The following is a 55257-nucleotide window of genomic DNA, read 5'->3' as shown; positions in this document are numbered from 1 at the left end:
TCACCGGCTTCCCGGAGTGCTTGGAAGGCCGCGTCAAGACGCTGCACCCGCGCGTGCACGCCGGCATCCTGGCCGATACCCGCAAGGACGACCACCTCAACCAGCTCTCCGAGCTCGAGGTAGAGCCTTTCCAGCTCGTCGTGGTCAACCTGTACCCCTTCCGCGAGACTGTAGCTTCTGGCGCGGACTTTGATGGCTGCGTGGAACAGATCGATATCGGCGGCCCATCCATGGTGCGCGCGGCCGCCAAGAACCACCCGTCTGTTGCCGTCGTCGTGGATCCTTCCCGCTACGACGAGGCCGTGGAGGCCGTGAACAACGGTGGCTTCACCCTAGAGCAGCGCCGTGGCCTGGCCCGCGATGCCTTCCTGCACACCGCGGATTATGATGCGGCCGTCTCCGCCTGGTTCGTGGATCAGCTCAGCGAGGAGGGCCAAACCACCCCGCTGCGCTACGGCGAGAACTCTCACCAGGCGGCTACCGTCACCCGCATCGGCTCCAAGGGCCTTGCCAATGCCACCCAGTTCAATGGCAAGGAGATGAGCTACAACAACTACCAGGATGCGGATGCCGCGTGGCGCGCCGCGTGGGACCACGAGCGCCCCTGCGTTGCGATTATCAAGCACACCAACCCATGCGGCATTGCCGTGTCCGAGGAGTCCATCGCCGCCGCCCACCGCGCCGCCCACGCGTGCGACCCAATGTCCGCTTTTGGCGGCGTGATTGCCGTCAACCGCGAGGTCACCGTAGAGATGGCCGAGCAGGTAAAGGAGATCTTTACCGAGGTCATCGTCGCGCCTTCCTATGAGGATGGTGCCATCGAGGTCCTTAAGGCCAAGAAGAACCTGCGCGTGCTGCAGGCAGAGCATGAAGACCAGCACGAGGAGCGCAAGTACATCTCCGGCGGCGTTCTCACCCAAGAGCCAGATACCTACCAGGCCGAGGGCGATAACCCGGCCAACTGGACCCTGGCTGCGGGCGAGGCCCTCAACGAGTCCGACTTGGCTGAGCTCGAGTTCGCATGGCGCGCTGTGCGCGCGGTGAAGTCCAACGCCATCTTGCTGGCCAAGGACAATGCCACCGTGGGCGTGGGCATGGGCCAGGTCAACCGCGTTGACTCCGCCAAGCTGGCCGTCGAGCGCGCCAACACCTTGGCCGATGGTGCCAACCGCACCGAGGGCTCCTTCGCCGCTTCTGACGCCTTCTTCCCGTTCGCCGATGGTTTGCAGGTGCTTCTCGACGCCGGCGTTAAGGCCGTGGTCCAGCCCGGCGGATCCATCCGCGACGAAGAAGTCATCGCGGCAGCGAAGGAAGCCGGCGTTACTTTGTACCTGACCGGTACCCGCCACTTCGCGCACTAGCCTAAGCTAAATGCCATGACACTCCCTATCCGCCGGGCCTGGGACCCGGCAGCCGCCCTTATCGCCTGCGCGCTCACCCTAAGCGCCTGCGGCGACGAGGACGCGGCGAATAATTCCCCTACCTTTGTCAATACCGAGGCCCGCGGCACGGCCGATCCCCTCTACGGAAAAGAGAGCACGTCCGCAGCGCCCGCGGCCTCATCCGCAGCGCCGGCCGCCTCGTCTGCGCCCGCCTCTTCCTCGGAGCCATCGGCCGCGGCCCCTTCCAGTGACGTCCAAGCCGTGCTTGACCGCATCGTGGCCGAACACGGCGATGTGGGCATCGCCGTATCCGATGGCACGACCACCATTGAAGCGGGGCGCACCGCTCCCGAGGCCGCGTGGTCAACCTCCAAGGTGCCCGTGCTCATTGCAGCGAATCGCACGGGTGCGGCCGATAGCCAGCTAGTGTCGTCTGCAATCACCTACTCCGATAACGAGGCCGCCAAGGCCGCGTGGGCGGGGCTAGGGGAGGGGACCGCTGGCGCGCAGGCCGCGCAAAGCGTCATCGCGGAGGCGGGCGATACCGCCACCCAGGTTCAATCCCAGGTCACCCGGCCGGAATTTACGGCCTTTGGCCAAACCATGTGGAGCGTGGGCAACCAAGCAAAGTTCATGGCCGGGGTGCGTTGCGTTGAGGGAGCCCAGCCGATTATCGACGCCATGGGGGTCGCCGATCCCGCCCAAGCCTACGGCCTGCGCACCTTGCCGGGCGCCTTGATGAAGGGCGGCTGGGGCCCGAGCCCCGCCGGCGCCTACGACGTGCGGCAGATGGGCATTGTGCAGCTGGGCGGGCACGACGTCGCCGTGGCACTAATCGCCTCGTCTCCTGATGGCCAGTACGCCTCCACCCAAACGGTGCTTACCTCAATGGCCGAAGCCCTAGCGCAGGCCGAAACCCAGTGGCCCAGCCCTGCCTGCTAAGGCTGTCAGTAGAAAGGAAAACTCATGACTTCTCGCTTAAGCCTCCGCCCGCTTATCGCCGCAGGCTTCTTCCCGCTCGTGGCCGCCAGCCTCGCGCTGAGCGGTTGCAGCGACTCCTCGGACGAATCCGCCCCGAGCTTCAAAGGTAAGGGCAGCGGAATGACCACGGTCAATAACTCCGACAAAGAAGAGGAGAACGCCGAGGAATCCACGCCCGCGCAAGAGACCGTAACCAAGGAAGAGGAAGCCCCGGAGGAACCGCCGGTAGTCACGGTCACGCAGACGGAAAAGCAGGAGGCCCCGTCTTCCACCGGTGGGGGTCAGAAGTCTGGTGAAGGAAACTATATTTCTGATTTCAATGGGCACGGATGGCTCGATGGTGGCTACGCAAGTTGCAACCGGTTTGAACGCGCCCTGTTTGCCGGTTCTGGTCCCGACGGCAGGGTTATCATTTGCGAGACCGGAGGTGGCTACAAGTTCTATCGCTCGTCGATGTTTGATGGCCAGTTTGAATCGGGTGACGTTACCCAAGACGGCAATAACTACTACGTCAATGCGGATCCGTCGATCATTGTGGTGACGCCGAGTGGCGTAAGCGTGCGCGAGGGCGGCGGATTGGCCGCCACGGGCGAATTCACGGAGTCGTGGCAGCGCTAACGCGGAAAACGAGGGGCTAGCGCGACTTCTTCTTGCGGTCGGCCGCTGCGGCGGCGGCCGCAGAGATGGAGTCGTTGCGATTCTTCAGCAACTCCAAAGTAGTTTCCTCGGCATTGTCGGGGACGGAGGCGCCGAGGACGGCCAAGGCGGCGTCGGCAAGCATGGCAGCAGTCTCCGGAACCGACTGGGAAGCGTCGAACGGCGGGGTGCCGTTATTGGGGCGCATTTCAATAACAGACAGCGCGATGTGGAAGGGCAGCTCCACGCGGGGGTCATCCTCGCCCACAATGGCTGCGGCGGTGGAGCGGAAATGATTCTGCAGGCGGTCGCGCGACTCGTGGTACTCGGAGAACTCTGAAGAAGTAGCCACCGGCAGCTGATACAAGCGACCCACGTTCCAGCCACTGGTGAGCAGCAGACGCGACTCTGCGGCGACCAAAGACCACAGGCGCTGTGCCGGGGCCGCGTCGGTGCCCGCCAACTCATCGGCCAACTCCAAGGAAGGCTCGATGGTGGAATTGAGCAGCGTCAGGAAGATTTCCGTCTTGGACGGAAAGTGATAGTACAGCGACGCCTGACGGATGCCTACCGCGTCTGCAATCTGGTGCGTGGACGTGGTAGCAAAACCCTGAGTAGTGAAAAGCTCGGAGGAGGCGTCCAAAATCTCCTCACGGGCGCTATTGCCCCTGCGCCGCGGACTGTGTTTGCGCGGCCTACCGACATTGCCTGCCATGCGGTGGGACGACTCCTTTCACAAAAGAGAATTCACTTTTAATAACCAACTGTACAATCTTATGCCCGACTAGGTACTGCTTCCGAATCCGCACCGTAGAGACTATTTATATTCTTCTGCCCGCCGGGAAATAGACTCAAACGCCGCCGAGACAATGCGGCACGCAGAACCATAAGCGGTGCGGTCCAGCGGCGGAAGATCGCGCAGCGTGGCCGGGCGATCGCTAACGCCCTCGTACCAACGGCGCAACTCTAACGCATAACCGGTGCGCCACGCTAGGTCCAACGACTCTGCGTCTGCGGCGCTGAGGAGATCGCGTTCCACGCCAATCGCCAGCCGATCCACCGTCGGGCGCGGCCCCGGTGCCGCCCAGCGCGCGATAGCTGCAATGGGGGAGAGCAGTGTGGCCTTGATATCCACCGCGGCATCGCGGTCCGGCAGGCCATCGACCATCTTGAGGGCAGGAGGGCGCTGGCCCAAGGCTTCTTCCAGTAGCGCTTGTTCCCCGTCGTTTCCAAGGGGCAGGCCGGCGTCGACGCGCGCGGCGATGGAATCGGCGGCTCCGTGAGCTTGGAGACCGACATCGGCGAAGACCTCTTGGAGGTCGTCATCCTGGCCCATCCACTCCACAGGCATGGACGGCAGCTGGTCGCCGCGGGAGGCAGCGCCGGTAAGGCGGACCGGGGAGTTGACCCCAGGAGAGCGAACAATATCCGTAATCAGCCGGGAATACCAGTGGGCCAATTCAATCTCATTGTCCTGGTGGGCGACCGCATTGCGCAAAATATCTTGGGCCTCTTCGAGCAGTCCGCGGGCCGTAGCGCGGGACTGGCAGTGCGGGGCGAGCTCGGAAAGATCGAGTAGGGATTGGTGCAGGGCCATTGCTCACTGCCTTTCACTAGTGCGGGGCCGATGCCTCCCCGCCGGCTGCGGGGTGCACGAATGCTTTCAATCTAACACTTCGGTTCTGTGATCCGGGCATGTGGGTCGAGTGGAAGGGATGGGAGGGCTAAAACGACTTTCGCCGCCTGCCCTCGAGGAGGGAGGCGGCGAAAGCTTATGGTTCTTTTACCGTGTCACACTTGCCAGCGGCAAAAGTGCGCTGTTGATACCCAGCTACTGTTTAGCGGGTGGTGAACGGCAGGAGAGCCATTTCGCGTGCGTTCTTGACTGCGGTAGCAACCTGACGCTGCTGCTGCGGGGTCAGACCGGTGACGCGACGGGAACGGATCTTGTGACGATCCGAGATGAACAGACGCAGAGTCTTGGTGTCCTTGTAGTCCACCTTCTCGATGCCCTCAGCCTTCAAAGGGTTCTTCTTTGGGCGACGGCTCTGCTCCATACGGAACTTCTTTTGGTTATTGCGCTTATTAGCCATTGTGCAATTACCCCTTTACCAGCTGGACTTACGAACGCCCGGCAGCTCACCACGGTGAGCCATGCCGCGCATACGGACACGGGACAGGCCGAACTTGCGGAGGTAACCGCGTGGGCGGCCATCGGCAGCGTCACGGTTACGTACGCGGGCTGGGGAAGCGTCACGAGGCTGGCGGTTCAGCTCGAACTGAGCCTCTAGACGCTCCTCATCCGGGGTGTTCGGGTTCTTGATGATCTTCTTGAGCTCAGCGCGACGCTCCGCGTAGCGGGCGACGATTTCCTTGCGCTGCTCGTTCTTAGCGATCTTGGACTTCTTAGCCATTGATTATCGCTCCTCGCGGAATTCGACGTGCTTGCGGGCAATCGGATCGAACTTCTTCAAGGTGATGCGATCCGGGTTGTTGCGCTTGTTCTTACGGGTCACGTAGGTGTAACCGGTGCCCGCAGTGGACTTAAGCTTGATGATTGGGCGGATATCGTTACGTGCCATACTTAAATCTTCTCCCCACGTGCGCGAATCTTAGCCACAACGGACTCGATGCCATCGCGGTCGATGATCTTCATGCCCTTGGTGGAAACATTCAGGGTGATGGTACGGCCCTCAGAGGGCAGGTAGTAGCGACGACGCTGCACGTTGGGGTTCCAACGGCGCGAAGTGCGGCGGTGCGAGTGCGAGACCTGCTTGCCGAATTCCGGCTTGCGGCCCGTTACCTGGCAAATAGCCGACATGGGTCTTCTTTCTCCTAGCCGCCCACATCATGGCTATAGACAATGAAGCGCCGACTGCCGTGTGAGGGTGGCAGTGCTCAAAAGTGAGGTGTGAGCGGGTGCGGCGCCATCGTCAAACACCAGTAGACGGGGCGTAAAACGTATATTTTGACAACAGCAAGGGGAAATCTTACAGCCTCGGACGCGAATTACCTAATCGCTGCCTTGCTGCGGCAAGTGGGCCATTTGCCGTGCTGGGGTGGTGTTTGCCTGTGGGGCGTCGCTTAGTGTGGCGCAAGAAACGTGAGTGAAATGAGTGGTCGCTGTTGGTCGGGGATTTCGTATATGGGTCAGTTGACTGTAGGATAATTCAGGTTGTTGACCCGTGCCACGCGGCGCGCGGTTAACAGAGTGAAATTTGTACGTCCCAACTCGGGCACGATCCACGCTAGGGGCGTGGAACCGACCCGTAGTCCAACCCTGAGGGAATATATATGAAGAAAGATATTCACCCGGATTACCACCCGGTAGTCTTCCGTGATGCTGGTACCGGTCACTCCTTTTTGACCAAGTCCACCGCTTCCTCCGACCGCACCGTTGAGTGGGAAGACGGCAACGAGTACCCACTGATCGTCGTTGACGTTACCGCTGAGTCCCACCCGTTCTGGACTGGTGCACAGCGCGTTATGGATACCGCCGGCCGCGTCGAGCGCTTCAACCAGCGCTTCGGTGGCATGGCTCGCCGCAAGAAGAAGAACGCGTAAGGAGGAGAGTAGAAAATGGCAACTCCTAAGTTTAAGAAGTCCCGTGCGAATACCCACGCACGCCGTTCCCAGTGGAAGGCTGACAACGTAGCCCTCCAGGAAGTCACCATCGACGGCCAGACCGTCCGCATCCCGCGCCGCCTGGTTAAGGCTGCCAAGCTGGGTCTGGTTGACGTAGAGCAGTTCTAAGCTCGCTCTTTAATCTCCCCGTCCGCTCTCGATTAGAGGGCTGGGCGGGGATTTTTAGCTTTAGAAGCGTCCTATAAGCATGTTTTAACCGTATTTGGGGGACTGTGGGGGTAAATATTTCCCTTAACTTCATGAAGTTGACTGCCATAAGTAATAATTAGGACTATGAAAATCCTTGTGGTGGATGATGAACAAGCCGTCCGCGAATCGCTACGCCGTTCCTTACGCTTTAACGGCTACGAAGTGCTGACCGCTAACGACGGCTTGGAGGCCGTGGAGACGGTGCGCACTGAGAATCCCGAATTGCTTATTTTGGACGTCATGATGCCCAACATGGATGGCCTTGAGGTGTGCCGCACCCTGCGCAGTGAGGGTTGGGACCGTCCGATCCTCGTTCTGACTGCGCGCGATGGCGTCTCGGATCGCGTGGCCGGCCTCGATGCCGGCGCGGATGATTACCTGCCAAAGCCGTTCGCATTGGAAGAGCTCTTGGCCCGCGTGCGCTCCTTGGTGCGGCGTGCCTCTGCAGATTCCATCGCAGCTGAAGCCCCAGTGGAAAGCAAGCTGAGCTTCGAGGACCTTGAACTTGATGCCGATACCCGCGAAGTCCGCCGCGGTGGCCGGGCCATTTCCTTGACGCGTACCGAGTTCGCGCTGCTGCAACTGCTGATGGAAAATCCCCGCAAGGTTCTCTCTCGCAGCAAGATCCTGGAAGAAGTCTGGGGCTACGATTTCCCTACCTCCGGCAATGCTCTCGAGGTCTATATCGGCTACCTGCGTAAGAAGACGGAGGGCGAGGGCGATGCTCGCCTCATCCACACCGTCCGTGGCGTGGGGTATGTCTTGAGGGAGTCTAATCCGTGATTTTAAGGAAGCCCGCTTCCCCTGCGGTGGCTTCCGGGAAAGTACAGTCCACCCCTCTTACCGAGTTCTCTGAGCCTCAGGGGAGTTGGGCTTCACGGGCGCCACTGCGGTGGCGCCTTGCTACTGTTACCGGCCTTGTGGTGGCCGTAGCCGTTGCCTTGATGACGTTGGCAACGTATTGGGTAGTTTCTCTGTCCCTTACTGCCTCCGTCGACGACCGCCTGGAGGCCAAGGCCGATGTCTTGTTGCGGCAAAGCCAGGATCCACGGTTCATGGATAACGTGGACCAGGAGATCGAGGACTTTAAGTCCTATAACCCTGGCACCCGCGTAGCCCTATCACCGCCCTCCATGAGCTTTTCCTACGGCGACACCATTCCTGTGGGCGGGGACTTCCATCGGACGGAGGATTACACGGAAACTTCCGTGCGTACCGTGGGCGGCGAGCGAGTGCTGGCCAAGCGTCATGATCTTGGTTCTACCGTGGTCGTCGCTCAGTCTCTCGCTCCTACGCAAGAGCACATCGCCATCTTGGGCACGGTGCTACTGATTATCGTTGCCCTTGGCATCGTGCTCGCCATTTTTGCAGGCCTCATCGTGTCCAAAACCGGTATGCAACCCATCGCCCGGCTGAAGCGAGCGGTGGATTACGTGACGCAGACCAACGACCTGCGCCCTATTGAGGTCTCTAATAACGACGAGATGGCGCAGTTGACCACCTCCTTTAACCAGATGCTGGAGGCGCTGCAGGAATCCCGTTCGCAGCAGTCTCAGTTCGTAGCCGATGCCGGGCACGAGCTGAAAACCCCGCTGACCTCTATGCGTACCAATATTGAGCTTTTGATGATGCTCAATCGGGCCGGTGGTGGCTTTGGTATGAGCGATGAAGACCGCAGGGACCTCGAAGATGACGTCATGTCCCAGATGAATGAGCTCTCCACCTTGATTGGAGACCTCGTTGATTTGGCGCGTGAGGACGGCAATGAGCGCGAACCGGAGCCGGTGGACCTGTGTGAAGTCATGATGGCTTCGCTGGAGCGTGCGCGCCGCCGCCGTCCCGATGTGGAGTTCTTGGTGCGCTTTATCCCGTGGGAGCTGGACGGCGACCCCTTCGCATTGGGCCGTGCCACGCTTAATCTTATGGATAATGCGGCTAAGTGGTCGCCGGCTACTGGCACGGTGCGCGTGTCTATGGAGCAGCTATCCACCCACGAGGTGCGCCTGCGCTTTGATGACTCCGGGCCTGGCATTGCACCGGAGGAAAGGGAGAAGGTCTTTGAGCGCTTCTATCGTTCGGCAGAAGCGCGCTCCATGCCGGGCTCGGGCTTGGGCTTGGCCATTGTGAAATCGGTGATTGAACGTCACGATGGCACCATCAAGATCCGCGAGTCTAATGATGGTGGTACCCGCATGGAAATCATCTTGCCGGGCAAGCCTGTGACGGGGGAGATTTTCGTGGACGGTTTGGCAGAGCCGCAAGAGGGGCTGCCGGGTGGTAAGGAAGACTCGATCGACCGCGGTGAAATCTTTGCGCAGCGCTGGTTTAATCAGAGCTAGCGTACAAGCGTTTATACTGGTGAGGTAATACAGCAACCTTTCAGGAATTCCTAGTAGGTTGGCAGATCAGTATCAGTCTTGACCAAGCGAAGTGAGGCATAGTTTTCTCATGAACATGAGGAATGACGATTACCGAGGCTTTGATGGGAACTCCCCGGAGGGAGCGTCCCAGGAAGGCCCGGGTAGGGCCGATCCGGTTCAGGGTGGTCCGAACTTTGGAGAAACCAACCAGCAAGATGCCGTGGCTGGCAACGCTGGCCCCTACAGTGACGGATTTGGTCTTCACAGCGACGCTGGCGCGCAGGCACAAGAGACCGGCTCCTATTCGCAAGGCTGGAATCAACCGCGCGGCGGTGCTGAAGGCAATGACCAGCGAACGCTAGGTTCGCTGGGGCCCTATCCGAATGCCCCACAGGCCCAAAACTTTAGCGGTCAGGGACAGGAAGGCCCGATGGTCACCCCGCTGCCTCCGCAGCCGGAGCAAAAGAAGAAAATTGGCTTGGGCGCCGCCACCGCTCTGGCGGCCGTCGCTGCCATCGCCGCAGGCTCGATCGCCGGCGCTGTGGTCGGCATGAGTTCCGGGGGAGGCAATAACGATACCTCCGTGGTCAATGAAGCCCTTAAGGCTGAGCCGGCGAACAATAGCACCGGTAAGGAACCGGAGCAGGGTTCCGTTGAAGAAGTTGCCTCCAAGGTTTTGCCCTCGGTGGTTTCTATCCAGACGATGACTCGTACTGGTGGCGCTGAAGGCTCTGGTTCTGTCATCTCCCCAGACGGCTATGTTTTGACCAACCACCACGTGGTTGCCGGTGCTGAGCACGGTGGCATGATGCAGGTGACCATGAATGACGGCAGTAAGCATGATGCTGAGGTGGTGGCCTCGGATGCGAATACGGACGTGGCCATCGTGAAAATCAAGGACGTCAAAGACCTGCCCTTCTTGCAATTCGGTGACTCCGATTCCGTGGCTGTGGGCCAAGAGGTAGTGGCCGTGGGCTCTCCTTTGGGGCTAAACGCGACCGTGACCTCCGGTATCGTATCGGCAAAGAACCGTCCCGTTCGCGCTTCCCAGGAAGGCGGCGAATCTTCATTGATTGACGCCATTCAGACCGATGCCGCAGTAAACCCTGGCAACTCGGGCGGTCCGTTGGTGGATCGAGACGGCAATATCGTGGGCATGAACTCCATGATTGCTTCGCTGTCTAATAGTTCCTCCGGCGAGGGCGGCTCCATTGGCTTGGGCTTTGCCATTCCATCCAACTTTGCCAAGCGAATGGCAGATGAGCTCATCAATGACGGCAAAGTTTCTCACCCGACCCTTGGCGTGAAGGTGCTAGCGCGCGACGACGGCAATGGTGCCCGCATCGCCGAGGTAGAGTCGGGCGGCCCGGCAGATAAGGCGGGCTTAAAGGATGGCGACATTGTCACCCGCGTCAACGATCGCCTGATTGAAAACGCCGATGCGCTTATTGCGGCGGCGCGATCGCAAGACTTTGGTGCGACGGTGACCTTGGAGGTTACCCGCGAAGACTCGGAAGAAACCCGTCAGGTAGAGGTAACCCTCTCAGGCGAGTAAATTACTGTGCAAGACCTCATTAGGTGCTGAATGCGCCGTACCTCACCCCGCCACAAGGCCGTATTGCCTTAACTTAAGGAGAAAAATGCCAGATTCGCAGCACGATGTGACCGACTCCGCGCAGCCCGACGGCGCGAATAAGCGCGATTCCTTGATGGATCTAGCCGAACCCGATGATGCCTTCTTGTTAGCAAGCGAGCAGGAGGATAGCCTTGCTGCCCCGCGCCGCGGGCTCATCGTTATTGTCACCGATCATCCCGGTGAGCAATCCGATAGCACTTCGCAGCTGGTAAGCGAGCTGCTCGCGGAGGCTAATTTCCGCGTTGATGGCGCCATCGTGGTGCGTTCCAAGAAATCCAAGATCCGCCAGGCCATTGAGACCGCTGTGGTCGGTGGCGTGGATTTGGTCCTCACCGTCGGCGGCACCGGCGTGGGCCCGCGCGATAAGACTCCGGAGGCTACCCGCTCCGTGATCGATAAGATGGTTCCGGGTGTGGCCCAGGCGCTGCGTTCTTCTGGCCAAGCTTGTGGCGCGGTGGATGCCTGCACGTCCCGCGGCCTATCGGGCGTTTCGGGCTCTACCGTCGTGGTCAACCTTGCCTCGTCGCGCGCTGCCGTCCGCGATGGCATGGCTACCTTGGCGCCTCTGGTGCACCACCTCATTGACCAGCTGCAGCAGTCTAGCGTCCAGTAAACGCAGGGTATTTTCTATGACGTCGCGGAGAAATCGCCGGCGAGTATTCCGCCAATCTGCTGCTGTCGATTATGACCGTAGTGCTGATAAGCCCGGCGCACACGCTGCCGATGGTGCCGATGAGGAGAGAATCGTTACCGTTGATGACGCGGATTCGGCGGCGACAGAGGGGGAGTCCGGCCAGCGCGATGAACAGTTCTACCGAGAGAATCAGCCCCCACACTACGGCGGCTAGCGCCTAAAGCAGGATGCAGGTCTGCAGCCACAGAGGTACCTAAAAGCCTGCGGTTTCGCTTCCGAGGAAGTGAAACCGCAGGCTCTGTGCTGTATATGCAGGGTAGGAACCTAGGCCTGGTGGCGACCGCCGCCGGTAGAACCGTGATCGGCGTCGGCAGCGCCGCGGGCGGAACCGTCAATGCCGGTACCCGGGATGTCCTTATCGGAGACATTCTGGGCCTCGAGCAGGTCGCGGATTTCCGCGAGCAATTCCTCGGAGGTTGGGGCAGGGGCCTCAGGGTCTACACCGTGGCGGCGCTTAGCGGCCTCGGTGAGCTTATTGAGTGGCATGACGATGAGGAAGTAAACCACCGCGGCGATGATGAGGAAGTTAATCGCTGCAGTGATTACTGCGCCGAAGTCAACAAACGTGTTCTTGTTGTCGGTGATCTGGAAGCCTAGGCCGTCCACCTCAGCAGAGCCAAGGGAATTGATGATCGGCTGGATGATGGAGTCAGTAACGGCGGTGACGATCGCGGTGAAGGCGGAGCCGATGATGACTGCGGTGGCAAGTTCGATGACGTTGCCGCGCATAATGAAGTCTTTAAAACCCTTGAGCATGGTGATATGCACGAACCTTTCTGGGAATAACTAAGGGTTGGTATAAACCATGGACACCGCGAAACTTTAGTGCAGCTGTTAACCAACCACAACTGTTGTGGCTGAAAGGGTCTAGCGTTGCTGTGGGTGAGCGCGGTCACCCACGATAACTACAGTGAGTGGCTGGCTTAGCGACGCAGCGGCTACATCATTGGCGTGGTCATGGGGCAGCGCGAGCAAAACAGTAGAGGAAGAGGCCTCGCCTTCGGCGCTGGAGGTCGACACCACGCGCCCGCCGGTGGCGATAACGCGCGCGGTGGGCGTTGCGGGAGCCGACCCCTCTGCGGCTGGGGCGGATGCGGCGTCGACGGCGGTTACCACGTCCACGGTATCGCCATGGTGCAGGTGGGGGATGATGTCTGGCTCGGCGAGCTTCACCGGGATCATCCGCGCAGCCGCGGCGTCGGAGCCACCGACCAAGCTGGAGACGAGGTCTTCTCCTAGAAGGCGCGCATCGGTGACCACCTCACCCTTGCCGGCTGCGGCGGTAATAACGCGGCCGGTGAGTTCTTCTGGCTTTGCCGCTACTGCGGAATCGGGGATGGAGGAGGCAGGAAGGCGGGCCAAGTCGACGTCGGCAAGCGCCAGCTCCGCGCCCGCAGGCAGATCGCGGCTAAAGACGGGAACGCGCGGCAGCTCCTTGGCCGCAGATAAGGCCGAAGCCAGCGCGGCAATAAGAAGGGCCACCGCAATGGCGCGGCGCACTACAACGCCGCGGCGGTGGCCAGGAGTGCGAAGGGTGGAAATGAGGCGGGGCATACGCGAAGTGGACATACTTTTTTAGACTGCCCGAAACCGCGCATGGTTCCCGCACCCTAAAACTAGAAGCGTGTGATGCCCTCTGCGGTGACGACGGCATCAACCTTGCGGTCATGGTCCTCGGTAGGCAGCTCGTCTAGGAATTCGGAAGGGTAGACCATGGCGAAAACCGGCGGCTTGCCGTGGGGAAGCGGCTCTAGCGCGCGGTCATAGTAGCCACCGCCCTTGCCCATGCGGTTGCCCTTGGCATCTACCGCCATGGCGGGGGCGAGCACCAGATCGCACTCGGCCAGCACGCTGCTATCAAAGCTTGGGCCCTGAGGCTCATTCAAACCCAATGGGCTAGTGTGCATGGCTTCCTTGCCGCGGTATTCGGCAAAGGTCAACGTGCCATTCTCACCGGAAATCGGCAGGAGGACGCGGGAGACATGCTCCTTGAGCCACGGCACAAAGTCCGCACCACCGGGCTCAGAGCCCAAAGGCCAGTAGGCGGCCACCGTCATGGACTCGGTTAGCTCGGATTCGAGATGCTTGCGCACGGCGGCGGTAAAAGCATCGTGGTCCTCGGAGGAAAGTTCGCGGCGGGCTTGGACCAAGCGGGCGCGCAGCTCGTTTTTGGCGGTGATGGAAGAGGTCATGAATAAATCATAACCCCGCGGCGTAGCGGTGCACGGGAAAATAATGTGGCGTTGTACGCTATTGTGCATGGCTATAGAACGCGAAGATTCCGCCCGCGGAATCACCACGGTTGTAGTTCCAGCGGCAGGTATGGGCACCCGATTTTTGCCCGCCACCAAGACGGTTCCAAAGGAACTGCTGCCCGTTGTTGATACTCCCGGCATCGAACTCATCGCAGAGGAGGCGGCCTCTGTCGGCGCGCGCCGCCTTGCGGTGATTACCGCGCCCGATAAACAAGAAGTCATGCGCCATTTCGAGGCTTTCCCCGAGCTGGTAGAGACCCTTGAATCCCGCGGCAAGGACGAGCAGGTGGCCAAGGTCAAGCGCGCCAACCAGATCATTCACCCCGTCGCGGTGGAGCAGGAAAAGCCGCTGGGCTTGGGCCATGCGGTGGGCCTTGCTGAAGAGGTGCTTGGGGAAGACGAGGACTCCTTCGCCGTCATGCTCCCTGATGACATTGTCTTGCCCGCCACCGTCATGGCGGATATGGCGCGCGTGCGCGCGGCATTGGGCGGCAGCGTGCTGTGCGCCTTCGAGGTCCCGCGCGAGCAGACCTACAACTACGGCGTCTTCGACGTGGAAGATACCGATGCCCCTGGCGTGAAGAAGGTCGTGGGCATGGTGGAAAAGCCGGCAGTAGAGGAAGCCCCTTCTAACCTCGTGGCCACCGGCCGCTACCTTTTGGATCGCAAGATCTTTGATGCCCTGCGCCGCATTAAGCCGGGCAAGGGCGGCGAGCTGCAGCTTACTGACGCCATCGAGCTCCTCATTGAGGAAGGCGAGCCCGTCCACGTGGTAGTTCACCAAGGAAAGCGCCATGATTTGGGCAATCCCGGCGGCTATATCCCCGCCAACGTGGACTTTGGCCTGCGCGATGAAAAGTATGGTCCCACGCTGTATAAAGCGATTAAGAAAATCATGGCCGAGTATGAGGACGAGCACGGCCTAGCCTAGGGATTTTCCCAGTGGCCAAGGACGTGGAAGCGAAGAAAGGGCGGGCATAGACCTTATGCGTTCAGTTGATGACCAGTTGGCGCTGGTAACGGATGCGGCGACGACGCCGGAGCCGGTGCGCATCGGTATTTCCAACGCGCTGGGTTTGATGTGCGCCGAGCAGGTACAGGCTAATCAACCCCTGCCGGGTTTCCCGCAGGCGGCTATCGACGGCTACGCGGTGCGCGCCGTGGATATCGGTGGCGAGCGGGGCCTGCGGGTGCGTCGCCACAAGGACCAGGAAGAACAGTCCGCAGAGGGCGAAGAGGATGCGGATTCCCCGCAGCCGGAGGTAGAGCGTTCCTTGCCCGTGGTGGGGGAGGTTCCGGCCGGCTCCAAGCAGCCGCTGCGCCTGCAACCTAAGCAAGCGGTGCGCGTATATACGGGTGCGCCTTTGCCCACGCTTGCCGACGCCGTCCTGCCCCTCGAGTGGACCGACCGCGGCCGCAAGCGCGTTACCGCCCACCGCCCGGTGCGCTCTGGTGACTTTGTGCGCCGGGTAGGCGACGACATCCAGCCTGGCGATGTCGCCGTATCTTCCGGCACCGTTTTGGGCCCCGCTCAGATTGGCCTTCTAGCCGCGGTAGGCCGCTCAAAGGTGCTGGTGTATCCGCGGCCGCGTATTACCATCATCTCCTTTGGCCGCGAGTTGGTTGACTTGGATCAAGAACCGGCACTGGGCCAGGTTTTTGACGTGAACTCTTATTCCTTGGCTGCCGCGGCCCGTGAAGCCGGGGCGGAGGTGCACCGCGTGGGCATTGCGGAGGGCGAGCCGCGCCGCATCCGCGAAGCATTGGAAAAGCACATTGCCCGCAGCGAGGTGCTGGTCATCTCCGGCGCAGTAGGCGGCGCTGGAGCCGAGGCCATCCGCGAGATCCTCGACGATCTTGGTGATGTCGATACCTCCCGCGTGGCCATGCATCCCGGCTCCGTCCAAGGCTTTGGACTGGTGGGAGAGGAGCGCATTCCTACCTTCTTACTGCCGTCCAATCCGGTGTCCGCGCTAGTGGTCTTTGAGGTATATATCCGCCCGCTCATCCGCTTGGCGCTGGGCAAGCGCAATGCGCACCGCCGCGTGGTGCGTGCGCGCGCGTTGAACCACATCGATTCCCGCCCCGGCCGGCGCGGCTTCATCCGTGCTCGCCTGATGCGCGATGCCGAAACCGCGGATTACTTGGTGGAAGGCCTCGGCGGTGCCGCGGGTGCCCCGGCACACCTCTTGGCCGGCCTCTCCGAGGCCAACGCCATGATTCGCGTGCCGGAAGAGGTCACGGAAATCCGCCCAGGCGATGTGGTTGATGTGTTGTTTTTGACCCAGCGCAGCTAATGCTCGATCCTTTCGGCAACGCGGCGGATAGGTTCCGCCATCCTGCTACCGGCCCCACCGATGACATGCACCCGGGGTGGCCGGAATCTACTCCTATTGTCCAGCTTCCCTCCTCTTCTGTCTTTCCCTCGGGGGCGCTGATGCGTTTGCGCCCCCTGCTGCGTTCCGACGGCCACGAGTGGCGGCGTCAGCGCATCGACGATGAAGGCTTCCTCCGCCCGGTTGAGCCGACCCAAGCCGCACCGTGGGCGGCAGCGCATAGCCAGCAGGCGTGGTGGAATCACCTGATGTACCTGCGCACGGCCGCCCGCGAGGCGCTGGTGGTCCCGCTTGTCATTGAGGTGGAGGGGAAATTCGCAGGGCAGGTAACCCTGGGAAACATTCAGCATGGCAGCATTCGCGATTGCTGGATTGGCTACTGGGTCTATTCTGCGGTTCACGGCGCCGGGGTGGCTACGGCCGCGACCGCCTTGGGCGTGGACCATGCCTTTGGGCGGGTGGGTTTGCACCGCGTGACCGCCACCTATCTGGAGCACAACCCGGCCTCGGGGCGCGTCTTGGCCGCCAACGGATTCCGACATGAGGGGTATTTGCGGCGCAATCTGCATATCGACGGCGCGTGGCAGGACCACCACTACGTGGCGTTGGTGAAAGAAGACTTTGCCTCTACGGCGGTGGAGCGCCTCCGCCAAGCTGGACGGTTGGCGTGAAATAGCGTCCCAATCGCTGGAAACCCGACCTCAATTTTCACATAAGTCACAACATTGTAATTTGTGTGATTTTGGGGTGCTACGGTGCGGTTTCACCGTTTAAGGTGGAGTAATCATCTGTATTCAAGGGGAAGGTCCTTTTCGTGTCGACAGCTGTGCCGATTATCGCGATCATCGTGGTGTGGCTCTTCGTACTCGCACCGTGGCTATTGGGTAGGAATAATCGCCCAATGAGCCATACCGGTGAGGCCTTTGAAGATACCCGTGTCCTCTTTGAAGGAGATTCCGGCAAGGTCGCCGGCCGACGTCGTCCGCGCCTGCGCGCCGACGACGTCCACCGCCGTGACGATGAGGACGAGGCGGACTACGAAGTCGTCGAGGCTGCAGACGCTACCGACAGTGAAACCGATACCGAGGCCACCAAGCCCTCGTCGCGCTCCGTAACTATTGCCGGTGCCGCACGCCGTGCCAAGTCCCAGCCCTTCGGTAGCGGTAGCCGTGCGTTTACTGCCGCGTCCACCTCCACCACTGGCGAAGAATCCACGCAACAGGCAGAAACCATCGACGGCGAATTGGTGGAAGAAGTGATTGCAGATGAAAACGAGTCTGCAGTCGAGCCACAGGCAGCTGCGGTTCCTGCCTCCCAGCAGGCTGATGCGGACAAGGAAGCCAACACCGCAGAGGCGGACGACGTCGACGACGTGCTGCTGGAGGACGAGGACGACGCCGCGGACGAGTCCACTGAGGACAAAGCCTCCGATGTTGCTGCGTCCGAGGCTGAGGTATTTAGCGCCCCAGCTGTCTCTAGCGTGGCGAACGATGCCTATGCCTACGACGAAACCTTTACCTCGCCGGTAGACCTCATGTATCCGGGAGCCGTTGACAAGGCCGAGGTCAATGAGGATGACTCCGTAGATCCTGCCAGCGCGGACGAGGTAGACGAGGCCGAGGGATCCGAGGAGCTCGCGGCGACCGCCGAAGCAGACGAAACCGGCATGGATACCGACCTGTCCGAGGACGAGGTTGAATTCGCCCAGCGTCGTTTGGGCCGCGGTGGCTGGGACCCGGTTGCGGAAAAGGAAAAGTCTGCAACGCGATACCAGCGACGTCAGCGCACCCTGCTGGGGCTTGCCGTGACCGTGGTGCTCACGGTAGCCCTCGGAATCGTGGTCGGTGGTTGGACGTGGTGGTTGGCTGCCGTCGCCGGCGTGCTCACCGTGGCTTACTTGATCGCCCTTCGCTCTCAGGTACGCCAGGAACAGGCACTGATGCGCCGCCGTGTGCGCCACCTGCGCCGCGCCCGTTTGGGCGTGCGCAACGCCGAGGACGAAGAGCTAAAGATTCCGCGCAATCTGCGCCGCCCAGGCGCCGTGGTTGTGGAAATCGACGATGAGAGCCCGGACTTCGTGCACCTTCCGCTGAGCTTTAGCGATGGTGAGGACGGCGACTTTGACGGCCCGCACGCCGGGCCCGATGGTTATGGCCGTCGCGATGACCTAGCGGCCCGCCGCGCTGGATAAGCGCGCGTGGCGGACTAGCTAGCAGCGCCGTGGAGCTCGTCGGTGCCCGCTGTCTGCGAGTTCGCGAGCGCGTTGTACTCCTGCGCTAGGCCATAATTCGGCACGCCGCTCTCCAACCACACCCCGGAGGTACCGCGGCGATGGGAGCCGATAAGGTGGGTGTCAATCATGCCGATGGCCTCCATGAGGGCGAAACAGGTAACCGGTCCAACGAAGCGAAAGCCCTTCTTCTTGAGTTCGCGGGACATGAGCTTGGACTCGTAGCTCTTTTTCGGAATATCTTCCATCACGGTGGGGTAGAGGTTCTCCGGAGGCTGGTAGGCCCAAATGAACTCCGCCAGCCCACCTTCTTCGCGCAGAGCGATGGTCGCCTTGGCGTTATTAATCGCGGCGCGGATTTTGGTTTCGTTGCGGATAATAGAGGCGTCGCCAAGCAAACGCTCCACGTCCGTCTCATCGAATTGGGCGACCTTGTCCGGATCGAAGTTGCAAAAGGCCGCACGGAAGGCCTCGCGCTTCTTGAGCACCACTGCCCAGGACAGGCCGGACTGGAAAGACTCGAGGCTCAAGCGCTCGTAGAGTCCAGCTTCATCGAAAATGGGCAGGCCCCATTCGGTGTCGTAATACTCCTTCAGCATCGGCGAGGACATCGCCCAAGGCGGGCGGCCTAGGCCATCATCGTCATAGACCAAGGTGGTGCGCTCTTCGGACTGCGTGGTTGGTTCGCTCATGGTGTGTTCTCCTTTTATCTTTTGTGCGTGGTTCCCATTGAAACAGCCCGCGCCGCTGTGTTCTTTTCCTTCCCCCGCCAAAGGGCGAATTTCCCAGGAGTATGGGTGTAGTCCATTGCCTTCGCATCGGGTGAGGGGTTCAGGGTAATCTGTTCAGCATGAATAGACCTGCCGTACGCGATGCCGCACTGCTTATTTTTCGAGCGGTCCTCGGATTAATCTTTATCGCACACGGCGTGGACAAGATGTTTATGACCGGCATGGATGAAACCGTGGGGCAATTTTCCGCCCTGGGGGTGCCGCAGCCACAGCTTTCCGGCTATATCGCCGCCATAGGAGAGATGGCCGGCGGTGCATTCCTCGTCGTTGGTCTGCTCACCACTTTTGTCGCTGGGGCGCTGGCTTTGCTTATGGGGTGTGCCCTGTATTTCGTGCATCTGGGCCACGGGCTTTTTGCTGCCGATGGGGGAATCGAATACCCACTGGTATTGCTGTTGTCCCTGCTGATGATCGTAATTTTTGGCTCCGGCAGAGCCAGCATGGACGGGGTGCTCAGCAATGTTGACGCATAGTCAGGTCCAAGCGGCTATCTCCGCGCACATGGATGGAGAGCACTCCGATCTGTCCCAGGACGTCATTGATACTCATCTGGAAAGCTGCGCCGAATGCCGCGCTTTTCGCGACAAGGCGGCCGCGCTATCGCGTTCACTGAGCTTTGTGGAGCCTGCGGATTCCGGAATGGCGCCGCCTACGGATCTTTCTGATGTCATCTTGGCCGGCGTGGAGCCGGAATGGCGGCGTACCGCGAGCGCGCGCCAAGCCAACCTCACGGTCGCGCGTGCCGCCATGGTTCTTATGGGTGCAATCTTTGCAATCTGGGCAGTGGTGCTCATCGTGCACGCCTCCGGGCTCGTACCGTTGGGCGAGGAAGGAAAGATTTTGGATCCCACTGCGGATCCGGAGCGAGCCAACCTGCTGATGGAGGGCGCGGCAGTGCGCTTTGGCATGGCCTGTGGCCTATTCTTCAGCGCCTGGCGCCCCGCGGCAGTCACCGGATTGCTTCCGGTATCGGCCACGATGTTTGCCTTCCTCTTCGGCTTTGGCATGCGCGATATAGCGCTGGGTACCGTAACCATTGAGCAGGTGTATTTCCTTATCGCCACCGCACTGGCAACTCTTAGCCTGGCGTGGGCCTGGGCGGCGGAAAAGGGCTACCTGGTGCGCGCGTGGTGGAAGTCCCTCAACGCGCAGCCACAATAAGCTTCGTTCAGTCGCGGTTAGGTCCAGCTCGGCAGCCACATCATGGAGTGGTACCAGGAATCTGGAATCTTGTAGCCGTACAAAATGGGGGAGAAGTAGAAGAACATCGCCACTACCATGGCTAGGTAGAACACGGCGGCGATGGTGCCCCAACGTACGGGGCCGCCGGCCAAGCTCTTCAGCCATCCCCACCGCACAGGCCTGCCATGCCCGATGAGCTGGCCTAAAGCTAACGCAATAAGCACGATGACAAAAGGAATGAAGGCCGTGGCGTAGAAGAAGTACATTTGGCGGTCAAAGGCCGCGAGCCAGGGTAAGAAGCCTGCCGCAAAGCCGACCAGGGGGATAAGGAAGGCGCGGTTGCGGCGAATAATGAGCGACCACAGGCCCCACAGCACGGCCGGGATGACTAGCCACCAGATGGCCGGGGTGCCAAAGAGGTAGAGCATCTTGCGGCATTCGCTACTGCCATCGCCGCACTGCAGGTCGGTGGAGGAGTAGTACAGGATCGGGCGGGCGGCAACGAGCCAGGCCCAGGGCTTGGAATCCCACGGGTGATGATGGCCGCCGGAAGAGGTCAGGCTGGCATGGAATTCCAAGACAGAGGAGTGGTAGTAAAACCAGCCGGCCAAAGAATCGGGCAAGTTCATTAGCCACGATCCATCCTCGATGGTGCCATCCACCTTGGCATGGCGGTACACGGCGGTTTCGGAGGCAAACCAAGCCCGCCAGGTCCAGGCGTAGAGCAGTACCGGCACGAGCACAAGGGAGGCCAGGGCAGCAGGGGTATCGCGCACCAGGGTGCCGAGGATATAGCGGCGTACCCCATAGCGCTTGCGCAAGGCAAGGTCGCTAAAGACGGACATCAGGCCAAAGAACATGATGAAGTACAGGCCGGACCACTTGACGCCCAGGGAAAGTCCCAGGCAGACACCTGCAAGGAGGCGCCACCAGCGGAATCCAAAGCGCGGTCCGAAGGCGGAAGAGCCCATCCGGTCCTTCACAAACGCGTTGTGGAGGCGCTCGCGCATCTGATTATGATCGCGGGCGAGCGCCCAGGCGGCAGCTACCACGAAAAAGACTTGGAAGATATCCAGCATGCCGAACTTGGAGGAGACCAAAAGTACGCCATCAAATACGGCGATGAGGCCAGCTAGGGTTGCTACCTGCCAGGATGAAGAGACCCGGCGGGCCAGGGACATCGTCAAGAGCACGGTGGCTGCACCGAAAAGCGCCGTCATAAAACGCCAGCCCAGAGGGGAATAACCAAAGATCCATTCGGCAAGTGCCACAATCTGCTTGCCCAGCGGTGGGTGAACCACCAGCCCATAGCCGGGGTTGGTTTCAATACCGCCGATAAAAAGGTTATCCCAGCTTCGCACCATGTCCCAGGCTTGGGGAACGTAGTGCTTTTCATCAAAGACGGGCGTGCCCTTGGAAACGGGCGCGGTAAGGCCGACAAAGCGGGTAATGAGTGCAAGGACGCCGACGACGCTAGTGCTTATCCAGTCAGCCTTGCCCCACTGATAGGCGCGGGGTGCTGGCGGAGCCACGGTGTCGTGCGTGGTGCGCGATGGGGCAGCGGTAGCAATAGTCACTTGGTTGAGTCTAGGCGACAACGTAGCGCAACCGCGCATTAGAGAGTATGGAATGCTAGAGGCATGTCTGTTTTAAGTCTGGATCCACTACCGCGCGGGGTAATCCTCGCCGCCACTCCGCTGGGAAACGTAGGAGATGCCTCCGCGCGTTTAATGCATGCCTTGCAGCATGCGGACGTCATTGCGGCCGAAGATACGCGGCGCGTGCGCAATCTGGCCCAGGCCTTAGGGATCGAGATTTCCGGGCGGGTGGTGTCCAATTTTGATCACAATGAAAAGGACCGAGCCCAGCAGCTTATCGACGCCGCCGCGGCTGGCACCGTCCTCGTCGTCACCGATGCCGGCATGCCTATTATCTCGGATCCGGGCCTGTCCCTTGTGTCCGCTGCAGCCGAGCGCGATATTCCCGTGACCTGTTTTCCCGGCCCCTCCGCAGTGCCGACGGCCCTGGCGCTTTCGGGCCTGGGCGTGGGGCACTTCCTTTTCGACGCCTTTCCTCCTCGCAAGCCCGGTCCCCGCAAGGCGTGGCTGGAGTCACTGCGCAACGAAAAGCGAGCCATCGTCTTCTTCGAATCTCCTCACCGCGTGGCCGAAACCCTGGCCGAGGCAGCGGAAATTCTCGGCGCCGACCGCCCGGCCGCGGTGTGCCGGGAGCTGACCAAGACCTATGAGGAAATCCGCCGCGGCAATTTGGGTGAGCTTGCCGAGTGGGCAGTAGACGGTGCTCGGGGAGAGATCACCGTGGTGATCGAGGGCGGTACAGCCGCTGCCGCTACCGCCGCAGACTTGGTGCCCAAGGCGCTCGAGCTAGCGGAGGCGGGGATGCGGCTGAAGGACGCGTGCAAGCAGGTAGCCAAAGGTACTGAGGTTTCCAACCGCGAGCTTTACGACGCCGCCTTGGATGCACGCAAGGCCTAGCCTCACCGATGGTTTCGATTACGTCACACCCCGCATCGTTCCTAGACGGTTTCACTAACGGGGTCTTTGTAATTGAATTGTTATAGTGTTCGGGCGTGTGGGCGGCTTAAAGCGGTATTTACATGGGGAAATGAAGCGTAAAAACCTTTCAAATTATCGTGGAAAATCCCTGGGAAACGGCGTTGAGCAGCGAGGTTTCTCTGTGCTTCGTTTGATAATTGAGTAGTTCCGCACCACTGTATAGCTCATGACAAACTCGGAAAATATGGGCACAGGCGTGCCAGAAGAAGGAAAGGAACCGGTCGGCGCACAGGCGCAGCCGGCTTCTGCTTCTTCGAGCGGGCAGCCTATTGAGAATTATCAGACTGTAGACGAACAGCTGGACGCACAATCTGCCACCGGCCAGCTTCAGGATATGATTCACTCCGATGGTTTCCACCCGGAGCGCTATGACGATCCTGAGGTGGAAATCGCGGCCGATCGTGACAATATGCCAATCGATTGGTCCATCGTCGGCATTGCCGGCGTGCTGATTGCCGCGATCGTTGTGTGGGGCCTGGCCGCCCCGGATAACTTTGCCAACTTCTCCTCTTCGGCCCTGACCTGGGTCGTGGACAACTTCGGTTGGGCCTATATCCTCTTCGGCACCGTCTTCGTGGTGTTCGTTGTCTTTATTGCCGCCTCCAAGTTCGGCTCCATCAAGTTGGGCCACATTAATGAGGAGCCGGAATTTTCCACGCCATCGTGGATTGCCATGATGTTCGCCGCCGGTATGGGCATTGGCCTGATGTTCTACGGCGCTTCCGAGCCGCTGGCTAACTACCGTGACGGCACCCCAGGCCAGGGCACTGGCAACGTGGGTTCGTCCATGGCCTATGCCATGTTCCACTGGACGCTGCATCCCTGGGCGGTCTACGCCATCGTTGGCTTGGCCATCGCGTACTCCACCTTCCGCATTGGCCGCAAGCAGCTATTAAGCCAGGCCTTCGTGCCGCTTATCGGCGAGCGTAACGCCAACGGTGCGGTGGGCAAGTTCATCGATGTCCTGTCCATCTTCGCCACCGTCTTCGGTACCGCCTGCTCCCTGGGCCTGGGTGCCCTGCAGATTCAGGCCGGCTTGAAGGCATCCGGAATCATCGATAACCCCACCAATTCCGTGGTTATTGGCATCGTTCTGGTCCTTACCCTCGCATTCCTCCTGTCTGCGATGTCCGGCGTGGGCAAGGGCATTCAGTACATTTCCAACGCAAACATGGTCCTCGCCGCAGTGCTGGCCATCTTCGTGTTCATCTTGGGCCCGACCGTTACCATCCTCAACCAGATTCCTGGCTCCATCGGTAACTACCTCAACTACTTCACCGAGATGATTGGCCGCACGGCCGAGTCCGAAAACGGCGCCGCCGGTGAGTGGCTGTCCGGCTACACCATCTTCTACTGGGCATGGTGGGTTTCCTGGTCCCCATTCGTGGGCATGTTCCTGGCACGCATCTCCCGCGGTCGTTCCGTCCGCGAGTTCTGCCTCGGCGTCCTGCTTATTCCAGCCGGCGTATCCACCCTGTGGTTCGCTATCTTCGGCGGCACCGCTATCCACATGGAGCAAAACGGCGAATCCATTACCGGCGAGTCTGCTGAGGAAGAGCTGTTTAATCTCCTGCAGTCCATGCCCGGCGGCTTCATTGCCGGTATTGTTGCGGCAATCCTTCTGGCTACCTTCTTCGTCACCTCTGCTGACTCCGCGTCCACGGTGATGGGCTCCATGTCCCAAAATGGTGCTTCTACCGCTAAGCCGTGGCTATCCGCGGCATGGGGCGCACTGACTGCCTTGGTAGGCCTGACCCTGCTTCTGGCTAATGAGGACGCACTGTCTAACCTGCAGAACGTCACCATCGTTGCTGCACTACCGTTCCTGTTCATTGTCGTTGGCCTGATGTTCGCCATCTACAAGGCACTGAGCGAGGATGTTATTTACCTCGAGTACCGCGAGGCACAGCAGTTCCAGCGCAAGATGGCCCGCGAGCGCCGCTTGCACCGTGAGTACCAGCGCACGCAGGTACTTAAGAAGCGCCGCAACGAGCGCCTCAAGCACCCAATGAAGCGCAAGTAATTCGCACCCTTTGCGGTTGCTTTCATAGCGCCCATCGTTTCCTCAGCAATGGGGAAGCGGTGGGCGCTTTGTTCTGAAAAAGCGGTTCACCTGCGAAGTAAATGTCTGCCCTGATCGTGTGGACAAGAGCCGGCTTCGATACAGTAGAACCCATGACTGAGTCTGTAGTAGTAAATGTTGCCTGGCCCTATGCCAACGGCCCGCGCCACATCGGCCATGTGGCCGGCTTTGGTGTTCCTTCTGACGTCTTTGCACGTTTCCAGCGAATGCGTGGCCGCAACGTACTCATGGTCTCCGGTACGGACGAGCACGGCACTCCGCTATTGGTTCAAGCGGACAAAGAAGGCGTATCCGTTCGCGAGCTCGCAGACCGCTACAACCGCCAGATCGTCACTGACCTAGCCAACCTCGGCCTGTCCTACGATCTCTTTACTCGTACCACCACCCGTAACCACTACTCCGTGGTACAGGAACTCTTCAAGGGTCTGTATGCCAATGGCTACATGCTCAAAGAGACCACCCAGGGCGCTATTTCGCCGTCTACCGGACGCACCCTGCCGGACCGCTATATTGAGGGCACCTGCCCCATCTGCGGTGCGGATGGGGCCCGCGGTGACCAGTGTGATGAGTGTGGCAACCAGCTCGACCCGGTGGACCTGATTAACCCGGTCTCCAAGATCAACGGCGAGACCCCGAAGTTCATTGAAACTGAGCACTTCCTGCTGGATCTGCCCGCCATCAAGGAGGAGCTGCAAAAGTGGCTTTCCACCCGTGAGGACTGGCGCCCAAACGTCCTGAAGTTCTCCCTGAACTTGCTAGAGGATATGCGCCCGCGCACCATGACGCGCGATATTGACTGGGGCATTCCCATCCCCGTTGAGGGCTGGCAGGACAATAACGCCAAGAAACTCTACGTGTGGTTCGATGCGGTCATCGGTTACCTGTCTTCCTCTATCGAGTGGGCATACCGCACTGGTCAGCCTGAAGCCTGGAAGGACTTCTGGCAGAACCCGGAGGCCCGCCACTATTACTTCCAAGGCAAGGACAACATCACCTTCCACTCCCAGATCTGGCCGGCCGAGCTTTTGGGCTATGCCGGCAAGGGCAACAAGGGCGGTGAGCTTCACCAGTACGGCGAGCTGAATTTGCCTACGGAAATTGTCTCCTCTGAGTACTTGACCATGTCTGGTTCTAAGTTCTCCTCCTCCAAGGGCGTTGTCATCTATGTCAAGGATTTCTTGGCGGAGTTTGGCCCAGATGCCCTGCGCTACTTCATCGCCGTGGCCGGTCCGGAAAACAACGACACGGACTTCACCTGGGATGAATTTGTCCGCCGCATCAATAATGAACTCGCCAATGGCTGGGGCAACTTGGTCAACCGCACCGTTTCTATGGCGTTTAAGAACTTCGGTGAGGTTCCGGCACCAGCAGCGCTGGAAGAAAAGGATAAGGAAATCCTGCAGCTGGCGGAAGAGACCTTCGAGACCGCCGGTTCTTTGCTGGAACAGTCCAAGTTCAAGCAGGCGATTACCGCCATCATGCACGTCGTCGGCGAAGCCAACGCTTATATCGCAGACCAAGAGCCATGGAAGTTGGCCAAGGATGAGACCCAGCGCGAGCGTCTAGCCACCGTGCTGTGGACTGCTCTTCAGGTGGTCTCTGACTGCAATGTCATGCTCACGCCGTACCTGCCGTTTACCGCACAGAAGGTTCATGAAACCTTGGGCCGCGAGGGCGTGTGGGCGGTCCAGCCAGAGGTCCATGATGTCAAGGACGATATCCCGGTAGAGCTCGTCGGTGCTGGCTTGCCGCCAGAGGGCCACGAGTATCCGGTCATCATGGGTGACTACACCCAGCAGCAGGCAAAGTGGGAGCGCATCCAGGTAGAGCCGGGCACCGCCTTGGCCAAGCCGAAGCCGCTCATCTCTAAGCTCGACCCGGAGCTGGGCGAGACTGGCCCGGAGTGGGCGCCTGTTACTAAGTAATAGCACCTAAAACGGCCGCGTTATTGCTCTTTTCCAACAAAGAAGAGGGCGTAACGCGGCCGTTTCTATATTCCGGTGTGGAAGGAAGGAGTTCGAAATACCGAATCCTTGCCCGGAAGGGTGGTTTAGCGCTCGAAATCGCGCTGGAGGTGTACCAAGCCGAGGCGGACGCCATCCTTGGTATGGATATTCGGCATGCGGCCGGTCTCGGTAAAGCCGAACTTCTTGTGTAGGGCGATGGAACCCTCGTTGGTATCGACGATATAGGTAATAATCGTCTGTACGTAGGTGTCGTCGGCGGCGACGTCCATGAGGGCGTCGAGAAGCTCGGAGCCCACGCCCTTGCCCTGAGCGGAGGGGGCAATGTAGACGGAGTCTTCCACGGTGCCGTAATAGATGGCGGGGGTTACGAACTGGAAGTAGGCCGCCCAGCCAATGACCTCATCATCGTCCACGGCTACAAAGACCGGGGAGCCGGCCTTAAACATTTCCTTGAGCCACTCTTCGCGGTCAGAGACATCTTCTTGCCACGTGACCAGGTTAGCGGCGGGTTTCGCTGCGGAGCCGGCGTTGTAGATGGCGGTGAGCGCGGGGGCGTCGGCAAGCTCGGCAGGACGGATATGCATAGAAATTCCTTTACACCAGAAGTTGTAGGTGGGTGAGGCTCAACCAGTGATCGAACTTGTAGCAAACCTCTTTAAGAGTACCCACGTTTTCAAACCCGAACTTTTCATGCAACTTTAGCGATGCAACATTGGTGGAAACGATGAGCGCGAGCAGGGAATGGACCTTATCATCGGCGCGGGCCGCATCCACCAAGGCGCCAAGCAACGTGGTGCCTACGCCCTGGCCCTGAGCGGCGGGGGAGAGATAGATGGTGGTCTCATAACAGCCCGTCCACACCTGCGGATCGCGGTAAGGATGGTAGAGCGCCCACCCCAGGTAGGCACCAGAATCGGACTCCGCGATGAGGCACGGGCAGCCCTCTTCCCAGATGTGGCACAGGTAGTCCTCGCGCTCTGCGATGCTAGCCGGGGTAGTGCGGAAGATGACGTCGGTGTGCTCGATGGCCCAGTTGAGGGTCTCGGTCATGGCGGGCACATCCGCAAGGCCAGCGGGTCTGATCAACATGGCAGCCAATATTACAATTGCCCGTATGGCTAAAAAGAAGCGACGTCCCACTCCCGTTCCGGCACCGGGCCTAAGCGGCCTCATCGATGCTCACACGCATCTGTTTTCCCACAAGGACACCGATGAGGTGCTGGTCAATCGCGCGCGCACCGCCGGTATTAGCCGTATGGTGACGGTGGGCGATGACCGCCGTGAATCGGCCGCGGCGCTGGCTACTGCACATTCCTTTCCGGATGTCTATGCCGCCTGTGCCATCCACCCGGTGTGCGCCAATGAGTTGGATGCGCCAACCAAGGTGGCGCTGGAGGAGATGGTGGTGGATCCGCGCTGCGTAGCGGTGGGAGAGACTGGCCTCGATGCCTACTGGGTGCAGCACGAGCCGGAGACCACCGCGACTATGGCTCAGCAGGAGGAATCCCTGCGCTGGCATATTGACCTTGCGGTACGCCATGGCAAGACGCTGATGATTCACAACCGCGAGGCGGATGCGGACTTAATGCGCATTCTTGCCGACGCCCCCTCACCCGACACTGTCATGCTGCACTGCTTTTCCTCGCCGCTGAAGGTGGCCGAGGAAGCCTTGGAGCGCGGCTACGTATTGTCCTTTGCTGGCAACGTCACCTTCAAGCGCAACGCCGAGCTGCGGCAGGCGGCGGCGAAGGCACCGGCTGGTCAGCTTCTGGTGGAAACCGATGCGCCATATATGACGCCAGAGCCCTACCGGGGCCAGCGCAATGAACCGGCTCTTATCGGGCACACATATGAATGCATCGCTCGCGTGCGCCATCAGACGGTGCAGGCGTTAGCGGCGGAGGTAAACGACACTTTTGATCGCGTTTACGGCCTGCGCTAACGCCTAGGTGACGGTTTTCACAAAAATAAAACCCGCTGGTCAGGGGTGGCGGGGGTGTTTGGTGTGGCGATTGTGTGTCCAGTGAGGCGTGTGGTGGATTAGTCCTCGACTTTGTGGTGCTGTTATCGTATCGTTATTAATCGTTCGTTTAGGTCTAGGGTCTTGCAGCGCCGCTCTCGGTGCGGCAGCAGCGGATCTGAGCAAGGGAATTGCCTGCGTGGATTTCTTTGCTGACCTAAACTCTTGTAATTGTTGAAACCTGCACTACCGGAGATTCATTCAGCATGTCACCTCATCAGATCAAGCGCCTCAATAACTCCCGCTCGCTGCCACTGCGTCTGGCAACGGGTGGCGTATTGGGCACCCTGGCCGTCGGCGGCGTGGTAGCCGTTGCGGCACAAAAGGACGTCACCGTGGACATCAACGGCGACAAGGTGGAGTTGGCTACCTTTGCCAAGGATGTCGACGGCGCGCTGGAGGCAGCCGGCGTGCAGGTGAGTGAGGAAGACATCGTCTCCCCGGCCCCGTCCGAATCCGTGGGTGATGGCGATGAGATTTCCGTGCGCACCGCCAAGCCGGTGGCCGTGACCATCGACGGTGTGCAGCAGCAGCTGTCCACCACCGACCTCACCGTTTCTGACCTGCTGGGTAGCCTCAACGGCGTGGTCAAGGGTGCTTCTGTGAAGTCTGGCGATGCCGACGTGGACGAGGACGCCCAGCTGGAAGAGGGCATGGACCTTGAGGTTGTGTCCCCGAAGATCGTCAAGATTAATGATGGCGGCAAGGTCACTTACACCAAGATTGCCGCTAAGACCGTCGAGGATGTTCTCAAGGCCCGCAATATCGACGTTGATGACGATGACCGCGTCTTCCCGTCCAAGGAGACCAAGGTTACCGAAGGCATGTCCATCAAGGTGGACCAGGTTTCTACCACCGTCTATGACTCGGAAGAAGAGTTTGACGCCGAGCCCAACTTTGTCGATGACCCGGAGCTGGAAGAGGGCACCGAAGAGGTCCGCGAGGAAGGCGTTAAGGGCAAGCGCGTTATTACCCACAAGCTGGTAATGAAGGACGGCGCTAAGGAATCCAATGACGTCATCAAGGAAAAGGTGACCGTCGAGCCTAAGGCTGCCACCATTGCCCGCGGCACCAAGAAGGCCGAGGAGAAAAAGCCGGAGGAGGGCGGCAACTCCGGTGCTGCTGCTCCGGCGGTGGCCGATGGTTCCGTGTGGGATTCCATTGCACAGTGTGAGGCCACCGGTAACTGGGCTATTAATACCGGCAACGGCTTCTCCGGTGGCCTGCAGTTCACTCCATCCACCTGGGCAGCATTCGGCGGCACCGAGTACGCGCCGGAGGCATGGCAGGCTTCCCGCGAGCAGCAGATTGCCGTGGCAGAAAAGGTGCAGGCAGCGCAGGGCTGGGGCGCTTGGCCGGCATGTACTTCCAAGCTGGGCCTGCGCTAAACCGCAGCGCTTCTTGGCCGCACACCCACTGTGGTGTGCGGCCTTTTTGTCTCTTCTACTAAGTTAGAAAGCATGACTGATTCCACCGGCGCCGCGCTTTTGGGTCCCGTAGAGATCCGCGCCCTCGCGGAGAAGCTCGACATCGTGCCCACCAAGAAGCTAGGGCAGAACTTTCTACATGACCCGAATACCATCCGGCGCATCGTCGCCGCGGCGGAGCTGGACCCCACAGACCGCGTCCTCGAGGTAGGCCCCGGATTGGGATCGCTGACCCTTGGCTTGGTTGAGGCCGTGGGGGATGTGACCGCGGTAGAGATCGATTCCCGCCTGGCGGCGCAGCTGCCCGATACCGTGGCCGAGCGTGCCCCTGAGTATGCGCCGCGCCTGCGCGTAGTGGAAAAGGACGCGTTGCGCGTGACAGATTCTGACGTCACGGAGCCGACTGCCCTCGTGGCCAACCTGCCGTATAACGTCGCAGTGCCGGTTCTACTGCATTTGTTGGAGACTTTTTCCTCCATTCGCCGCGTGCTGGTGATGGTTCAGCTGGAGGTGGCGGACCGTCTCGCTGCCCAGCCCGGCAGCAAGGTTTATGGGGTGCCCTCGGTCAAGGCGGGCTTCTATGGCAAGGTCTCCAAGGCTGGCACGATTGGCAAGAACGTCTTTTGGCCCGCGCCCAATATTGAATCCGGGCTGGTGCGCATAGACGTCTTTGCAGACGCCCCCTGGCCGGTCACCGATGAGTCGCGGGCTAAGGTGTGGCCGGTTATCGACGCCGCCTTTGCCCAACGCCGCAAGACCCTGCGCGCGGCATTATCTGGACACTTTGGCTCGGGTGCCGCCGCCGAGGAAGCTTTGCGCGCAGCGGATATCGATCCGAAGCAGCGCGGCGAGAAGCTCGCCGTAGAAGACTTCGTACGATTGGCGGGAATCTAAATGAGTGCACCGCTAGATAACGAACCGTTCGTCTATACCGCGCGCGCTCACTCCAAGGTCAATATTCACCTCGGTGTGGAGGAACCGCGCGAGGATGGGTTCCATGAGCTTGCCAGCGTCTTTCAGTCTTTGGAATTGCATGACACCGTGACGCTCACGGACTTGGGTAATCCCGAGGTGGATAAGCCGCGCATTCAAGGCTTAAAGGTCACGGGCCCTCATGCACAGGGCGTGCCAGAGGACTATACAAACTTGGCGTGGACCGCGGTTAACCGCATCATGCAGTACCTATACACCACCCATGGGCCGAAGGCGCTGCCGGAGGTAGCGCTGGAAATCCACAAAGCCATCCCTACCGCCGGTGGCATGGCGGGCGGCTCTGCTGATGCGGCCGCCGCGTTGCGCTTAGCCGAGCGCTGCTATGGCGGCTACTACAACATCGACTCGGTGGGCGAGCCGATTCTGGACGCGCTAGGCGCGGCGCTAGGCTCGGATGTTCCCTTTACCCTGTTGGGCGGCACCGCGCTCGGTACGGGGCGCGGCGAGCAGCTTACCCCGATGATGGCGCGCGGTACCTACCATTGGGCGCTTATCGCCTCGGACCGCGGGCTATCTACCCCGCAGGTCTTTCACAAGCTGGATGAGATGCGAGAAAAGGGTCGCGGCGGCGCGCCGCACATGGATACTGCGGCAGTATCGCAGGCGCTTATCTCGGGCGACCCGCACCGGGTGGCAGAGCACTTGCATAATGACCTGCAGCCGGCGGCGCTTTCCCTGCGCCCGGACCTGCGCAAGACGCTGGAGGCGGGTGTGGCCGCCGGAGCCCTCGCGGGCATCGTCTCCGGCAGCGGTCCGACCTGCGCCTTCCTCTGCGCTGGGGCAGAGGAGGCTAGGGAAGTGGTCTCCCAAGTGACGGTGGAGATTCCCGGAACCAAGGGTGTGGCTACCCATGGACCCGCTAGCGGCGCCGTGGTGCTGTAGCTAGAGCACCGTCATCTCGGTGGGCTCGATGTCGAGGTCGAAGCGGTTGACTTCCTTTTCTTGGAGGAGGTCGATGACCACGAGCTGCTTCTTTTGGGCGTCGGTAATAAAGGCGTAGCCATCGGCAGCTTGCAGGATTGGCCCCGGCTGCTGCCATTCCTTATTTTCCTTCCACTTGGAGATGGCATCGATCTGCGAGGTGATTTCGCCGGAATCTGGGTCGATGATGTTGAGTTTGCCGTCGGTAGTGAGCACCAGTGCCTCGCCTAGCGGGCCGCGGGCCAGGGAACGGAACCAATAGGAAGCATCGAGGTCAACCTTCTTCGCGGAAAAGTCCTTGGTATTCACCAGGGTTACGGAGGTGGGGCGTTCGAGCTCTGCAACCTTGTCGATCTTATTATCGGCCAAGATGACATCGGATTCCTCCGAACCGGCAGCATTGCCCGAGCGCTGGTAGCCGCCTGCACCGGCATAGGCGGAGGCATCTACCTTGTGGAACTTGGTGCCGTCGAAGACTACAGGGCCGTCCTCGCAGCCGAAGAAGATATTGCCGTTACCAGCGGCGGCCTCGCCGTGTACGCCAGGGCACTCGGTGGTTTCAGTAAGGACCTTGCCCTCCTTGTCCAGGTGCTGGATGGTGTGGCGCTCGTCCTCGGTTCCCTTGGTGATAACTACCGAGCCATCCTTCAGCGGTACGGCCACGCCGTGGTGTGCAGCCCCCGTCTCTACGGTATTGACCGGCTGGGCATCGTCTTTGCCCATGTCTTCGGTCTTGTAAATTTTCGCTACGCCATCGCCATCAGAAAACAGTGCGGTAAAGCCGTCGTGGTGGACCACATGGCCGGCGTGCGGGGCCTTGATAGGGGCGTCGCCAAGCGAAGGCTCAGCGGTGTAGTAGTGGTTGTGATCGCCGTGGCCCTTGGTGATGCGCCCGGTGTCGTAGGTAAGGAAGCTATCGCCTTTGGTGACCACGACGTGGCGGTCATCGCCGGCATCGCTCAAGCGCAGGAAGGCATTCATTTTGTCCTCGCCGATTACCTTGCCGGTCTTGGCGTCATAAGTACGCAGTCCGTCCGCGTGGGAAATGACAATGCGGGTGGGCAGCTGGGCTACCTCGGTCTCGCCCTCCTCGGCTTCGAAACCTTCGTGCGAGTGCCCGGCGTGGTCATGGCCGTGCTCATGCTCATGCTCATGGGCGTGCTCGTGAGCGTGGTCCTCCTCGCTGTGCGCGTGGTCGTGGGAGTGCAGGGAATCCTTTTCCTCTTCGGTGGGGGCGGAACAGGAGGCAATGGCTACTGCCGCGGCAGAGAGCACCGCGCAGAGGGAAAGTGTGTAATGCTTCATACATAGGCACACTATTGGACGTGAAAATCAATAGCAATAGTTTGGAGAAATGCGGGGGTATGTGCAGGGAGGTATTAAGATGGACACTCGTTATGGCAAACCTGATTAACCTCGAGCAAGTCAGCAAAACTTATGGATTAAAAACCCTCCTAGACGGGGTATCCCTAGGTGTGCAAAGCGGCGATCGCATCGGCATCGTCGGCGTTAATGGCGGTGGCAAAACCACCCTGCTGGAGGTGCTCACCGGCATCGAGCCACCCGACGCCGGCCGTGTATCCCATACCTCTGATTTGCGCATGGCTGTGGTTACGCAGCGCTTTGACCTGCCCGATGAGCTGACCATCGCGCAAGTGATCATCGAGCCGCTGGAATTGGAGACCTATGAGTGGGCCTCCAATGCCAAGGTGCGCGATGTTTTGGGCGGACTGGGCATCGTAGATCTTGGGCTCGATACTCCGGTGGGTTCGCTCTCCGGTGGCGAGCGCCGCCGCGTGAACCTGGCCGCCGCGCTGGTGCAAGATTTGGACCTCGTGGTGCTCGATGAGCCAACCAACCACCTCGACGTGGAAGGCGTGCAGTGGCTCGCAGACCACCTGCTCAAGCGCAACCTGGCCGTGGTCGTGGTTACTCACGATCGCTGGTTCCTCGATACCGTGGCCACGTGGACCTGGGAGGTACACGATGGCGTGGTCGATACCTACGAGGGTGGCTACAACGATTGGACCTTTGCCCGCGCCGAGCGTGCCCGCCAGGCCGATGCCATGGAACAGCGCCGCAAGAACCTCGCCCGCAAGGAACTGGCTTGGCTGCGCCGCGGCGCACCGGCGCGTACCTCCAAGCCGCGCTACCGCATCGAGGCCGCCGAGGCGCTGATCTCTGACGTCCCGGAGCCGCGCAATAAGGTCGAGCTCATGGCTTTTTCCAAGCAGCGCCAAGGCCGGGTGGTCATCGAGCTAGAGGATGCCACCGTGCAGTCCCCGGACGGTCGCACCTTGGTAGATCACCTCACTTGGCGCCTAGCCCCCGGCGAGCGTATCGGTTTGGTGGGTGTTAATGGCTCCGGAAAGACCACTTTGCTGCGCACCCTGGCCGGCGAGTACGAGCTGGCGGCCGGCAAGCGCATCGAAGGCCAAACCGTGCGCCTTGGCTGGTTGCGCCAGGAGCTCGATGACCTAGATCCGCAGCGCCGGCTTATCGACTCCGTCGAGGACGTCGCCACTTACGTTCAGCTCGGCAAGAAGGAGCTTTCCGCTTCCCAGCTGGCCGAACGCCTAGGATTTTCCGCCAAGCGTCAGCGCACCCCGGTAGGCGACCTTTCCGGCGGCGAGCGCCGCCGCTTGCAGCTCACCCGCGTACTGATGGCCGAGCCCAATGTGTTGCTGCTGGACGAGCCCACCAACGATCTCGATATCGATACCCTGCAGGAGCTGGAGTCCCTCCTAGACTCCTGGCCAGGCACCCTGGTGGTCATTTCGCACGATCGCTACCTCATTGAGCGCATCGCGGATAATACCTACGCGCTCTTTGGCGATGGCAAGCTCACCAACCTTCCCGGCGGCATCGACGAGTACCTGCGCAAGCGCGCCGCACTTGAGGCCCAGCAGAGTTCCGGTGTGCTCAACCTGGGAGAAAAGAAGGCAGACAACGCTGCACCGAAGCCAGAAAAGAAGCTCTCGTCTCAGCAAGAGCGCGAAATTACCAAAAAGATGAACGCCCTTGAGCGCAAGATGCAGAAGCTGGAAAAGGCGGCCGCGCAGATCAATGAGAAGATGGCCACCGCTGCGGAAAAGGTTGATACCCAGGCCTTGACCGAATTGGATGGAGAGCTAAAGGAAAACCGCAGCGCCTACGAGGAATTGGAGATGGAATGGCTGGAGTTGGGGGAGAAGCTCGAAGGGTAGAAGCCCGCATCGCCGATATTGTCAGCCACCTTGACCTGTGGGGCATTATCGGCGCCGCAGCGCTTTTTACCCTGGGGCTTACCCCATCCATTCTGCCGCGCGATTGGCTCTACCAAGGGCTCGTCTCCGGCATCGCCGCTGGGCTTGGCTATACGCTGGGCATCGCCCTCAAGCTCGTGTGGTACCGGCTGGTGGTGCGCTATGTGGCGCCCCGGCATGCCTGGCTCGATGCCACCACGTGGCCAGCTCGGCGCTACCGCCTCGTCTCCCGCATCGCCACCGCCGCTTTTGTGGTGTGGATGATAGGTTTTGCGGTCTTTGCCGTGCGGTGGCAACGCCAACTCGCAGATGCCCTGTCCGCACCGGCGCCCACCATTGCCAGCTATGTGCTGGTGGTTCCGTTGGCACTTGCGGTATTTACCGCCTTCCTTTTCATCCTGCGCGTGCTGCGCTTTTGCGTGCGCTGGCTTTCCAGCCACTTCCCCCAGCGCTTCCGCGCCGCCTACCGCGTTGTGGGTGCGGTACTCATCGTGGCCTTGGTGGGCACGTATACCGTGGAAAACCTCATCCCCGGCGCCATTGTGGGCGTGGGCGAGAGGATCTTTACCGCCCAAAACGCCGAACCCGATCCCGCAACGCAGCGTCCCACGTCTGCTGAGCGCAGTGGCTCCCCAGACTCCCGCGTGGACTGGAATGGGGTGGGACTGCAAGGCTCGCGTTTCCTCTCCTCCGGTGCGCACCGCGCGGAATTGGAAGAGGTTACCGGAAAGCCCGCTAAAGAACCCATTCGCGCCTATGCCGGCCTGGGCAATCGCGCCTCCAATGAGGAGCGAGCGCAGCTGCTTATCGACGAACTCGAGCGCACCCACGCCCAAGACCGCAAGGCCCTGCTTCTCATTATGACTACCGGAACGGGATGGGTGTCGTCCTATTCCGCCCAGGCCTTCGAGCTGCTCTACGGCGGCGACACCGCCATCGCGGCCGCCCAATACTCCGCCATGCCCTCGGCCCTGCATTTCCTGTCCGGCGGTGGTCAGGTAGAACGCGCCGGGCAGGAGTTCATCAACCCCATCGTGGACTGGTGGAACGGCCTGCCGGAGGACAAGCGCCCGAAGCTCTACCTGTACGGCGAATCCTTAGGCACCACGGGCATTGAAGCGGCCTTTTCCGGGGTGCGCGATATCGCCAATTCCGTCGACGGCATCCTATTGACTGGGCCGCCGCACTTTAATCGCTTGCGCACTCAGTTTGTGGAGCGCCGCGACCCTGGCTCTTCTGAAATTTCCCCTGAATACGCCGGCGGCCTCGTCGTGCGCTTTGCCAACGATGACGCGCAGGTGCGCCAATGGGGCACGGTGCCAGAAGAGGAGTGGGGGCGCACCCGCATGCTTTATATCCAACACCCCTCGGACCCGGTGGCCTGGTGGTCGCCACAGATGGCTTTTAAGGAGCCGGATTGGATGCGCGAGCGGACCCCGTACTCTGCCGAGCGCGTGATGCAGTGGATGCCCATCATCTCGTCCCTCCAAGTAGCCGCCGATCTGCCCGGCGCAAAGGACGTACCCGATGGTCGCGGTCATAACTACGGGGCATCTGTGCTCGACGGCTTTGCCGCCATCGCTGGTCCGGACGTGGCGGGAGCCATTGACCCCGATGAGCTGCAGCGCGAATTTGCCGCGCTCGACGTCGGCATCTACTAGGTGTTTAGCCAAATAAGGCAGCGATGACCAGCATCGCAGGCAGCGACAGGAAGGTAGTGAGAAAGACCGTATCTCGGGCCACGGTTTCTCCTACCTCATAGGTGGCGGTATAGTTATACACATTCTGCGCCGTGGGCAACGCCGCCAAAATCAACGCCGCGTATAGCTCCGCGCCGTCGGGCCCCGCGCTGCGCCCACGGCCAGCGCAAAAGCGGGCATGCCCACCAACTTCAACACCGTCGCGGTAATGGTGGCCAGACGGTCTTCTTCCAATAGCCCGTCGCCCTTTAACGAGGCACCAAAGCTCATCAGGATCATAGGAATAGAGGCGCCACCCAAAATCTCCAGCGGCTTCATCACCACATCCGGTACTTGCCACTGCGCCGCGGAGACAATAAATCCGGCCACCGCAGCCAACACCACCGGCGCGGTAACCCCCGAGACCACGGAACTCCAAATCGATCGCAGGCTCGTCCCCTGCGCATTAAGCCCCGCAATGATAAACGGGGAGAGCACCGCCATCTGGAGAACCAATGCCGGGATGACGTAGGTGGCATCACCAATGACATAGGTGGCAATGGGCAGGCCAATATTGACCGAGTTGTAATAGCTCGCCGCCGCGGCACCCGCCATGGTTTCGGCGCCGCTGCGTGGAAAGAGTAGCCGGCTGCACAGCCAATACAACAGCATGGTGGCGACGGACGCAGCGGCGATCACGGCCACCACTGGGGACGCAAACGCGGAGGTATCGGATGTAGCCACGCTGGAGAAGATAAGTGCCGGCGTGGCCGCCCAGAAGGCCGTGCGATTGAATTGCAAGCGCGCCTCGCCCTTGCCAATAACACCCCTGTGGGCTAGTACAAACCCGACGCCGATGACTACGAAAATAATCGCAAACCCGGTCAATACGTCCAGCAACAGTCAACAACCTTTCGCAGTACTCCAAAAATGCGCGGTGAGGATATTGTCCCACCATCCGTATTTCCTCAAGAACACAGGGACCATAACAAAGTTGTATCGAATTGCCTGCGCAGTCCGGAAACTCCTTCCGGACTGCCGGCCACTTATGGCACGGTGGAGGGCATGAAGCTTTCTCACCGTGCAACCGTAGCCGCCCTGTCCACCGCTCTTGTCCTTACTGGTACTTCCACCGTGGCCTCTGCTCAGCCGGCCTTGCCGCCGCAGATTCAGCAAGCTTCTTCGCAGGCTCAGCAGCTTTCTTCTGATCCTCTCGCTGCTGTGAAGGATTTCCGCGTCACCTTGCCACCGCAGGCCTATGAGCTGGCCGAGAAGTACAATATCTCGCTGCCAGAATTCCTGGCCAAGCCGGCGGGCCACGCGCCCAAGGTCGCTGGCGAGTTGGGGGCCGCCACCACCGCCCACCTCGAGAAAGCTGGTCACCGCAAGGACGCCCACGCCACCGCCATCGCCCAAGAATGGGCCAACCAGGGTGCCGCCGGCAAGCTCGACTACAAGGGCGGGGTAGCCCACGGCCTGAATCACAAGGACGAAGGACAAGGTTCTGTTCACCGCCTTACCGAGCAGCAAGCGCAAGACCGCCTGAACTGGTTCAACCGCGATGTTCCAGTCAATGCTGGTTCCCCGCACGGCTTCGGCGTAGCAACTGCTTATGACGGAACCTACATCTACGTTGCGGAGTTCTTCCTCAACTAAGCCTTTTTCTACTAGCCCCGATTTCGCCGCATTCGTGGCCTTCATCTGCAACGATGATGAAGCCGTACGGTGCCGGTAGAATCGGGGCATGATTTTGATCAACGTACAGTTCCACGTTAAGCCCGAATACGCAGAGACCTTCCTCGATGAAATCAATTGGTACACCGAGGCCTGCAATGCAGAGCCGGGCTGCATCGACTTCAAGTGGTTCCGCGATCCAGAAGACCGCCAGCGCTTCCTGCTGCTGGAGTCTTACGCAGACGGCAAGGACGTAGAGCACGTCCAGAGCGAGCACTTCCAGCGCTCCTGCGAGGAATTCCCGAAGTACCTCGTGGAAACCCCGGACATCATTAACGTTCACATCGAAGGCCGCACCGGCTGGGACAAGATGGGCGAATTTTCCGTCGACTAATCCCAACGAATAAAGCTCGCCCTCTACCGCAATGTAGAAGGCGAGCTTTTTCTATGCCTAAGCGCACCAGCACCCTTCGCGCTCACCGGAAAGTTTGCTCCGCTAGCAGCAGCATCCGCAGTGAGCGCGAAGGGCGGGGAGGGGAGGGAGCTAGGCGCTTTCCGACGCCCCTCCTCGCGCCTTCCATTGCTTTACTGCGGCACGCACTGAGAGGACACAGTCTTGTCGCCATTCGAGTACTGCTTTAGAGCGTCGTAGAAGGCATCCGAGTACTCGCCGGTGCGTTCTGGCATTGGATGGACGCCATCGGAGTAGAGGATCTCCGGGTTGCTCTGTGCATGTCCGCACCAGTCCGCGACATATACGTTGTCGTATTCCTTGGCTGCGTCGAGGACATCCTGTTGGGATTGGGCCATCCATTCGCGGTCACCATAGGGAACAGCCATGACAATAGTGTGGTCTTCGCCGATGATATCTAGCGCTTCCTTGATCTGGTCCGGGAAGGCAGGGCCGTTAGTACCAAACCCGAGGAAGACGGTATCGCGCAGCTGGCCGGAGTCCTTGAGCTGCTGCAGAATCTGGATACCCGCAGTGTAGTGGCGGGATACGTCTGCATCGACGTAAATCTGCGGGAAACGTTGCTTGAGGGCGCCACTAGAAGCCAGCATCACTGAGTCGCCGACAGCAGTGATGTCTTTGCCCTGCGGCATCGGGCGGGTCTTCTTATCCTTCGCGGCAGCCTTATCATCGTTGTCCTCAGCAGGCGGCTGTGGGGCAGTGTTGTTCGGTTGCGCCGGGGCATTGTTGCTGCTCTGGTTCTGCTGCTGAAGCTGCTCCAGCTGCTGCTCCAACTCGGTCTTATCGCTGGAATTAATAACGCCGTAGACTACGCCGGCTACAGAGGCAATGACCAGGAATGGGACTACCGGCCACATGGTTTTGCCAAAGCCATCGCGCAGTTCGCTAAATCCTGGGCGGGAGGACCAGTAGGTCTTCCACGTCTTCTTATAGCCGCCGCGGCGGAAAGGATTCTCAATGAACTGATAGGAAATCTCGGACAGAAGCAGCGAAATCGGCACGGCTACAAGGCCTAGGATCCACGATTTATCGGAGTTTTGGTTGCCCTCGAAAAGCGCCTTGAGCATCATGATGACCGGCCAGTGCCAGAGATATAGCGAGAAGGAACGCTGGCCAAACCAGCGCATGACCTTGGTCCGAAAGAGCGGGGTCATCGGGCCGTATTCGCGAACCACGCCCCACACCATTAGGACACCAAGCACGCTAGTGAGGAAGAGTCCACCCCGGTAGGTGATCTCTGCATCATCCGGCATGAGGAATAGCTGGGCACCGTAGCCGATGAGCGCCACAGTGCCGATGATTCCGGCGATGCGCGATTCGGCTTTGCCTGTCGCTGCCCACGAATCCGCCTGTGGGTCGGACTTGGTAGAGGTCATCAGCAAAGACAGCACGGCGCCAGTGAGCAGGCCGAAAGCATGGGTATCAGTGCCGTAATAAACGCGCGTTGGGTCTTCGCCCGGCACGTAAAGGAGCGCCATGGCCACGGCGGAACCTATAGCTAAGACTGCGGCTACGAGGATGGGAAGCCGGCGCGGCTTGCGGCGAGAAATCAGGAAAACGCCGGTGATAAGAAGCGGCCAGATGACATAGAACTGCTCCTCTACGGCCAACGACCAATAGTGAGCAAAGACCTGAATCTCATTGTCCGCAAAGTAGGACTGGGAGGTGGCGATCTGGGTCCAGTTATTGACAAAGAATAGAGTTCCCAAGAACTGCTGGCGCAAGCCGACCGCGAGGTCCCCGCCTATCCATGCCACCAAAGCCGTACACATGACCAGGACGGATACTGCGGCCGGGAGGATGCGTCGGAATCGGCGCACCCAGAAGTCCTTCAAGCTGATGGTACCGGAGGTACGGAATTCGCGCACCAGCAACGATGTGATGAGGAATCCAGAGAGGACGAAGAAGAGGTCAACGCCCAAGTAACCACCGGGAAGCAGAGAAGGGAAGAAGTGGTACAGCACCACGGCAATAACTGCGAGGCCGCGCAGTCCATCCAGTCCCTTGACTTGGCGCAGACGGGCGTGGCGCTTCTTCTTAACTACTTTGCTCTCCGGCGGCGTAGCCAGCGCTTCAGGATCCTCGGCCTGCTTTTGTAGCGGATACTTAGACTTAGTATCTACCTGCGTGCTCGAGGCTTTCGGTGAGGCTGGCTTCTGCGCAGCTTGTTGTGGCTGGCGCGGTGCCGCCTTTGCTTGTGGCTTTTTAGGAGCTGGCTGTTGCGCCTTCGACGGTTGTGCCTTTTTCCGTTTCTTTTCAGCAGCGGCGGCGGCCGCACCTGCACCAGCTACAGCGCCCGCTACAGCGGACTTGCCTGCCTTTGCAGGCTTCATCTTCGGAGTGGCTTGAGGCTCGGCCTTCTTCGGCTGGGACGGAGCAGGCTGTTGCTTTGCCTTAGGCTTCTGGGCAGCTCGCGACGGCTTTTGCTGAGCCGGGGTAGGAGTGCCCACCTGCTGCGATTTGCGAGCCAATCCGCGACTGATATCGGAAGGCTTAACCTGCGGGCGTCGCTTGCTTACTTTTTTGGCCTCGTTCTGAGGCGTCGCCTCCTTTGCCTTCGGCTGCGGCTGTTGTTTCTTCGCCTCTTGCCTGGGCAGGTTGCCCTTAGAGGGTGCGCCTTGCTGCGATTTCGGCTGGACTACCTTGTCTCCATTGTCGGCAGTCTTGTTCTGCACCGCCCCAGCTTTCTGCTGGGATGCATCGGCTGCAGTCTTTGGCGCAGCTACCTTCGGCTTGGGGGCAGTGGTGCCTTTCTTTGGCGCTGGAGTGCTAGGGGCTGAGGCCTGTGGGGTAGCCTTTTGCTTTGCAGTGCCGGGAGTACGCGCTGGTCCTTGGCCCTTGGACGGTCGCGAGGGCTTCGACGGCTGCGCATTCTTCTTTGGCGTTGGTTGCGGCTGTGGTTGCTGCTTTGCCGAGTTTGCCGGCATGCGCTTGGGGGAGCGTGGCTTTTGCGCTTGCTGCTGGGCGGTGGCCGGCTTGGCATTAGCGGGCTGGGATTTCTGCGGCTTTGCCGGTTGTGGGGAAGCCTTCTTCGCGCTGGAAGAAGAGGATGGCTTGGGTGCCTGCTTCGGCTTCTGGGTAGAGGGTTGAGCCTGAGGTGCGGGTTTTACCGCGCCTTTTTGGGAGGGTTGGGTGACAGGCTTCGCGGCCAGCTTCGGGGAATTACTGCGGGCAGAAGGAGTCTTTGGGGAGTTCTTAGACGGGGTGGTGCTAAAGCTTGCGCCGCGGCGTGGTCGCTGAACCGGTTCGTGCGCTTTGCGCTGTGGCTTCTTGTCTTGAGCGGGGGAGTTTTGTTGCTTTTTAACAGCTGCTTTGGGGGAGGATTCTGCCTTGTTTTGTTGTGCGGCGGATGGCTTGGCGGCAAAACCTTGGGCTGCAGGCTTGGCCTTTGGCGCCTTGGCTGCAGGAGATGGCGAGGTGGACTTAGCCTGCTGCTGTTTTGCGGAAGTGGTCTTGCTTGCCTGGGATTTTTCGGTGCTGGGCCGAGTAGTGCCTTTAGCTGCGGGCTTGGCGGCAGGCTTTGCATCCTTCGGCTTCGCAGCAGCAGGCTTGGATTTGGAAGCCTGTGCAGGCTTCGTCGGAGTGGGCTTGCGCGCGGGTGCCTGCTTAGCCTGGTTCTTGGACTCGCCGTCCTTAGCGGGACGGTCCTGGGGCTTGCCCTTCGGCTCGGTGGATTGTGCACCCGTGGTGGATTCGGTGTTGGCCGATTTCTGGGGCGCAGAATCCTTTTTAGTAGGGGTTTGGGGCGCACTGGTAGAGCCAGCTTTGGGCTGTACTGGCTGATAGACCGGTGTGCGTGGTTCGTTCGAACGCCCAGGTTTCTTCTTCCCCAGCAGTGAGCGCAAAATTTGCTTCACAAAAACTCCCAAAGCACTACGTATATTTTCTAAGCGGACTATTTTAGCCTGCGCACCAGCACTTCTCCCCATGCGGGGGAGTAACGGTGCGGCGCGCGGGGCGGAGGCGAAAATTCGAGTCTAAGACTCTTCGCTGTCAAAAAGCTGACGCAGAACTGTCATGACACCATATTCGGTATTGGGTGGGGCAATGCGATCGGCGATTTCCTTCAACTTTGGGTGTGCATTGTCCATTGCGATCGCGGTGCCTGCCTCGCGGAGGAGCTCGTAGTCATTGAGGAAATCACCAAAAGCGGCGGTGCGGGACATGGGAACCGAGAGAAGCTCGGCCATGGTCTGTAGCGCTACGCCCTTATTGACGCCAGCGGCCATGACATCGAGCCATACGGCGCCAGAGATGGCGATATTGTGTTCCGGTACGGCCGCAAGGAGGGGCTGGTGTAGGTGCTTTTCGCTGCCGTCGGCGCAGTAAGCGGCGATTTTGATGATGTCCGCATCCAGTAGCGCATCGAGGCCATCTACCCATTCCACTGACCTGTAGTACTTGGCAATCTCAGCGCGGGACTGCTCGTCGGCGCCTTTGTGTACATAGGCGGTATCCGGCGTGCACAGCACTACGGTATGCGGGGTTTCGACAGACTGGAGTGCGGCCATGGCGGCGCGCACGGCTGCGTTGGGCAGGGTAGTGGCGCTGATGACGCGATTATCGTGCACGACCACGGAACCATTTTCTGCAATGAAGGTGTCTTCGTGCGGAAACATCTTTTGCAAGGTGGCGAGTTGGCGGCCCGAGGCGGGGACTAGGGTGACGCCGAGCTGGTGGGCACGGGTGCTGATCGCGGCGAAATCTGGTGGAAGCTGGCCGTTGCCGTCCAGTAGGGTGCCGTCCATATCCAGGGCGATGAGCTGTGGGAGCAAAATTCCGAACCTAACTGTGAATTAGCTGATGGTGGATAGGTGCATGCGTTTTGTGTCACACTAGGGGTTATGACAAATACTGCACCTATCATTTCCTCAATCCGTAACCATACCGGAGTCATTGAGCTCAACCGCCCCAAGGCTCTCAATTCCCTCAACCCGGAAATGATAGACCTCATTGCGGAGTCGCTGGCGCAGTGGCGCGACACTGATGAGGTGGAACAGGTGCTGTTTACCTCGACTAGTCCCAAGGCATATTGCGCCGGCGGCGATGTCCGCTACGCCCGCGAAGGGGTCAAGGAGGGCAAGGCGGATGAGGTCGATGCCTTCTTCGCCACCGAATACACGTTAAACGGTGATATTGCGGAGTATCCCAAGCCCATCGTGGCGCTCATCGATGGGATTGCTATGGGCGGCGGTCTGGGCATTTCCGCCCACGGGTCCCACCGCGTGGTTACGGAGAAAACCTTTGCCTCCATGCCAGAGATGAATATTGGCTATGTCACCGACGTAGGCATGGCCTATGCCGCCCAGCGGGCGGTGGGAACGCGCGGGAAGGCCTCGGCCGAGTTGGCGAAGTTCTGGGGGATCACCGGCTACCGCATGTATGCCGCAGACCTTGTATGGAGCGGGCTGGCCACCCACTATGTGGCGGACGGCGAAGCCTTCGCTAGTGCGGTGATCGAGCATGGACTAGACACGGCGCTAGCCCAACACGCCACCGCACCTAGCGGCGAGGCCCCCTTGGCCGAGCTTATCGACGCCATCGAGGACGCCTTTTCCCACGACACCTGGCAAGACATTTCCGCGGCCTTGGAACAGTACCCAGAACTGAAAAAACTGGTAGAAAAGCTGACCGCGCAGGCGTGCCCTACCTCCATCGTGGCGGCCATGGAGCTATTCCGCGCCGAGCAGGAGTGCAGCAGCATCCGCGAAGCGCTAGATATGGAGACCAACCTGGGTGCTTATATGTACCGCCGTGGGGACTTTGCCGAGGGCGTGCGAGCGGTCTTGGTGGATAAAACCAACGATGCGGCATTTGAGCCTGCCGCGCTTGCCGACGTCGACGTGGACGCCCTCCGCAGCGCCCTACACCTCCACCCCGCGAAATGATCCATAGGCGGCGCGGGCGCGATCGGCGTTGATCCATGAGGGAGGGGGCACCGCCAAAGTAGCTTCGGTCGCGGCTGGCGTCGGCTCCGGGAGGTGCAGCTGTGGGGCGTCGAGTAGGACGAGGCCCACGCGGGCGTCGGCAAGCGTAGTGCCCGCCAGCGTCCAGATCCCCAAAATGGGCAAAGCAAGGTGCGGCAGCTGGTGCCCGCGCGCCAGCGGAAGCGGAAGGTGCGGGCGTACCAGTTCGGGCACGGCCTCGTCGATGCCAAAGCGCGCTAGGTTTCTTGCCAACCGCGCCGCCGCGGTGTCCTTGAGCTGCGGATCCGCCCAAGCCCACGTGAATTCCTCGTCCGAAATGGTCGCGATAAGCACCGCGTTAGCCGTAATCTGCCCGCCACGATAGGACACCGTGGCGGTGGCCTTATCAACATCGAGTTCTACCGTGGCATCTGGGAAGCTGCCTTGGAAAAACATCTGGCTTTCGGTGCTTAAGTAAAAAGCATCCTCCAAGACGCGCGCGGCCGCCAAGCCCGGGGTGATGCCGGAAATCTTGTGTACTTCGGGGCTTGCCTGCTCAAAACGCACCGTGGTGCCATCAGAAAAATGCAGGTAGGGCTCTTCCTCGGTGGACTCCATGTCTAGGTAGCGGGCGAGTGCGAGGGCCGGCCCCTTCTCGTCCGCTTCCGCGCTGCTGTGCTGGAGACCCCGCAGCAAGGTCTGGCGAAAGTCCAGGTAGGGATGGAAATCTACCGCAACGATGGCCACATGCTCGCCCTGCTGGGCGCGCAGCACCGGCATGTTGCCCACGATAAGGGAGGCATAAGCAACCATTCGGTCGACATCCGTGTTAGCCATACCTGACTGCGGAAGGTCAGCACAATGCTCGGTCGCAGCGGTAGTCCAGTGCCAGGTGCCTGCGGCGATGACGGCGAGACGCACGCCACGAAAATCCGCCACGTGCTGCGCGGAGCTTACCCGTACCTCCACGAGCTGGTCGGTGGCATAGCTTGCTTCGCTATCGCCTGTCGAGGCGCCGAGGAAATTGAATTCCACGTCGGTCGCCTTCCCGATGCGTTCGCGAAAGGCAGCGTTGATTCCGGCACGGATAAAGCGGGCATCGGCCGCGGCACGTTCAATGGAGAGGTTAGCATTCATGGTTGCTCATGATGATACGGGTGCCGGCAGGCGTACTCATAGGCGGCTACCAAAGCCTTGGTTGATTCCCGCCAGGAGTAGCGCTCCGCATCTTCGCGCGCGGCGCGCCCCATGCGTTGGCGCGCCTGTGGATTCTCCAATAGCGAGCACAGGGCGCTAGCCCACTGCTCATCCGCGGCGTCCTCATCTACCAGCAGTCCGGTCTTTTCATGCTCGATGACAAAGGGGATGCCGCCGGCATTGGTGCCGACCACCGGCACCCCGGAAGCAAAGGACTCTAGAGCAACCAAACCCAGCGTTTCCGTGGCGGAGGGGAAGGCGAATACATCGCCTGCTGCGAAGGCTGCCTGCAGCTCGGCTCCAGAAAGATAGCCGGTAAACACGGTGGTGGCGGAATCAAACTGGGCGCGCAACTCCTCTAGTGCGGGACCGGCGCCGATAAGGGCGAGGCGCGCGGCCGGCACACGCGTGCGCACCTGGCGCATGACCTCGTTGAGCCGCGCCAGGTCCTTTTCGTGCGAAATTCGGCCGATATAGGTAATCAACGGCGCCTCTGGGTGCCCTCCAGTCAACCGCGATCGCATCTGGGGGTCATAATTGTCGGGACGATAGGCCTGCGTATCAACGGCCTTAGGCCACAGTCGTACGGTATGAATGCCCATGTCGTGTGCCTTTTCCACCATGGGGCCAGAGGTGCAGAGATTGATCGCAGCCCGATTATGGAGGAATGTAATGGCCTTCTGCGTAATCGGCCGCAGCCAACCAATGCCCAGGGCCTCGGTATATTCCGGCACATTGGTGTGGAAGCTAGCAACTAGCGGTACAGCATCGCGCTCGGCGGCAAAGACGCCAAGAGCCGCGGTCCAAATGGGATTGACGGCATGAATGACATCCGGATCAAAGTCGCGGATGGCGCGGAAGAACCGGAGGCTAGGTAATCCAAAGTGAATTTCCGGATAGACCCACAGTGAGCGGCTGGGGATGCGGGTAACCGGAAAGCCCGCATAGGTTTCTGGTGGAGTGCCGGTGGCAAAAATGTGCACCTCATGGCCGAGCTCCGCGAGCTGGTCCAGCGTATTTGTCAGGCGGGTGACCACCCCATCAATCTTGGGCAAGAAAACTTCGGTGACAATAGCAATGCGCATGGTAGGAAAGTCGCTGCTTATTTCTGCTGCGCGGTGTGTGGAACGCCCGCTGCCTGCTGTGCGGTCCACAAAGACTGGGCCGGAATCTTGCTGCGGTCAACGCGGTCCGCGTATTTCTTAGCAACCTCTTCGACCTCGTGGAGTAGGCCTTCAGAAAGCGTGGTGGGGTTAAGGCCGAGCCCCAGGAAGGTGTCATTGGATACGTGCAACTCGTTCTCAGCCGACTCTTTGCGCGGATTAGGAACATAAGCCACCTCGGCGCCAGAGATGTCAGCGATGAGTTCTGCTAAGTCTCGCACGCGGTGGGTTTGCGTCATTTGGTTAAGGATTTTTACGCGGTCACCGCGCGATGGTGGATTTTCCAGAGCGAGCTCGATGCAGCGCACCATGTCTTGAATGTGGATGAAGGCGCGGGTTTGGCCACCGGTTCCATGTACCGTCAGCGGATAGCCGATGCCGGCCTGCACGAGGAAGCGGTTCAATACCGTTCCGTAGTCGCCGTCATAATCAAAGCGGTTAATTAGGCGTTCATCCTTCTGGGTCTGGGCGGTGTGGGTGCCCCAGACAATGCCCTGGTGCAGGTCGGTAATGCGCAGCTCATCATTCTTGGCGTAGTAGGCAAAAAGATGCTGATCCAGGACCTTCGTCATATGGTAAATCGAACCCGGATTGGAAGGGTAGAGGATAGATTTTTCCACCTCACCCTGTTCCGGTACGGCCACCTTGATATCCAGGTAGCCCTCAGGGATCTGCATACCGGCGGTGCCGTAACCGTAGACTCCCATGGTTCCGAGGTGAACGACGTGAATATCGAGGCCGGTTTCTACAACTGCGGCTAAAAGGTTATGGGTGGCATTGATGTTGTTATCCACCGTGTAGCGCTTGGTGGTGGGATTTTTCATGGAGTAAGGCGCGGCGCGCTGCTCCGCGAAATGCACGACGGCATCCGGAGCGAAGGAACGGAGGAACTCCACGAACCCGGCGTAATCCTTGGCGATATCGATGTTGGCGAAGGAAATATCTTTCCCACTGACCTCTTTCCACGCCGCCAAGCGTTCCTCAATGGAAGCGATGGGCGTGAGGGATTCGGCGCCTAGTTCCGCATCGATGGCGCGCCGGGAGAGGTTATCAACGATAGCGACCTCGTGGCCTTGATCCGAAAGGAATAGGGAAGCGGGCCATCCACAAAAGCCATCGCCACCAAGAATCGCTATCTTCACTGTGTCATTCTCCAGAGCTAGTTGTCGTGCTGAGGCTAAGGGAAAATTTTACCCTGCATAGCCCGTATATTTGGGCCATGCAGGGTTAACAGTGAATGAACCTATGGTGTAGCGCGCTAGCGACTAGTCGAGGGTGCGCAGGACGGAAAAAGTGTCCTTTACCAGCTTCTTCTTATCAGCCAGGCTGATACTTTCTCCCGCCGCTTGGCGCCGGTCCAGCTCCTGCCGGAATGCAACGCTGCCGCCGGCGCACGCATTGAGGACGACGCCTAGCTCATAGTCCGTGTAATCAGTTCCGCGCTGCTGGAAGGCGGAAATGATGGTGTCAGATACGCGCTCGAAGCGCTTCCTCTCTTCGGAGGTGTGGCTGAGGTTATCCAGGGCCTCACCAATGCGGTAGAGCGTATGGAGGGACCGCAGCTCCTTTTCTTCGTCTTCCAAGGACTCGAGCAGCGCTGCCTCTAAGACGGCGGTAACGCTTTTACCAGGGCACACGGAGGGGATATCCGCGGCGAAGGATTCCAACACGTCTGCCGTGAAGTACAGCAGGGCATCGGCCACCGAGGAGAAGTAGTTGTGAAAGGTGCGCGAGGAGACCCCGACGGCCGCGGTGATGCCGGAGATCGTGGCGGCTTCGGCGCCGCCGTCGAGGACGAGGCGCGCTGCCGCATCGGCCATGGCCTGACGCGTAGCTCGCTTCTTTTCTTCGCGCAGACTAGTCACGGTGTGCTTCGCCTACCTTCTCTCGTTGGGTGCGCAGGAGTTCCTCGCGGTCGGAGTGCAAGGCCTCGCCTTCGATATCCATGTTTGGCGTGATCTTATCCAACCAGCGCGGGAACCACCATGCCTTCTTATCCAGCACAAACATGGTAGCGGGGATGATCATCATGCGGACCACGAAGGCGTCAATAAGCACGCCCGCAGCCAGGGCAAAGCCCATGGTCTTAATGAACGGCTCGTCCATCAAGATGAAGGCGGCAAAGACGGAAACCATAATGAGGGCTGCGGCCGTGACCACGCGGGCGCCGTGCTTGAAGCCATTCGAGGTAGCGTTGCCAGCCGTCTTGCCATTGACAAATCCCTCACGCATGCGGGTAACCAAGAAGACTTGGTAGTCCATGGCCAGGCCGAAGGTAAGGCCGATGAGCATGATGGGCAGGAAGGAAAGCAGCGGCTGTGGGTCGTCGACGATGCCGAACATGCCTTCTTGCCAAATGGCCACGGTGATGCCGAAGGTCGCGGCCATCGACAAAGCGAAGCCGGCTGCGGCGATGAGCGGTACCCAGATGGAGCGGAAGACCAGCATCAAGACGATGAAGGCCAGGCCCAGCACGATGGCTACGTATGGGATGAGCACGTTATTGAGGCGCTCAGAAATGTCATCGAAGATCGGGGTGATACCGGTAATGCCGTAGGAACCGCCGGTCTTTTCAAACTCACCCTGGTAATCGCGCAGGTGGTTAAGGGTTTCGGTGGTTTCCTCATCGGTTGCACCGGTGGTAGGCGTGATCATGATCTGCGCAGCATCACCGTTGTCCGTGGTCTGCACGATCTGGGCGTTTTCTACGCCGTCGTTGCCATTGATCTCCTGCAGGAGGTCCTGGAAGGCCGGCATGCGGTCCTGCTCAGGGACATCGGCCACATCAACGAACGCGATCATCGGGGCATTGCGGCCAGGGCCAAAGGCGTCTGCCGTGATCTCATAGGCCTCGCGCTGCGGGGTGCCGGGCTTTGCGGTGCCATCGGTAGGCATGGCCAGGCGCAGCTGGGCAAATGGTACGGCCAGGGTGCCCAGCAAAACGACGGCCGCGACAAGGTGCAGCCACGGGTGGGCACGCACGCGGCGTACCCAGCGCAGGCCCATGGTGGGCTTTTCGTCCTCTGGGTCTGGAACCTTGGGGCCAGGTACGCGGCCGGCGAAGATCTTGGTGCCCAAGAGTCCCAGCAGGGCGGGGATGAAGGTATTGGCAACCAATACGGCGATGATGACCGTAGCTGCGGCGGCGATGGCCATGGTGCCCAGGAACGGGATGCCGATAATGGTCAGCGCGGCCAAGGCGATGACCACGGTGGTGCCGGCGAAGACAACGGAACCGCCCGCGGTGCCCAGCGCCATGCCCATGGCGTGGGCACGGGTGGCCTTATCCATCTTCTTGAGCTCTTGGGCCAGTTCCTTTGGCGAAAGATCGTTGAGGCCAGAGGAGGTGATGAGCTCGTTGCGGAAGCGGTTGACAATAAACAGCGCGTAATCGATGCCGACGGCCAGGCCAATCATGGAGGCCAACGTCGGGGTCATATCGGAGATGGTATCCGTAAAGACCGTGGATACCTGCACGCCGAGGATGCCAATGCCCACACCGATGATGGCGGAGATTAGCGGCATGCCAGCGGCCACGAAGGAACCGAAGGTAATCAGCAGCACGATCGCGGCGACGATGAGGCCGATAATCTCGGCGCTGCCACCCATCTCTTGGCCAGCGGAGCTAAAGGCATTGCCCTGGTACTTCACGGTGAGGTCGCCCTCGTCGTACTTATTGAGTACGTCCGTGACCTTGGTCATGTCCTCTTCTGGGATGTCCATGACGGTTTCCGCATCAAAGGTGATGGTGACGGTGCCGGTGGACTTATCCTCGCTCAGGGGGGAGAGCTGCTGCAGGTTCTTTTGAATCTGCTCGTCTGGCATGTGCTGGGCCTTCATCTTTTCGCCCATTTGCTTTTCCATGCCGGCTGCAGCCATCACCGGGCTGACCAGCTTGTCCTGGCCCTTGAGCGCGCCAGTGTCCTTGAGCTCGCCAAGGAGATCATCTACCTCGCCGGCTACCTGCTTATCGGTGAGGTTCTTCCCCTCTGGAGCTTGGATGACCACGCTGCCTTCGGGTGCACTCATGGCATCGGTATCTTGGCCGAAGCGCTCCATCATCTTGTCTTGGGTGGTGGTGGAGTCCATCTCCGGCATGGAGAAATTAGGGTTGGGGGCCTTGGCAAAGCCGGCGGTAAGTCCCGCCATGGCCACCAAGACGATGAGCCAAAAGGCTAGGAAGGGCCACACCTTGCGGTAGGACCAGCTACCTAGCCGGTAGAGGAATTTAGACATAAATATGCTTTCTTGTGCAGTATGCGCGCAATTCTGCGCGCGCGAAGATGTATAAGGAATCCGTGGGGAAGAGGAATGTGCACCCCACGCGAAACATTGCATAGTGTACGCAAAATTGCGGAATGTGCGCAAAGAACTGTGTGGTGGACCATAGGAAGCTGCTCGTGAGATATAGGTCTTGTGCCCTCAGGCGTATCGGCGATGGCGGCATGGGGCGGTAGACTGACCGGCATGCTCCACGCCGTTAGTTTTGCCCTCCTGGATTCCGTCAATGCCTTACTCATCGGAATCCTCGTGGCCATTGGCATCATCTTGCCCCGCGGCAAGTACCGGCGCATTGCCTCCTTAGTGGTGATAGGAGACTGGATGGGAGTCCTCGCCGCGGCGGCCGTGGTGATGTTTGTGCTGCTGGGAGTAAAAGACCAGATCGAGGCCATTTTGAGCTCGCCCGTTGCCGGCTGGGTACTTGTCGCAGTCGGCATCGCGGTGGGGTTTGGCTCGTGGCGCTCTCAAGGCCAGCCCAATGCCTTGGTAAATCGGCTGCTCGAGCCGTTGCGTACTCCATCGCTGCTTACCGCGATTATCGGTTTCATTATGGGCGTGGTGCAATCGCTGACCTCGGTGCCGTTTTATTACGGGCTCATGCACCTGGCTACCGAAGACATCGCTCCGGCCGCTCAGTACGGCGGCTTGGTGTGGTACGCCAGCCTGGCTTTGTCCCTGCCCACTATCTGTGGCCTTTTTATTGCGGTGGTGCGCGCCCATCCGGAATCGGCCGCCGGCCGTCTTTTTGCCGCGGCGCGCGCCAATAGCACCCAGGTGGCGCTCTTCGGCGGCTACCTCGTGGCGGTCTTCCTCATCCTCATGGGCGTGCTTTCCCTTTAATCAAAGGTGACCTCCTCCAGACTCAAAGCCACATCGGATTGGCTGCGCGCGCAGTCCACGTAGCGGGCAGCATGCGCAATGAAGGCCTGTGACTCTTCCTGGCTGAGCTCGCGGCGCACCTTGGCCGGCACGCCGGCGGCAAGGCTCCGCGGCGCAATGGTGGTTCCTTCCAGTACCACGGCGCCTGCCGCGATGAGCGAGCCGGTGCCAATAGTGCAGCGCGAGAGCAGCGAAGAGGACATACCCACCAGGGAACCGGCCTCCACATGCGCGGCATGAACCATCGCCATGTGTCCCACCGTGACATCATCTTCTAGTACGCACGGCGTGTCCTCTTCTACGTGGAAGACGCAATTGTCCTGAATATTGCACCTAGAGCCAATGTGAATTGCGCCCACGTCGCCGCGCAGTACGGCGCCATAAAAGACGGAGGAATCCGGGCCGATTTCTACATCACCAATGATGGTGGCATTGGGCGCAATCCACGCACTGCGGTGGATGCGCGGCTTCTTCCCAGCACAAGGCAAAAGCAGCATGTCAGTCCTTTCTAGGAAACTATTCCACCACCACGGCGACGGCGGGGGAAAGTTCATAGTCGCCGGGGTAGGGGAGGTGGTCTACGAGGGCGTCGGCAAGCGCGGGCGTAAGCGGAATGACCCAGCCGCGCCGGGGATCTTTGATGGGAAGGGCTTCCTTGTTTGTGGCGGCAAAATGAACCGTGGCAGCGGGAGAGACCAAGGTAGCGGATTCACGGGCGCGGGCTAACTCGCAGAGCACTTCCGCGCCGGGCTGATTAGTGACCACAATGATAAGCGGGCCAGCGGTGTGGATTTCCAGTTTTTCTACCCGTGCGGTGGGGGCGGTGAAATCGGGGTGAGCTAAGCGCGGGGGCTGCGCGCCGGTAAGTCGGGCGAGGGCGTCTTTTAATCCCATAAGCCCTTAGTCTAACCTGACTTAGGTCATGGGCAGGTGAGTAACGTCACTCTTGACACTGTTACCTGGTGGTTTTGTTTGCGGGTGGGATTTTTCCGCACTAAGTGGGTAGTTCCGGGGTGTTCAGTAGTCTGATTTTGGTGAGTCCTTATATTCGCACCGTCAAGACCGACTCAGGAGCGATAGCGGTGCACGTGGTGTTCTCTGAACGCAAAAGTGCGAAAAGAATGAAGCATATCGGCTCAGCGCATTCAGAGTCTGAGCTTGCGCTTTTGCGGGCTGAGGCTCAACGCATCGTCGATGGTGACCAACTCGCAATGGACTTCGGCGAGGTTACACACCCCACCGGCAACAGGCAGCGTTTCCAACCCGCTGCCGGTAGCCGGTCAGCGGGCTGGATACTTGCTGGACTGTATTGATGCGTGTTTCAACGAGTTAGGCCTTGCTGCAGCAAGCGGCGATGATCCGGTGCTTCGTGTTCTGGTGCGTGCCCGGATCATCCATCCCAGCTTAAAGCTGGATTTCATCGAGACTCTTGCTGAGGTTGGCATCACCAGCGCAAGCTACCGCACCATCCAGAGGCGTCTTTCCTCCTTCGCCACCGAATCGTTCGGGGAGATACAAACCCAAGCGTTGGCCCATCATGCAGGTATTGGGCCAGGCGCATTTAACTTGTACGACGTGACCATCTTGTACTTTGAAGCCGATACTCCTGATGAGCTTCGCAACTCCCTAGTTTCCAAAGAACGCCGTGTGGAGCCACAAAACCTTGTCGGGCTGCTTACTGATGCCACCGGGTTTCCACTGCATGTGGGCGCGTTTGCTGGCAACTCGGTATAAACCCACACGATGCTACCGATGATCACACGGTTCTAAGATGCCTACCAGCTCGACGAGGTTACCGTCGTTGCTGATGCGGGCATGGTTTCAGCGGCGAACAAGCAAGCACTCATCGATGCAGGTCTGCACTACATTTTGTCGGTGAAACCTCCACCGTGCCTGAGGTGATTGAAACCTGGCGGCGGGAAAACCCCGGTGAAGACTACGCCCACGGCCAGATCTGGACACAAGCCTCGGCTGGGACAACGGCGCCCATGATTGGCGGCCAGCCTCCGTTGGCGCGGCGAGCCTGGCTGAGGCCGTAACGGATCTCGTGGCTGCCGGTGCTAGCCTGCTGGGTGGGTGCTGCCGCGTGGGGCCACTGAGATACGCCAGCTGCGCGCTTCCATCCTTCGCGCAACAAGCGGGTCCTCTGGACAATAGCGAAGGAATACCAGGACAACCCCAATGCACGGGGATACAATATTGCTATGAAAAAGTCTTCTTTCCTCGCAGCATGCGCTGCGTTCCTCGTCGCCTCTCTGTCCGTACCCGCCGCCAACGCCGAGTTGACCCAGACTGAGCGGGACCAATTCCGTACCGACCCCGTTGGCGCGATTGCCGGGTTAAGTAGCAGAATGTGTGTCCGCTCGGCGTGTCGCGGGCGGGTACACGGTTAGTTACTTCATGGGGCCTTTTCTGATTCCTATCGAGTGTTCGTACTCGGTTGGGATAGCGTTGTCG

General features: G+C 60.1%; 55 protein-coding genes and 1 pseudogene (1 of these 56 only partly in view). 31 read left to right on the top strand and 25 right to left on the bottom strand.

Annotation, left to right across the window (positions count from 1 at the left end; all coding sequences use genetic code 11):
- The 3 genes in view from purH to MHY13_RS06610 are tightly spaced (at most 24 nt apart) and all read left to right on the top strand, a layout consistent with a single transcriptional unit that may run on beyond the window.
- Positions 1-1361, top strand: partial view of a bifunctional phosphoribosylaminoimidazolecarboxamide formyltransferase/IMP cyclohydrolase gene (gene purH / locus MHY13_RS06620; protein ID WP_005328092.1) — the 3' portion only. Its footprint begins 172 nt before the window's first position; only the last 1361 of its 1533 coding nucleotides appear in the window; its start codon lies off the left edge, out of view; the stop codon is at positions 1359-1361.
- 15 nt (positions 1362-1376) lie between these two features.
- Entirely contained in the window at positions 1377-2324 is a 948-nt protein-coding gene (locus tag MHY13_RS06615; RefSeq protein ID WP_204609799.1) for a hypothetical protein, read from the top strand.
- Between the two features lie 24 nt (positions 2325-2348).
- Positions 2349-2981 (top strand): hypothetical protein, encoded by a 633-nt coding sequence (locus MHY13_RS06610; RefSeq protein WP_204609797.1) that lies wholly within the window; start codon positions 2349-2351, stop codon positions 2979-2981.
- 16 nt (positions 2982-2997) lie between these two features.
- Here the strand turns inward: MHY13_RS06610 and MHY13_RS06605 are convergent, their stop codons facing one another.
- From MHY13_RS06605 to rpmB, 6 genes are all read right to left on the bottom strand, one after another.
- Positions 2998-3714, bottom strand: a complete 717-nt coding sequence (locus tag MHY13_RS06605) for a TetR/AcrR family transcriptional regulator (protein WP_239282443.1) — start codon at positions 3712-3714, stop codon at positions 2998-3000.
- Positions 3715-3816: 102 nt separating this feature from the next.
- Complete coding sequence (locus MHY13_RS06600) at positions 3817-4596, bottom strand: putative nucleotidyltransferase substrate binding domain-containing protein (RefSeq protein WP_239282441.1); 780 nt, start codon at positions 4594-4596, stop codon at positions 3817-3819.
- Between the two features lie 241 nt (positions 4597-4837).
- Positions 4838-5092, bottom strand: a complete 255-nt coding sequence (gene rpsR, locus MHY13_RS06595) for a 30S ribosomal protein S18 (RefSeq protein WP_005279904.1) — start codon at positions 5090-5092, stop codon at positions 4838-4840.
- A gap of 15 nt (positions 5093-5107) precedes the next feature.
- The gene (gene rpsN, locus MHY13_RS06590; RefSeq protein ID WP_005279906.1) at positions 5108-5413 is read right to left on the bottom strand and encodes a 30S ribosomal protein S14; all 306 of its coding nucleotides are present in this window, start codon (positions 5411-5413) and stop codon (positions 5108-5110) included.
- Between the two features lie 3 nt (positions 5414-5416).
- Positions 5417-5581 (bottom strand): 50S ribosomal protein L33, encoded by a 165-nt coding sequence (gene rpmG / locus MHY13_RS06585; RefSeq protein WP_005279910.1) that lies wholly within the window; start codon positions 5579-5581, stop codon positions 5417-5419.
- A 2-nt stretch (positions 5582-5583) separates the two neighbouring features.
- Positions 5584-5820: a 50S ribosomal protein L28 gene (gene rpmB / locus MHY13_RS06580; RefSeq protein ID WP_005279911.1), complete on the bottom strand. Its 237-nt coding sequence runs from the start codon at positions 5818-5820 to the stop codon at positions 5584-5586.
- Positions 5821-6293: 473 nt separating this feature from the next.
- On the opposite strand from rpmB, the gene MHY13_RS06575 reads away from it, so the two are divergent.
- The 7 genes from MHY13_RS06575 (at position 6294) to MHY13_RS06545 (ending at position 11677) form a co-directional block, all read left to right on the top strand.
- Positions 6294-6563, top strand: coding sequence for a type B 50S ribosomal protein L31 (locus tag MHY13_RS06575; protein ID WP_005323793.1), 270 nt, complete (start codon positions 6294-6296; stop codon positions 6561-6563).
- Positions 6564-6578: 15 nt separating this feature from the next.
- Positions 6579-6752, top strand: a complete 174-nt coding sequence (rpmF, locus tag MHY13_RS06570; protein ID WP_005279913.1) for a 50S ribosomal protein L32 — start codon at positions 6579-6581, stop codon at positions 6750-6752.
- 165 nt (positions 6753-6917) lie between these two features.
- A complete protein-coding gene (locus tag MHY13_RS06565; protein ID WP_239282439.1) occupies positions 6918-7616 on the top strand; it encodes a response regulator transcription factor in 699 nt (232 codons plus the stop codon).
- The gene (locus MHY13_RS06560) at positions 7613-9172 is read left to right on the top strand and encodes a HAMP domain-containing sensor histidine kinase (protein WP_239282437.1); all 1560 of its coding nucleotides are present in this window, start codon (positions 7613-7615) and stop codon (positions 9170-9172) included. The genes MHY13_RS06565 and MHY13_RS06560 overlap by 4 nt, the downstream gene beginning before the upstream one ends.
- 109 nt (positions 9173-9281) lie before the next feature.
- Positions 9282-10748 (top strand): S1C family serine protease, encoded by a 1467-nt coding sequence (locus tag MHY13_RS06555; protein ID WP_239235560.1) that lies wholly within the window; start codon positions 9282-9284, stop codon positions 10746-10748.
- 85 nt (positions 10749-10833) lie between these two features.
- Positions 10834-11442, top strand: coding sequence for a molybdenum cofactor biosynthesis protein B (locus MHY13_RS06550; RefSeq protein ID WP_204609787.1), 609 nt, complete (start codon positions 10834-10836; stop codon positions 11440-11442).
- Positions 11443-11458: 16 nt separating this feature from the next.
- The gene (locus MHY13_RS06545) at positions 11459-11677 is read left to right on the top strand and encodes a hypothetical protein (protein ID WP_204609786.1); all 219 of its coding nucleotides are present in this window, start codon (positions 11459-11461) and stop codon (positions 11675-11677) included.
- 110 nt (positions 11678-11787) lie between these two features.
- Here the strand turns inward: MHY13_RS06545 and mscL are convergent, their stop codons facing one another.
- From mscL to MHY13_RS06530, 3 genes are all read right to left on the bottom strand, one after another.
- The gene (gene mscL, locus MHY13_RS06540; protein ID WP_239228107.1) at positions 11788-12279 is read right to left on the bottom strand and encodes a large conductance mechanosensitive channel protein MscL; all 492 of its coding nucleotides are present in this window, start codon (positions 12277-12279) and stop codon (positions 11788-11790) included.
- Between the two features lie 111 nt (positions 12280-12390).
- The gene (locus tag MHY13_RS06535) at positions 12391-13077 is read right to left on the bottom strand and encodes an SAF domain-containing protein (protein WP_204611455.1); all 687 of its coding nucleotides are present in this window, start codon (positions 13075-13077) and stop codon (positions 12391-12393) included.
- Positions 13078-13139: 62 nt separating this feature from the next.
- Positions 13140-13715: a 5-formyltetrahydrofolate cyclo-ligase gene (locus MHY13_RS06530; protein ID WP_204609784.1), complete on the bottom strand. Its 576-nt coding sequence runs from the start codon at positions 13713-13715 to the stop codon at positions 13140-13142.
- Between the two features lie 67 nt (positions 13716-13782).
- On the opposite strand from MHY13_RS06530, the gene MHY13_RS06525 reads away from it, so the two are divergent.
- The 4 genes from MHY13_RS06525 to glpR all read left to right on the top strand — a co-directional run bounded on the left by MHY13_RS06525 (position 13783) and on the right by glpR (position 18305).
- Complete coding sequence (locus MHY13_RS06525; protein ID WP_204609782.1) at positions 13783-14709, top strand: UTP--glucose-1-phosphate uridylyltransferase; 927 nt, start codon at positions 13783-13785, stop codon at positions 14707-14709.
- Between the two features lie 55 nt (positions 14710-14764).
- Positions 14765-16075: a gephyrin-like molybdotransferase Glp gene (glp, locus tag MHY13_RS06520; RefSeq protein ID WP_005329134.1), complete on the top strand. Its 1311-nt coding sequence runs from the start codon at positions 14765-14767 to the stop codon at positions 16073-16075.
- Positions 16075-16785, top strand: coding sequence for a GNAT family N-acetyltransferase (locus tag MHY13_RS06515; protein ID WP_239282435.1), 711 nt, complete (start codon positions 16075-16077; stop codon positions 16783-16785). The genes glp and MHY13_RS06515 overlap by 1 nt, the downstream gene beginning before the upstream one ends.
- A gap of 143 nt (positions 16786-16928) precedes the next feature.
- Entirely contained in the window at positions 16929-18305 is a 1377-nt protein-coding gene (glpR, locus tag MHY13_RS06510; protein ID WP_204609778.1) for a gephyrin-like molybdotransferase receptor GlpR, read from the top strand.
- A 14-nt stretch (positions 18306-18319) separates the two neighbouring features.
- On the opposite strand, the gene MHY13_RS06505 is transcribed toward glpR, so the two are convergent.
- Positions 18320-19036 carry a DNA-3-methyladenine glycosylase I gene (locus MHY13_RS06505; protein WP_204609775.1) on the bottom strand — a complete coding sequence of 239 codons (717 nt, stop codon included), beginning with the start codon at positions 19034-19036 and terminating at the stop codon, positions 18320-18322.
- 158 nt (positions 19037-19194) lie between these two features.
- On the opposite strand from MHY13_RS06505, the gene MHY13_RS06500 reads away from it, so the two are divergent.
- Together MHY13_RS06500 and MHY13_RS06495 are read left to right on the top strand one after the other, a co-directional pair.
- Positions 19195-19608 carry a DoxX family protein gene (locus MHY13_RS06500; RefSeq protein ID WP_049379053.1) on the top strand — a complete coding sequence of 138 codons (414 nt, stop codon included), beginning with the start codon at positions 19195-19197 and terminating at the stop codon, positions 19606-19608.
- Entirely contained in the window at positions 19595-20296 is a 702-nt protein-coding gene (locus MHY13_RS06495; RefSeq protein ID WP_204609773.1) for a zf-HC2 domain-containing protein, read from the top strand. The genes MHY13_RS06500 and MHY13_RS06495 overlap by 14 nt, the downstream gene beginning before the upstream one ends.
- 17 nt (positions 20297-20313) lie before the next feature.
- On the opposite strand, the gene MHY13_RS06490 is transcribed toward MHY13_RS06495, so the two are convergent.
- Complete coding sequence (locus MHY13_RS06490; protein WP_239282433.1) at positions 20314-21933, bottom strand: dolichyl-phosphate-mannose--protein mannosyltransferase; 1620 nt, start codon at positions 21931-21933, stop codon at positions 20314-20316.
- A 24-nt stretch (positions 21934-21957) separates the two neighbouring features.
- On the opposite strand from MHY13_RS06490, the gene rsmI reads away from it, so the two are divergent.
- The 3 genes from rsmI (at position 21958) to metG (ending at position 26901) form a co-directional block, all read left to right on the top strand.
- Positions 21958-22812, top strand: coding sequence for a 16S rRNA (cytidine(1402)-2'-O)-methyltransferase (gene rsmI / locus MHY13_RS06485; protein ID WP_239282431.1), 855 nt, complete (start codon positions 21958-21960; stop codon positions 22810-22812).
- 247 nt (positions 22813-23059) lie between these two features.
- Positions 23060-24916, top strand: a complete 1857-nt coding sequence (locus MHY13_RS06480) for a BCCT family transporter (RefSeq protein ID WP_200435995.1) — start codon at positions 23060-23062, stop codon at positions 24914-24916.
- A gap of 152 nt (positions 24917-25068) precedes the next feature.
- Positions 25069-26901 carry a methionine--tRNA ligase gene (metG, locus tag MHY13_RS06475; protein WP_204609761.1) on the top strand — a complete coding sequence of 611 codons (1833 nt, stop codon included), beginning with the start codon at positions 25069-25071 and terminating at the stop codon, positions 26899-26901.
- Positions 26902-27026: 125 nt separating this feature from the next.
- Here the strand turns inward: metG and MHY13_RS06470 are convergent, their stop codons facing one another.
- Positions 27027-27527: a GNAT family N-acetyltransferase gene (locus MHY13_RS06470; protein ID WP_239194411.1), complete on the bottom strand. Its 501-nt coding sequence runs from the start codon at positions 27525-27527 to the stop codon at positions 27027-27029.
- 10 nt (positions 27528-27537) lie between these two features.
- A complete protein-coding gene (locus tag MHY13_RS06465) occupies positions 27538-28032 on the bottom strand; it encodes a GNAT family N-acetyltransferase (protein WP_204609757.1) in 495 nt (164 codons plus the stop codon).
- On the opposite strand from MHY13_RS06465, the gene MHY13_RS06460 reads away from it, so the two are divergent.
- From MHY13_RS06460 to MHY13_RS06445, 4 genes are all read left to right on the top strand, one after another.
- Positions 28031-28885: a TatD family hydrolase gene (locus tag MHY13_RS06460; protein WP_204609755.1), complete on the top strand. Its 855-nt coding sequence runs from the start codon at positions 28031-28033 to the stop codon at positions 28883-28885. The genes MHY13_RS06465 and MHY13_RS06460 overlap by 2 nt on opposite strands.
- Before the next feature lie 284 nt (positions 28886-29169).
- The gene (locus MHY13_RS06455; protein ID WP_239282429.1) at positions 29170-30351 is read left to right on the top strand and encodes a resuscitation-promoting factor; all 1182 of its coding nucleotides are present in this window, start codon (positions 29170-29172) and stop codon (positions 30349-30351) included.
- 72 nt (positions 30352-30423) lie between these two features.
- Complete coding sequence (gene rsmA / locus MHY13_RS06450; protein WP_204609751.1) at positions 30424-31284, top strand: 16S rRNA (adenine(1518)-N(6)/adenine(1519)-N(6))-dimethyltransferase RsmA; 861 nt, start codon at positions 30424-30426, stop codon at positions 31282-31284.
- The gene (locus MHY13_RS06445) at positions 31285-32265 is read left to right on the top strand and encodes a 4-(cytidine 5'-diphospho)-2-C-methyl-D-erythritol kinase (protein WP_204609749.1); all 981 of its coding nucleotides are present in this window, start codon (positions 31285-31287) and stop codon (positions 32263-32265) included.
- Here the strand turns inward: MHY13_RS06445 and MHY13_RS06440 are convergent, their stop codons facing one another.
- Positions 32266-33609, bottom strand: coding sequence for a hypothetical protein (locus MHY13_RS06440; RefSeq protein ID WP_204609747.1), 1344 nt, complete (start codon positions 33607-33609; stop codon positions 32266-32268). It abuts the gene before it with no gap.
- Between the two features lie 92 nt (positions 33610-33701).
- Here MHY13_RS06440 and MHY13_RS06435 point away from each other — a divergent pair, with 92 nt between their 5' ends.
- Complete coding sequence (locus MHY13_RS06435) at positions 33702-35510, top strand: ABC-F family ATP-binding cassette domain-containing protein (RefSeq protein WP_239194423.1); 1809 nt, start codon at positions 33702-33704, stop codon at positions 35508-35510.
- Positions 35477-37210: an alpha/beta-hydrolase family protein gene (locus MHY13_RS06430; protein WP_204609743.1), complete on the top strand. Its 1734-nt coding sequence runs from the start codon at positions 35477-35479 to the stop codon at positions 37208-37210. The genes MHY13_RS06435 and MHY13_RS06430 overlap by 34 nt, the downstream gene beginning before the upstream one ends.
- A gap of 4 nt (positions 37211-37214) precedes the next feature.
- Here MHY13_RS06430 and MHY13_RS06425 read toward each other — a convergent pair.
- Positions 37215-38128, bottom strand: a pseudogene (locus MHY13_RS06425) (AEC family transporter).
- A 165-nt stretch (positions 38129-38293) separates the two neighbouring features.
- On the opposite strand from MHY13_RS06425, the gene MHY13_RS06420 reads away from it, so the two are divergent.
- Complete coding sequence (locus MHY13_RS06420; RefSeq protein ID WP_239235532.1) at positions 38294-38884, top strand: hypothetical protein; 591 nt, start codon at positions 38294-38296, stop codon at positions 38882-38884.
- 88 nt (positions 38885-38972) lie between these two features.
- Positions 38973-39296 (top strand): putative quinol monooxygenase, encoded by a 324-nt coding sequence (locus tag MHY13_RS06415; protein WP_005323747.1) that lies wholly within the window; start codon positions 38973-38975, stop codon positions 39294-39296.
- A 191-nt stretch (positions 39297-39487) separates the two neighbouring features.
- On the opposite strand, the gene MHY13_RS06410 is transcribed toward MHY13_RS06415, so the two are convergent.
- On the bottom strand, positions 39488-43231 hold the full coding sequence (locus tag MHY13_RS06410) for an acyltransferase family protein (protein ID WP_239282427.1): 3744 nt from the start codon (positions 43229-43231) through the stop codon (positions 39488-39490).
- Between the two features lie 120 nt (positions 43232-43351).
- On the bottom strand, positions 43352-44149 hold the full coding sequence (locus tag MHY13_RS06405) for an HAD family hydrolase (protein WP_239282425.1): 798 nt from the start codon (positions 44147-44149) through the stop codon (positions 43352-43354).
- 69 nt (positions 44150-44218) lie between these two features.
- On the opposite strand from MHY13_RS06405, the gene MHY13_RS06400 reads away from it, so the two are divergent.
- Complete coding sequence (locus tag MHY13_RS06400; RefSeq protein ID WP_239282423.1) at positions 44219-45262, top strand: enoyl-CoA hydratase/isomerase family protein; 1044 nt, start codon at positions 44219-44221, stop codon at positions 45260-45262.
- Here MHY13_RS06400 and MHY13_RS06395 read toward each other — a convergent pair.
- The 5 genes from MHY13_RS06395 to MHY13_RS06375 form a co-directional block, all read right to left on the bottom strand.
- Positions 45239-46417 carry a DUF6882 domain-containing protein gene (locus MHY13_RS06395; protein WP_239282421.1) on the bottom strand — a complete coding sequence of 393 codons (1179 nt, stop codon included), beginning with the start codon at positions 46415-46417 and terminating at the stop codon, positions 45239-45241. The genes MHY13_RS06400 and MHY13_RS06395 overlap by 24 nt on opposite strands.
- Positions 46414-47562 carry a glycosyltransferase family 1 protein gene (locus tag MHY13_RS06390; RefSeq protein WP_239282419.1) on the bottom strand — a complete coding sequence of 383 codons (1149 nt, stop codon included), beginning with the start codon at positions 47560-47562 and terminating at the stop codon, positions 46414-46416. The genes MHY13_RS06395 and MHY13_RS06390 overlap by 4 nt, the downstream gene beginning before the upstream one ends.
- Before the next feature lie 17 nt (positions 47563-47579).
- Complete coding sequence (locus MHY13_RS06385; RefSeq protein WP_204609728.1) at positions 47580-48782, bottom strand: NAD-dependent epimerase/dehydratase family protein; 1203 nt, start codon at positions 48780-48782, stop codon at positions 47580-47582.
- Positions 48783-48905: 123 nt separating this feature from the next.
- Positions 48906-49505, bottom strand: coding sequence for a TetR/AcrR family transcriptional regulator (locus MHY13_RS06380; RefSeq protein ID WP_204609726.1), 600 nt, complete (start codon positions 49503-49505; stop codon positions 48906-48908).
- On the bottom strand, positions 49498-51876 hold the full coding sequence (locus tag MHY13_RS06375) for an MMPL family transporter (protein WP_204609724.1): 2379 nt from the start codon (positions 51874-51876) through the stop codon (positions 49498-49500). The genes MHY13_RS06380 and MHY13_RS06375 overlap by 8 nt, the downstream gene beginning before the upstream one ends.
- A gap of 231 nt (positions 51877-52107) precedes the next feature.
- On the opposite strand from MHY13_RS06375, the gene MHY13_RS06370 reads away from it, so the two are divergent.
- Complete coding sequence (locus tag MHY13_RS06370) at positions 52108-52761, top strand: hypothetical protein (RefSeq protein WP_204609722.1); 654 nt, start codon at positions 52108-52110, stop codon at positions 52759-52761.
- On the opposite strand, the gene MHY13_RS06365 is transcribed toward MHY13_RS06370, so the two are convergent.
- Together MHY13_RS06365 and MHY13_RS06360 are read right to left on the bottom strand one after the other, a co-directional pair.
- Positions 52758-53297, bottom strand: a complete 540-nt coding sequence (locus tag MHY13_RS06365) for a gamma carbonic anhydrase family protein (RefSeq protein ID WP_204609720.1) — start codon at positions 53295-53297, stop codon at positions 52758-52760. The two genes, MHY13_RS06370 and MHY13_RS06365, sit on opposite strands and share 4 nt — an antisense overlap.
- Positions 53298-53316: 19 nt before the next feature.
- Positions 53317-53694, bottom strand: a complete 378-nt coding sequence (locus MHY13_RS06360; RefSeq protein WP_204609718.1) for a hypothetical protein — start codon at positions 53692-53694, stop codon at positions 53317-53319.
- Between the two features lie 300 nt (positions 53695-53994).
- Here MHY13_RS06360 and MHY13_RS06355 point away from each other — a divergent pair, with 300 nt between their 5' ends.
- Positions 53995-54534 (top strand): hypothetical protein, encoded by a 540-nt coding sequence (locus tag MHY13_RS06355; RefSeq protein ID WP_239282417.1) that lies wholly within the window; start codon positions 53995-53997, stop codon positions 54532-54534.
- Between the two features lie 202 nt (positions 54535-54736).
- On the opposite strand, the gene MHY13_RS06350 is transcribed toward MHY13_RS06355, so the two are convergent.
- Positions 54737-54937: a hypothetical protein gene (locus MHY13_RS06350; RefSeq protein WP_204611470.1), complete on the bottom strand. Its 201-nt coding sequence runs from the start codon at positions 54935-54937 to the stop codon at positions 54737-54739.
- Between the two features lie 67 nt (positions 54938-55004).
- Between MHY13_RS06350 and MHY13_RS06345 the strand changes: the two genes are divergently transcribed.
- Positions 55005-55193 carry a hypothetical protein gene (locus MHY13_RS06345; protein ID WP_239282415.1) on the top strand — a complete coding sequence of 63 codons (189 nt, stop codon included), beginning with the start codon at positions 55005-55007 and terminating at the stop codon, positions 55191-55193.
- Positions 55194-55257: the final 64 nt, after the last annotated feature.

This window comes from Corynebacterium sp. ACRPE (genome assembly GCF_022347435.1).
Classification (GTDB): Bacteria; Actinomycetota; Actinomycetes; order Mycobacteriales; family Mycobacteriaceae; genus Corynebacterium; species Corynebacterium tuberculostearicum_D.
This window is presented reverse-complemented; position numbering and strand designations above follow the sequence as displayed.

What these genes read in the sequence shown, in the direction of transcription:
- MHY13_RS06615 (WP_204609799.1), top strand. Translation starts at nt 1,377, where the DNA reads ATGACACTCCCTATCCGCCGGGCCTGGGACCCGGCAGCCGCCCTTATC.
- MHY13_RS06610 (WP_204609797.1), top strand. Translation starts at nt 2,349, where the DNA reads ATGACTTCTCGCTTAAGCCTCCGCCCGCTTATCGCCGCAGGCTTCTTC.
- MHY13_RS06605 (WP_239282443.1), bottom strand. Translation starts at nt 3,714, where the DNA reads ATGGCAGGCAATGTCGGTAGGCCGCGCAAACACAGTCCGCGGCGCAGG.
- MHY13_RS06600 (WP_239282441.1), bottom strand. Translation starts at nt 4,596, where the DNA reads ATGGCCCTGCACCAATCCCTACTCGATCTTTCCGAGCTCGCCCCGCAC.
- rpsR (WP_005279904.1), bottom strand. Translation starts at nt 5,092, where the DNA reads ATGGCTAATAAGCGCAATAACCAAAAGAAGTTCCGTATGGAGCAGAGC.
- rpsN (WP_005279906.1), bottom strand. Translation starts at nt 5,413, where the DNA reads ATGGCTAAGAAGTCCAAGATCGCTAAGAACGAGCAGCGCAAGGAAATC.
- rpmG (WP_005279910.1), bottom strand. Translation starts at nt 5,581, where the DNA reads ATGGCACGTAACGATATCCGCCCAATCATCAAGCTTAAGTCCACTGCG.
- rpmB (WP_005279911.1), bottom strand. Translation starts at nt 5,820, where the DNA reads ATGTCGGCTATTTGCCAGGTAACGGGCCGCAAGCCGGAATTCGGCAAG.
- MHY13_RS06575 (WP_005323793.1), top strand. Translation starts at nt 6,294, where the DNA reads ATGAAGAAAGATATTCACCCGGATTACCACCCGGTAGTCTTCCGTGAT.
- rpmF (WP_005279913.1), top strand. Translation starts at nt 6,579, where the DNA reads ATGGCAACTCCTAAGTTTAAGAAGTCCCGTGCGAATACCCACGCACGC.
- MHY13_RS06565 (WP_239282439.1), top strand. Translation starts at nt 6,918, where the DNA reads ATGAAAATCCTTGTGGTGGATGATGAACAAGCCGTCCGCGAATCGCTA.
- MHY13_RS06555 (WP_239235560.1), top strand. Translation starts at nt 9,282, where the DNA reads ATGAACATGAGGAATGACGATTACCGAGGCTTTGATGGGAACTCCCCG.
- MHY13_RS06550 (WP_204609787.1), top strand. Translation starts at nt 10,834, where the DNA reads ATGCCAGATTCGCAGCACGATGTGACCGACTCCGCGCAGCCCGACGGC.
- MHY13_RS06545 (WP_204609786.1), top strand. Translation starts at nt 11,459, where the DNA reads ATGACGTCGCGGAGAAATCGCCGGCGAGTATTCCGCCAATCTGCTGCT.
- mscL (WP_239228107.1), bottom strand. Translation starts at nt 12,279, where the DNA reads ATGCTCAAGGGTTTTAAAGACTTCATTATGCGCGGCAACGTCATCGAA.
- MHY13_RS06535 (WP_204611455.1), bottom strand. Translation starts at nt 13,077, where the DNA reads ATGCCCCGCCTCATTTCCACCCTTCGCACTCCTGGCCACCGCCGCGGC.
- MHY13_RS06530 (WP_204609784.1), bottom strand. Translation starts at nt 13,715, where the DNA reads ATGACCTCTTCCATCACCGCCAAAAACGAGCTGCGCGCCCGCTTGGTC.
- MHY13_RS06525 (WP_204609782.1), top strand. Translation starts at nt 13,783, where the DNA reads ATGGCTATAGAACGCGAAGATTCCGCCCGCGGAATCACCACGGTTGTA.
- glp (WP_005329134.1), top strand. Translation starts at nt 14,765, where the DNA reads ATGCGTTCAGTTGATGACCAGTTGGCGCTGGTAACGGATGCGGCGACG.
- MHY13_RS06515 (WP_239282435.1), top strand. Translation starts at nt 16,075, where the DNA reads ATGCTCGATCCTTTCGGCAACGCGGCGGATAGGTTCCGCCATCCTGCT.
- MHY13_RS06505 (WP_204609775.1), bottom strand. Translation starts at nt 19,036, where the DNA reads ATGAGCGAACCAACCACGCAGTCCGAAGAGCGCACCACCTTGGTCTAT.
- MHY13_RS06500 (WP_049379053.1), top strand. Translation starts at nt 19,195, where the DNA reads ATGAATAGACCTGCCGTACGCGATGCCGCACTGCTTATTTTTCGAGCG.
- MHY13_RS06495 (WP_204609773.1), top strand. Translation starts at nt 19,595, where the DNA reads ATGTTGACGCATAGTCAGGTCCAAGCGGCTATCTCCGCGCACATGGAT.
- MHY13_RS06490 (WP_239282433.1), bottom strand. Translation starts at nt 21,933, where the DNA reads ATGCGCGGTTGCGCTACGTTGTCGCCTAGACTCAACCAAGTGACTATT.
- rsmI (WP_239282431.1), top strand. Translation starts at nt 21,958, where the DNA reads ATGTCTGTTTTAAGTCTGGATCCACTACCGCGCGGGGTAATCCTCGCC.
- MHY13_RS06480 (WP_200435995.1), top strand. Translation starts at nt 23,060, where the DNA reads ATGACAAACTCGGAAAATATGGGCACAGGCGTGCCAGAAGAAGGAAAG.
- metG (WP_204609761.1), top strand. Translation starts at nt 25,069, where the DNA reads ATGACTGAGTCTGTAGTAGTAAATGTTGCCTGGCCCTATGCCAACGGC.
- MHY13_RS06470 (WP_239194411.1), bottom strand. Translation starts at nt 27,527, where the DNA reads ATGCATATCCGTCCTGCCGAGCTTGCCGACGCCCCCGCGCTCACCGCC.
- MHY13_RS06460 (WP_204609755.1), top strand. Translation starts at nt 28,031, where the DNA reads ATGGCAGCCAATATTACAATTGCCCGTATGGCTAAAAAGAAGCGACGT.
- MHY13_RS06465 (WP_204609757.1), bottom strand. Translation starts at nt 28,032, where the DNA reads ATGTTGATCAGACCCGCTGGCCTTGCGGATGTGCCCGCCATGACCGAG.
- MHY13_RS06455 (WP_239282429.1), top strand. Translation starts at nt 29,170, where the DNA reads ATGTCACCTCATCAGATCAAGCGCCTCAATAACTCCCGCTCGCTGCCA.
- rsmA (WP_204609751.1), top strand. Translation starts at nt 30,424, where the DNA reads ATGACTGATTCCACCGGCGCCGCGCTTTTGGGTCCCGTAGAGATCCGC.
- MHY13_RS06445 (WP_204609749.1), top strand. Translation starts at nt 31,285, where the DNA reads ATGAGTGCACCGCTAGATAACGAACCGTTCGTCTATACCGCGCGCGCT.
- MHY13_RS06440 (WP_204609747.1), bottom strand. Translation starts at nt 33,609, where the DNA reads ATGAAGCATTACACACTTTCCCTCTGCGCGGTGCTCTCTGCCGCGGCA.
- MHY13_RS06435 (WP_239194423.1), top strand. Translation starts at nt 33,702, where the DNA reads ATGGCAAACCTGATTAACCTCGAGCAAGTCAGCAAAACTTATGGATTA.
- MHY13_RS06430 (WP_204609743.1), top strand. Translation starts at nt 35,477, where the DNA reads ATGGCTGGAGTTGGGGGAGAAGCTCGAAGGGTAGAAGCCCGCATCGCC.
- MHY13_RS06420 (WP_239235532.1), top strand. Translation starts at nt 38,294, where the DNA reads ATGAAGCTTTCTCACCGTGCAACCGTAGCCGCCCTGTCCACCGCTCTT.
- MHY13_RS06415 (WP_005323747.1), top strand. Translation starts at nt 38,973, where the DNA reads ATGATTTTGATCAACGTACAGTTCCACGTTAAGCCCGAATACGCAGAG.
- MHY13_RS06400 (WP_239282423.1), top strand. Translation starts at nt 44,219, where the DNA reads ATGACAAATACTGCACCTATCATTTCCTCAATCCGTAACCATACCGGA.
- MHY13_RS06395 (WP_239282421.1), bottom strand. Translation starts at nt 46,417, where the DNA reads ATGAATGCTAACCTCTCCATTGAACGTGCCGCGGCCGATGCCCGCTTT.
- MHY13_RS06390 (WP_239282419.1), bottom strand. Translation starts at nt 47,562, where the DNA reads ATGCGCATTGCTATTGTCACCGAAGTTTTCTTGCCCAAGATTGATGGG.
- MHY13_RS06375 (WP_204609724.1), bottom strand. Translation starts at nt 51,876, where the DNA reads ATGTCTAAATTCCTCTACCGGCTAGGTAGCTGGTCCTACCGCAAGGTG.
- MHY13_RS06370 (WP_204609722.1), top strand. Translation starts at nt 52,108, where the DNA reads ATGCTCCACGCCGTTAGTTTTGCCCTCCTGGATTCCGTCAATGCCTTA.
- MHY13_RS06365 (WP_204609720.1), bottom strand. Translation starts at nt 53,297, where the DNA reads ATGCTGCTTTTGCCTTGTGCTGGGAAGAAGCCGCGCATCCACCGCAGT.
- MHY13_RS06360 (WP_204609718.1), bottom strand. Translation starts at nt 53,694, where the DNA reads ATGGGATTAAAAGACGCCCTCGCCCGACTTACCGGCGCGCAGCCCCCG.
- MHY13_RS06355 (WP_239282417.1), top strand. Translation starts at nt 53,995, where the DNA reads ATGGTGACCAACTCGCAATGGACTTCGGCGAGGTTACACACCCCACCG.
- MHY13_RS06345 (WP_239282415.1), top strand. Translation starts at nt 55,005, where the DNA reads ATGAAAAAGTCTTCTTTCCTCGCAGCATGCGCTGCGTTCCTCGTCGCC.